Origin of the sequence: Mycobacterium asiaticum, assembly GCF_001673365.1 — a bacterium.
Taxonomy (GTDB): domain Bacteria; phylum Actinomycetota; class Actinomycetes; order Mycobacteriales; family Mycobacteriaceae; genus Mycobacterium; species Mycobacterium asiaticum_A.
In genome coordinates, this window is record NZ_LZLS01000003.1 from 1 (window position 1) to 57,671 (window position 57,671).

50 protein-coding genes and 1 pseudogene (1 of these 51 running past the window's edge) are annotated in these 57,671 nt (G+C 64.7%); 24 read left to right on the plus strand and 27 right to left on the minus strand.

The genetic code is table 11. The features are described 5' to 3' along the window. The 8 genes and pseudogenes from A5634_RS00210 to eccB all read right to left on the minus strand — a co-directional run. Nucleotides 1–113, minus strand: a pseudogene (locus A5634_RS00210) (type VII secretion protein EsxI); the annotation flags it as partial. Between the two features lie 50 nt (nucleotides 114–163). Next, entirely contained in the window at nucleotides 164–460 is a 297-nt protein-coding gene (locus A5634_RS00215; protein ID WP_155769267.1) for a WXG100 family type VII secretion target, read from the minus strand. A gap of 316 nt (nucleotides 461–776) precedes the next feature. Further along, nucleotides 777–1,076 (minus strand): type VII secretion system ESX-5 target PE19, encoded by a 300-nt coding sequence (locus tag A5634_RS00225; RefSeq protein ID WP_055579137.1) that lies wholly within the window; start codon nucleotides 1,074–1,076, stop codon nucleotides 777–779. A gap of 360 nt (nucleotides 1,077–1,436) precedes the next feature. After that, on the minus strand, nucleotides 1,437–2,669 hold the full coding sequence (locus A5634_RS00230; protein ID WP_065142083.1) for a PPE family protein: 1,233 nt from the start codon (nucleotides 2,667–2,669) through the stop codon (nucleotides 1,437–1,439). A 10-nt stretch (nucleotides 2,670–2,679) separates the two neighbouring features. After that, nucleotides 2,680–2,979: a PE family protein gene (locus A5634_RS00235; RefSeq protein WP_065142084.1), complete on the minus strand. Its 300-nt coding sequence runs from the start codon at nucleotides 2,977–2,979 to the stop codon at nucleotides 2,680–2,682. A 43-nt stretch (nucleotides 2,980–3,022) separates the two neighbouring features. Continuing rightward, complete coding sequence (locus tag A5634_RS00240; protein ID WP_065142221.1) at nucleotides 3,023–4,201, minus strand: PPE family protein; 1,179 nt, start codon at nucleotides 4,199–4,201, stop codon at nucleotides 3,023–3,025. A 523-nt stretch (nucleotides 4,202–4,724) separates the two neighbouring features. Beyond that, nucleotides 4,725–8,885 carry a type VII secretion protein EccCa gene (eccCa, locus tag A5634_RS00245; protein ID WP_065142085.1) on the minus strand — a complete coding sequence of 1,387 codons (4,161 nt, stop codon included), beginning with the start codon at nucleotides 8,883–8,885 and terminating at the stop codon, nucleotides 4,725–4,727. Next, nucleotides 8,882–10,405 (minus strand): type VII secretion protein EccB, encoded by a 1,524-nt coding sequence (eccB, locus tag A5634_RS00250; protein ID WP_065142086.1) that lies wholly within the window; start codon nucleotides 10,403–10,405, stop codon nucleotides 8,882–8,884. Before eccB ends, eccCa begins: the two co-directional genes overlap by 4 nt. A gap of 248 nt (nucleotides 10,406–10,653) precedes the next feature. Between eccB and malQ the strand changes: the two genes are divergently transcribed. The 3 genes from malQ (at nucleotide 10,654) to A5634_RS00265 (ending at nucleotide 13,630) form a co-directional block, all read left to right on the plus strand. After that, nucleotides 10,654–12,813, plus strand: coding sequence for a 4-alpha-glucanotransferase (malQ, locus tag A5634_RS00255; protein ID WP_065142087.1), 2,160 nt, complete (start codon nucleotides 10,654–10,656; stop codon nucleotides 12,811–12,813). Nucleotides 12,814–12,817: 4 nt separating this feature from the next. Beyond that, on the plus strand, nucleotides 12,818–13,291 hold the full coding sequence (locus A5634_RS00260; protein ID WP_065142088.1) for a nuclear transport factor 2 family protein: 474 nt from the start codon (nucleotides 12,818–12,820) through the stop codon (nucleotides 13,289–13,291). Between the two features lie 66 nt (nucleotides 13,292–13,357). After that, entirely contained in the window at nucleotides 13,358–13,630 is a 273-nt protein-coding gene (locus A5634_RS00265; RefSeq protein ID WP_065142089.1) for a hypothetical protein, read from the plus strand. Nucleotides 13,631–13,642: 12 nt separating this feature from the next. Here the strand turns inward: A5634_RS00265 and A5634_RS00270 are convergent, their stop codons facing one another. After that, a complete protein-coding gene (locus A5634_RS00270; RefSeq protein ID WP_216638698.1) occupies nucleotides 13,643–14,071 on the minus strand; it encodes a type II toxin-antitoxin system Rv0910 family toxin in 429 nt (142 codons plus the stop codon). Nucleotides 14,072–14,264: 193 nt separating this feature from the next. On the opposite strand from A5634_RS00270, the gene A5634_RS00275 reads away from it, so the two are divergent. Next, nucleotides 14,265–16,001: a molybdopterin-dependent oxidoreductase gene (locus A5634_RS00275; RefSeq protein ID WP_065142223.1), complete on the plus strand. Its 1,737-nt coding sequence runs from the start codon at nucleotides 14,265–14,267 to the stop codon at nucleotides 15,999–16,001. Nucleotides 16,002–16,011: 10 nt separating this feature from the next. On the opposite strand, the gene A5634_RS00280 is transcribed toward A5634_RS00275, so the two are convergent. Continuing rightward, nucleotides 16,012–16,575 (minus strand): hypothetical protein, encoded by a 564-nt coding sequence (locus A5634_RS00280; protein WP_065142090.1) that lies wholly within the window; start codon nucleotides 16,573–16,575, stop codon nucleotides 16,012–16,014. 233 nt (nucleotides 16,576–16,808) lie between these two features. On the opposite strand from A5634_RS00280, the gene A5634_RS00285 reads away from it, so the two are divergent. Together A5634_RS00285 and A5634_RS00290 are read left to right on the plus strand one after the other, a co-directional pair. Continuing rightward, nucleotides 16,809–18,692 (plus strand): DUF4407 domain-containing protein, encoded by a 1,884-nt coding sequence (locus A5634_RS00285; RefSeq protein ID WP_065142091.1) that lies wholly within the window; start codon nucleotides 16,809–16,811, stop codon nucleotides 18,690–18,692. Between the two features lie 100 nt (nucleotides 18,693–18,792). Continuing rightward, nucleotides 18,793–19,239 (plus strand): DUF6941 family protein, encoded by a 447-nt coding sequence (locus A5634_RS00290; protein ID WP_065142092.1) that lies wholly within the window; start codon nucleotides 18,793–18,795, stop codon nucleotides 19,237–19,239. A gap of 31 nt (nucleotides 19,240–19,270) precedes the next feature. On the opposite strand, the gene A5634_RS00295 is transcribed toward A5634_RS00290, so the two are convergent. The 3 genes from A5634_RS00295 to A5634_RS00305 all read right to left on the minus strand — a co-directional run bounded on the left by A5634_RS00295 (nucleotide 19,271) and on the right by A5634_RS00305 (nucleotide 22,840). Continuing rightward, entirely contained in the window at nucleotides 19,271–20,485 is a 1,215-nt protein-coding gene (locus A5634_RS00295) for a cytochrome P450 (RefSeq protein ID WP_065142093.1), read from the minus strand. A gap of 211 nt (nucleotides 20,486–20,696) precedes the next feature. Continuing rightward, nucleotides 20,697–21,500 carry a DAPG hydrolase family protein gene (locus tag A5634_RS00300; RefSeq protein ID WP_065142094.1) on the minus strand — a complete coding sequence of 268 codons (804 nt, stop codon included), beginning with the start codon at nucleotides 21,498–21,500 and terminating at the stop codon, nucleotides 20,697–20,699. Continuing rightward, nucleotides 21,500–22,840: an FAD-binding oxidoreductase gene (locus A5634_RS00305; protein ID WP_065142095.1), complete on the minus strand. Its 1,341-nt coding sequence runs from the start codon at nucleotides 22,838–22,840 to the stop codon at nucleotides 21,500–21,502. Before A5634_RS00305 ends, A5634_RS00300 begins: the two co-directional genes overlap by 1 nt. Nucleotides 22,841–22,915: 75 nt before the next feature. On the opposite strand from A5634_RS00305, the gene A5634_RS00310 reads away from it, so the two are divergent. Continuing rightward, nucleotides 22,916–23,653, plus strand: coding sequence for an IclR family transcriptional regulator (locus A5634_RS00310; RefSeq protein ID WP_065142096.1), 738 nt, complete (start codon nucleotides 22,916–22,918; stop codon nucleotides 23,651–23,653). 51 nt (nucleotides 23,654–23,704) lie between these two features. Here the strand turns inward: A5634_RS00310 and A5634_RS00315 are convergent, their stop codons facing one another. The 5 genes from A5634_RS00315 to A5634_RS00335 all read right to left on the minus strand — a co-directional run bounded on the left by A5634_RS00315 (nucleotide 23,705) and on the right by A5634_RS00335 (nucleotide 30,194). Continuing rightward, a complete protein-coding gene (locus A5634_RS00315) occupies nucleotides 23,705–23,986 on the minus strand; it encodes an ANTAR domain-containing protein (protein WP_065142224.1) in 282 nt (93 codons plus the stop codon). Nucleotides 23,987–24,164: 178 nt separating this feature from the next. Further along, nucleotides 24,165–25,451, minus strand: a complete 1,287-nt coding sequence (locus tag A5634_RS00320) for a D-arabinono-1,4-lactone oxidase (protein WP_065142097.1) — start codon at nucleotides 25,449–25,451, stop codon at nucleotides 24,165–24,167. Between the two features lie 139 nt (nucleotides 25,452–25,590). Further along, nucleotides 25,591–26,823 (minus strand): amino acid deaminase/aldolase, encoded by a 1,233-nt coding sequence (locus A5634_RS00325; RefSeq protein ID WP_065142098.1) that lies wholly within the window; start codon nucleotides 26,821–26,823, stop codon nucleotides 25,591–25,593. A gap of 112 nt (nucleotides 26,824–26,935) precedes the next feature. Then, nucleotides 26,936–28,846, minus strand: coding sequence for a PE family protein (locus A5634_RS00330; protein WP_065142099.1), 1,911 nt, complete (start codon nucleotides 28,844–28,846; stop codon nucleotides 26,936–26,938). 127 nt (nucleotides 28,847–28,973) lie between these two features. After that, complete coding sequence (locus A5634_RS00335) at nucleotides 28,974–30,194, minus strand: CaiB/BaiF CoA transferase family protein (RefSeq protein WP_065142100.1); 1,221 nt, start codon at nucleotides 30,192–30,194, stop codon at nucleotides 28,974–28,976. A 171-nt stretch (nucleotides 30,195–30,365) separates the two neighbouring features. Between A5634_RS00335 and A5634_RS00340 the strand changes: the two genes are divergently transcribed. Genes A5634_RS00340 through A5634_RS00375 form a run of 8 tightly spaced genes read left to right on the plus strand, consistent with a single transcriptional unit; the run spans nucleotide 30,366 to nucleotide 38,953 of the window. Further along, complete coding sequence (locus A5634_RS00340; protein ID WP_065142101.1) at nucleotides 30,366–31,229, plus strand: mycofactocin-coupled SDR family oxidoreductase; 864 nt, start codon at nucleotides 30,366–30,368, stop codon at nucleotides 31,227–31,229. After that, nucleotides 31,226–32,200, plus strand: coding sequence for a thiamine pyrophosphate-dependent dehydrogenase E1 component subunit alpha (locus A5634_RS00345; RefSeq protein WP_081290117.1), 975 nt, complete (start codon nucleotides 31,226–31,228; stop codon nucleotides 32,198–32,200). Before A5634_RS00340 ends, A5634_RS00345 begins: the two co-directional genes overlap by 4 nt. A 13-nt stretch (nucleotides 32,201–32,213) precedes the next feature. Then, entirely contained in the window at nucleotides 32,214–33,212 is a 999-nt protein-coding gene (locus A5634_RS00350) for an alpha-ketoacid dehydrogenase subunit beta (RefSeq protein ID WP_065142103.1), read from the plus strand. Then, a complete protein-coding gene (locus A5634_RS00355) occupies nucleotides 33,205–33,444 on the plus strand; it encodes a lipoyl domain-containing protein (protein WP_065142104.1) in 240 nt (79 codons plus the stop codon). Before A5634_RS00350 ends, A5634_RS00355 begins: the two co-directional genes overlap by 8 nt. Before the next feature lie 16 nt (nucleotides 33,445–33,460). After that, on the plus strand, nucleotides 33,461–34,333 hold the full coding sequence (locus A5634_RS00360) for an enoyl-CoA hydratase-related protein (protein WP_065142105.1): 873 nt from the start codon (nucleotides 33,461–33,463) through the stop codon (nucleotides 34,331–34,333). Nucleotides 34,334–34,349: 16 nt separating this feature from the next. Continuing rightward, entirely contained in the window at nucleotides 34,350–35,882 is a 1,533-nt protein-coding gene (locus A5634_RS00365; protein WP_065142106.1) for an acyl-CoA synthetase, read from the plus strand. A gap of 24 nt (nucleotides 35,883–35,906) precedes the next feature. Further along, nucleotides 35,907–37,262 carry an aromatic ring-hydroxylating oxygenase subunit alpha gene (locus A5634_RS00370; protein WP_065142107.1) on the plus strand — a complete coding sequence of 452 codons (1,356 nt, stop codon included), beginning with the start codon at nucleotides 35,907–35,909 and terminating at the stop codon, nucleotides 37,260–37,262. Then, nucleotides 37,259–38,953, plus strand: a complete 1,695-nt coding sequence (locus A5634_RS00375; protein WP_065142108.1) for an FAD-binding protein — start codon at nucleotides 37,259–37,261, stop codon at nucleotides 38,951–38,953. Before A5634_RS00370 ends, A5634_RS00375 begins: the two co-directional genes overlap by 4 nt. 32 nt (nucleotides 38,954–38,985) lie before the next feature. On the opposite strand, the gene A5634_RS00380 is transcribed toward A5634_RS00375, so the two are convergent. Next, nucleotides 38,986–39,846: an enoyl-CoA hydratase-related protein gene (locus A5634_RS00380; RefSeq protein ID WP_065142109.1), complete on the minus strand. Its 861-nt coding sequence runs from the start codon at nucleotides 39,844–39,846 to the stop codon at nucleotides 38,986–38,988. A gap of 111 nt (nucleotides 39,847–39,957) precedes the next feature. Further along, the gene (locus tag A5634_RS00385; RefSeq protein WP_065142225.1) at nucleotides 39,958–40,503 is read right to left on the minus strand and encodes a class I SAM-dependent methyltransferase; all 546 of its coding nucleotides are present in this window, start codon (nucleotides 40,501–40,503) and stop codon (nucleotides 39,958–39,960) included. A 76-nt stretch (nucleotides 40,504–40,579) separates the two neighbouring features. Here A5634_RS00385 and A5634_RS00390 point away from each other — a divergent pair, with 76 nt between their 5' ends. Beyond that, nucleotides 40,580–41,155, plus strand: a complete 576-nt coding sequence (locus A5634_RS00390; RefSeq protein WP_065142110.1) for a TetR/AcrR family transcriptional regulator — start codon at nucleotides 40,580–40,582, stop codon at nucleotides 41,153–41,155. 5 nt (nucleotides 41,156–41,160) lie between these two features. On the opposite strand, the gene A5634_RS00395 is transcribed toward A5634_RS00390, so the two are convergent. Next, complete coding sequence (locus A5634_RS00395) at nucleotides 41,161–42,387, minus strand: hypothetical protein (protein WP_065142111.1); 1,227 nt, start codon at nucleotides 42,385–42,387, stop codon at nucleotides 41,161–41,163. Nucleotides 42,388–42,666: 279 nt separating this feature from the next. Further along, nucleotides 42,667–45,951: a helix-turn-helix transcriptional regulator gene (locus A5634_RS00400; protein ID WP_155769268.1), complete on the minus strand. Its 3,285-nt coding sequence runs from the start codon at nucleotides 45,949–45,951 to the stop codon at nucleotides 42,667–42,669. Between the two features lie 175 nt (nucleotides 45,952–46,126). Here A5634_RS00400 and A5634_RS00405 point away from each other — a divergent pair, with 175 nt between their 5' ends. Continuing rightward, nucleotides 46,127–47,356 carry a cytochrome P450 gene (locus tag A5634_RS00405; protein WP_065142112.1) on the plus strand — a complete coding sequence of 410 codons (1,230 nt, stop codon included), beginning with the start codon at nucleotides 46,127–46,129 and terminating at the stop codon, nucleotides 47,354–47,356. Here A5634_RS00405 and A5634_RS00410 read toward each other — a convergent pair. Next, nucleotides 47,348–47,971, minus strand: a complete 624-nt coding sequence (locus A5634_RS00410) for a TetR/AcrR family transcriptional regulator (RefSeq protein WP_155769269.1) — start codon at nucleotides 47,969–47,971, stop codon at nucleotides 47,348–47,350. The genes A5634_RS00405 and A5634_RS00410 overlap by 9 nt on opposite strands. Nucleotides 47,972–48,312: 341 nt before the next feature. Here A5634_RS00410 and A5634_RS00415 point away from each other — a divergent pair, with 341 nt between their 5' ends. Continuing rightward, nucleotides 48,313–48,714, plus strand: a complete 402-nt coding sequence (locus A5634_RS00415) for a hypothetical protein (protein WP_081290118.1) — start codon at nucleotides 48,313–48,315, stop codon at nucleotides 48,712–48,714. 12 nt (nucleotides 48,715–48,726) lie between these two features. Here A5634_RS00415 and A5634_RS00420 read toward each other — a convergent pair whose 3' ends face one another. Further along, on the minus strand, nucleotides 48,727–49,551 hold the full coding sequence (locus A5634_RS00420) for an LLM class F420-dependent oxidoreductase (RefSeq protein WP_065142114.1): 825 nt from the start codon (nucleotides 49,549–49,551) through the stop codon (nucleotides 48,727–48,729). Nucleotides 49,552–49,767: 216 nt separating this feature from the next. Here A5634_RS00420 and A5634_RS00425 point away from each other — a divergent pair, with 216 nt between their 5' ends. From A5634_RS00425 to A5634_RS00440, 4 genes are read left to right on the plus strand one after another with little or no spacing between them, the layout of a single operon-like run. Continuing rightward, nucleotides 49,768–50,949 (plus strand): cytochrome P450, encoded by a 1,182-nt coding sequence (locus A5634_RS00425; protein WP_065142228.1) that lies wholly within the window; start codon nucleotides 49,768–49,770, stop codon nucleotides 50,947–50,949. After that, entirely contained in the window at nucleotides 50,946–51,140 is a 195-nt protein-coding gene (locus A5634_RS00430) for a ferredoxin (protein ID WP_065142115.1), read from the plus strand. The genes A5634_RS00425 and A5634_RS00430 overlap by 4 nt, the downstream gene beginning before the upstream one ends. Before the next feature lie 59 nt (nucleotides 51,141–51,199). Continuing rightward, on the plus strand, nucleotides 51,200–51,988 hold the full coding sequence (locus tag A5634_RS00435) for a heavy metal-binding domain-containing protein (protein ID WP_065142116.1): 789 nt from the start codon (nucleotides 51,200–51,202) through the stop codon (nucleotides 51,986–51,988). Continuing rightward, nucleotides 51,988–52,365: a DUF5073 family protein gene (locus A5634_RS00440; protein WP_065142117.1), complete on the plus strand. Its 378-nt coding sequence runs from the start codon at nucleotides 51,988–51,990 to the stop codon at nucleotides 52,363–52,365. The genes A5634_RS00435 and A5634_RS00440 overlap by 1 nt, the downstream gene beginning before the upstream one ends. A 16-nt stretch (nucleotides 52,366–52,381) precedes the next feature. Here A5634_RS00440 and A5634_RS00445 read toward each other — a convergent pair whose 3' ends face one another. The 3 genes from A5634_RS00445 to A5634_RS00455 all read right to left on the minus strand — a co-directional run bounded on the left by A5634_RS00445 (nucleotide 52,382) and on the right by A5634_RS00455 (nucleotide 56,341). After that, nucleotides 52,382–53,596, minus strand: a complete 1,215-nt coding sequence (locus A5634_RS00445) for a cytochrome P450 (protein ID WP_065142118.1) — start codon at nucleotides 53,594–53,596, stop codon at nucleotides 52,382–52,384. A 62-nt stretch (nucleotides 53,597–53,658) separates the two neighbouring features. Then, on the minus strand, nucleotides 53,659–54,855 hold the full coding sequence (locus A5634_RS00450) for a cytochrome P450 (protein ID WP_065142119.1): 1,197 nt from the start codon (nucleotides 54,853–54,855) through the stop codon (nucleotides 53,659–53,661). A gap of 76 nt (nucleotides 54,856–54,931) precedes the next feature. After that, nucleotides 54,932–56,341, minus strand: coding sequence for a WS/DGAT/MGAT family O-acyltransferase (locus A5634_RS00455; RefSeq protein WP_065142120.1), 1,410 nt, complete (start codon nucleotides 56,339–56,341; stop codon nucleotides 54,932–54,934). 218 nt (nucleotides 56,342–56,559) lie between these two features. Between A5634_RS00455 and A5634_RS00460 the strand changes: the two genes are divergently transcribed. Beyond that, nucleotides 56,560–57,171 carry a TetR/AcrR family transcriptional regulator gene (locus tag A5634_RS00460; RefSeq protein ID WP_065142121.1) on the plus strand — a complete coding sequence of 204 codons (612 nt, stop codon included), beginning with the start codon at nucleotides 56,560–56,562 and terminating at the stop codon, nucleotides 57,169–57,171. Nucleotides 57,172–57,310: 139 nt separating this feature from the next. After that, nucleotides 57,311–57,671: the 5' portion of a hypothetical protein gene (locus A5634_RS00465; RefSeq protein ID WP_081290107.1), read on the plus strand. Its footprint extends 566 nt past the window's final position; 361 of the gene's 927 nt are visible here — the first part of the coding sequence; its start codon is at nucleotides 57,311–57,313; its stop codon lies beyond the right edge, outside the window.

Here is a 57,671-nt window from a genome sequence, read left to right on the forward strand (position 1 = left end):
GCAGCCAGCACATCGCGAACGATGGCCTGGTGCTCGGCCTCCAAGTTGGCGGCCTGGGCGCGGATCAGCGCACCGTGCGCGTCAACGTCCCCGAACTGGTAGTTAATGGTCATGACGTTGTTCTCCTAACGTAAGAAAGCGTAACCAGCCAGTGCTTTGGCGGCTAGCTGCTGAGGATCTGCTGGGAGGCCTGCTCTTGCTGCTCGTAGTTGTTCGCGTCGCGAACCAGCCCGTCGCGCACCCCGTGCAGCATGTTGACGATGTTGCGGAATGCGGTGTTCATCTGGCCCATGGTGTCCAGCGAGGTGGCCGAGGCCAGACCGCTCCAGCCGGCGCCCGAGATGTTCTGCGAGGACGCCCACATGCGACGGGCCTCGTCCTCGACGGTCTGAGCGTGGGTCTCGAAGCGCCCAGCCATTGCCCGCATTGCGTGCGGGTCAGTCATGAAACGTGAAGTCACCTGATTTCTCCTTGTCAGTACTTGAATCAGCTGTTGGAAAAGAAACACGATGGCCGATCGGCTGCACGCGGACGTATCCGCCGACCGGTAGAGCTAGCGATTTTCCCCTTTCGGTCGGCCGGCGGCCACCGGGTGCTTCACGGTCGGAAAGGTGTCGAACCCGAACGCCGTTGTACGGGTTGACGGCGGATGCAGGTGATCCGGAAGCGACGGCCCCGACCGGCCGTCCAACCCCGAAATCACCGCCTGATGGGAGATTGCCTTGGAACGCATGTCCATAGCTAATCCGACCCCAAACCTGAAATGGCCAGGCCCGCTAGCCGGCGGCCGCCGCGTTGGCGGCTTCGGTCGCGGCGTACGAGCCGGAACTGGTCGACAACGTGTTCACGAACATCTCGTGAATCGCAGCGGCTTGCGCGCTGACGGCCTGATACATCTGGGCGTGCGCGGCGAATTGGGCTGCAGTCAGCGCCGACACCTCGTCGGCGGCCGCGGGCACTACACCAGTAGTCGGCGCGGCTGCGGCGGCGTTTTGAGCGCTCATAGTGGTGCCGATGCCCTGCAGGTTCCCGGCGGCAGCGGCCAAAGCTTCCGGCTGTGTTGTCACGAACGACATGGGTGTTCCTCCCTAAATTCATCCCCAGCAACCACTCTCTGGACGAGAGTAGATGACTGCTCGGCGCCAGGTCGCCTTCGACGCCGCCCCGTAGGGATTTGTTCACTAGACGGCAATACGAATAGACCTGCTGTAACGACACAGTAACAGCGCCTGACCAGGTTCGGAGCGTGCTGGAGACAGTCCACGGAAACCTTTAAGGTTTCTCGCTTGCAAACCAAGCTGACCTGGGCTTTTGCCGATGCGCGGAACTGGGCCGAAATTGGGCGGCCAAAAAGGGGCCGGTTCTGCCTGCTGCCGGTGGCGCCGGGCCGGACTGGCAAAACCGTTCGCGTTGGGTCCATCGCCGCTGCGGTCCGGTTAACCGGCGAATGGCGGTCGGGACATCACGGTAGGGCGGAATCCGTACTTTTGGCCCACCGCGGCGGCGCTACCCTGGCCGAGGCCACCCAGGGGCATACCGCCCAGCAGGTTTCCGCTAGCTTCCGGTACCGCGCTGACGGTGCTGATCGGGATGGGGGCGGCGTGGCTAACAGCGCCGGGTCCGATGGCTCCGATATTGGCGGCGGCTGGCACCGATAGCTTGCCCAGCGATGCCGCCTGGCCCATTCCCGCGGTCACGCCGGGGCCGCCGCCGAGCAAACCGCCCAGTCCAGCCAGGCCGTGTGCTGCGTTGGCCGCAGCCGACGAAGCTGCCGGTGCCAGGCCCTTGCTGAGCGAGAGCATTGTGTTGGCCATACCGGTAGAGAAGTACGGCAGGCCTTCGATGTTGTATGCGGGACCGGCGAAGTTCCTGAATGCCGTAATCAGCCACTGCGGGTTAATCGTGCTGCTGCCACCGATGCCGTTAAGCGCCGATCCAATGACGCTGTTCGGGTTGAAGGCGATACCGGTCAATGACTCGCTGGTCGGATTCAACCCCAGGAGCGCCACGTTTCCCGGCGATGCCAGACCGGATAGCTGAGCCTGGATACCGCTGAGCATCTGGGTCAGGGTTTGTTGCGCAGAACCCGCCGACGTTGCGGCGGCTTGACCGACCGCGGTGCCTTGGATGGCAGCGGCGGCCGGACTGACCGTCTGGGGTGGCGTGGCGAACGGGGTGACCTTCGCCGCGGATGCCGACGACGCCGCGTACTGATACATGGCCGCCGCATCTTGGGCCCACATTTCACCGTACTGCGCCTCTAGTACGGCGATGACGTTGTTGTTCTGACCGAAGATGTTGGTCGCCATGGCTTGGGCCAACTCGGCGCGGTTGAGTGCCACCAATTGCGGGGGAACCGTTGCGGCGAAAGCATTTTCGTATGCCGCCGCGGCGGCGGTGGCTTGGCCTGCCGCCTGTTCGGCCTGCGTGGCGGTGGTGTTCATCCAGGCCACGTAGGGCGTGAAAGCCTCGGCCATCGAGGCCGACGCCGGACCCATCCATTCCTCGCTGGCCAGACCGGTGACCACCTTCTCGTAGCCCACAGCCGATGCATTCAGTTCCGCGGCCAACGCGTTCCATGCCGAAGCCGCGGCCACCATCGGTGCTGACCCGGGACCGGAATACATCAGCATTGAATTGATCTCCGGCGGTAATGAGCCGAAATCCATGACGTGATCCCTATCTGCTCGCGGCCGCATTGGCGGCCTCGGTGGCTGCATACGATCCAGCGCTGGTGGCCAATGTGTTGACGAACATGTCGTGGATCGCCGCGGCTTGCGCGCTCACTGCCTGATACATCTGGGCGTGCGCGGCGAACTGGGCCGCGGTCAGGGCGGACACCTCGTCGGCCGCCGCCGGAACCACCCCGGTGGTAGGCGCTGCGGACGCAGCGTTCTGAGCGGCTACCGCAGCGCCGATACCTTGCAAGCTGGCCGCCGCCGACGACAGCGCCTCGGGTTGCGTGGTCACGTACGACATCTGGGTCCTCCTCGATAGCTTTGCGGGTCAATGGTTTTCATGACTAACCCGCAGACGGTGAGCGGGTCAGCACGTTGTACTTGAAGCCGTACTTGTTGGCGTATCCGGTGGCGGCGCGGCGACCGACGCCACTGGCGGGCAGTCCGCTCAGCACGCCATTGGTGGTTGCTTTGGCCCCTGGTGACGTCGCGGCGCCCACGCCGTCGAACCCGGCGGGTGTCGACGGCAACGGGCTCACCGCAGAGACGGTGTTCGCGGCCCAGACGGGCGGCACCGACAATTTGCCGATCGTGCCGGCCTGGCCCCATCCGGCGGAAACCGGTGTCCCCCAGGCGCCGATCGCACCTGGCGGCGTCAGAGCGCCGCCCAGTGCCGGGTTGGGCGCGGGGGCGCCGGGCAATAAGCCGCCGCCCCACGAGATGAGCGAGTTCACCGAACCCAATGCGAAGTACGGATAGTTCGTCACCGAGTTCCAGATATTGGTGGAATCGCCGAATATCGTCGCGATCAGGCCGGTCGGACCCAGGAACCACGACGGAAGGGTCACCGACGACGGTGTGATCGAGAATCCCAACCCCGGTGCGCTGAGCAACGAGGCCACCGCCAGCGTCGGCGCGACGGACGCGGCGGCATTTCCTACCGGGGCAGCGAGGGCCTGGCCGACCGCCTCCGCCTGCGTGGTGATCGCCTCGGTGTTGGCGGTGAGCGGTGGTGAATTGAATGGATCCAGCGCTGCCGCGGTAGCGGAAGAAGCGGCATAGCCGTACATCGCGACCGCATCCTGCGCCCACATCTCGCCGTAGTGTGCCTCGGTGGCCGCAATCGCCGGTGTGTTCTGACCGAAGAAGTTCGTCGCAATCAGTGTCGCCAGCAGTGCCCGGTTGGCCGCGATCACCGGTGGCGGCACGGTCATGGCGAATGCGACATCGTAGGCGGCGGCGGCTGCCCGAGCCTGCGTCGCGGCCTGCTCGGCCTGCTCGGCGGTGGCGCTCATCCACGCCACGTACGGCGCAGCCGCGGCGACCATCGACGCCGACGCCGGTCCCACCCACGGGGAGCCGGTCAGTTCGCTGATCACCGAGCCGTATCCTGTTGCCGCCGTGCCTAATTCGGCAGCCAATCCATCCCAGCCCGCCGCGGCCGCCAGCATGGGACCCGGTCCAGGGCCGGCATACATCCGCCCCGAATTGATTTCGGGTGGTAACGCCCCGAAGTCGAACACCACCCCTCCTCAGCCGGCCGCGATCGCGTTGCCGATGTGGTTTGCGGCACGCCCGCCGTTGGGCCTGGCATAAGGCCCCCCATGAGGCCCCGAATGAGGCCCCGTGTGGGTCGCCTTGGTAGTTCTTCGCCGGGGCCTCCCGCCCTCGGCCTCGACAAAAGGTCGGAATAATAGCACTGTCAGCTGCTCGTTGGTTCGATCTGGAACCGCCGCATATGAAACACATTAGATTGTCGATCGTGGCAGAGCCGCCGATGACGCCAACAATTCATTACCCGCAAACCATTGTTCAGCTGGAGTTAAACGACTCGTTGAGCCTCATACGTGCTACCTGCGGAAACGCACCATATTGGGTTGCCGGATAGCGCGCCACGGCGCCTATCACAGTTCTATGAAGTCGCTATGTCCAGGCCAGCTACGCCGCATTTATATGCGGCTTCATAGAAATGCTGGCAAGCGCGAAAAGACACTGCCGCCACGTCAATCGACGCGGCGGCAGTGTGCTTCCCTGAGAGAACGTCGGTTACCGGCGCACCTCGGTGGCCGCAACCTGCACGAAGATGCCGGTGTCCTCGGCCATCAGCAGGCCTCGACCACGGGGCAGCGGGCCGCCCTTCATCTTGCCGCGAATGAACCCCTCGTCCGGGTCGGCGTCCATCACCAACAACGGCGCATTGGCCTGATGCAACGCCCGCAGCATCGGGTCGCTGCCCGCCGACGACCAACCACCGAAGGTACGGGTGACGATCACGTGCAAACCGACGTCGGCGGCCCGGTTCACGAACGGAACAGCCTTGTGCAAAGGCGAATCGAAGCCCGGCGGCAGCTGCTGGATATCGTCGACGATCAAGAAGATCTCCGGACCGCTCCACCAGGACCGCGACAGCAGTTCCTCGGCGGACAGACCAGGCGGCGGTTCCCGGCCCGCCAACGCCGCGGCCAGCTCACCCATCATCGCGACCACGCCGTCGAGGTTGTAGGCGAACTTCTCCACATACTCCGAACCCAGCATGGTCAGCAGCTGACGCCGCGGGTCGATGAGCCACACCTGCGCAGACTTCCGTCCGGCTGGCGGCGGCGGCGCGCTACTCGAGCCCGGCGCGTAAAGCCGTCCGATCTCGGACATGATCGTGGCCAACGTGGTGGTACGACCACATTCGCGTCGCCCGGTGACCATCAGGTGTGAGTTCTCGGCGAAGTTGAGGTAGACCGGCTGCAGGTCCAATTCCGAAATCGCCCAAGCGATTCCACCCGCACCGACGCCCTGACGGGCGTCCCGGGCGGCCAACTCGCGGACCTGGTCCACACCGAAGCGGGCCGGCAGCCGACGCACCGGCGGGGCCACCGCCGTGGTCATCCGGCTGACCGCCGCGACGATGCTGTCGCTCTCGAACACCGTCTCGGCGGTGTTGGCCAGAGCGGGCCGGGCAATCAGCGTGTGCAGACCGGCCTGCGGGTCGCTGTCCAGTCGCACGTAGTTGACCGCCACCATGCCGCGACCCGGCTTGACCGGGACGTCCTTGGCGAATCGAGAGCGCACCAGCTTGGCGTCTTCCACCGCGGCCAGGCGCAGCTCGACGCGGGAACCGAAGCCGCTTCGCACCGGCGGGCGCAGCTCCGATTCGCGGTCGGCGGTGACGATCACGTGCACACCGAACGACGGGCCCTGGTTGATGATCAGGTTGACCTGCTCGATCAACACTTCGTTTTCCTCGGCCAACGCCCGGTAGTTGTCGATGACGAGATAGACGTCGCCGAACCCGTCATTGGGCACCGGGCCCGCTTCACCGGCGAACTTGCGCCGTCGGAACATCTCCATCGAAGCGATGCCGTATTCGAGGAAGCTGCGCTTGCGCTCACGAACCAGCGCGAGCAACTCGGCCACCGTCCGGCGCACACCGTATGGATCGGTGGGTCCGGCCACCTCACCCACGTGCGGCAACGGACCGATCGTCGTCAACGCGGTGCTGCTGTAGGCCAGGCAGTAGAACTGCACCTGTTCGGGTGTGTGGGTCAACGCCGCCGCACAAATCAGGGTTTGCAGGGCGGTGGTCTTTCCCGAACCACCGGCGCCCAGAATCAGCACGTTGGAGCCCGGCCCGGACGTGTCGACCGTCCATGGCGGCTGGTCGTGCTTGAACGGGCGGTCGATGATTCCGATCGGGAACACCAGATCCCGCGCCGAACCGTAGTCCTTGTGCCACGGGCGACCGAGGAAGCGGTTGACCAGCTCGTCGATGGGGACGGGCTGGGTCAGCGGCGGTTGCCACAACCGGTACGGCTCGAAGTTGATCCGGCGCAGCTGCTCGATGATCACGGTGCCGACCTTCGGCGTCCTGATCGCTTCTTCTTCCTCTTCGCTTTCCGCCTCGACGACTTCACCGTTGGAGTAGCTCGCCGCCGGTTCCACACTCGGGCCGCCGACGCTCACTTCAAGCGGCGTGAACGCGTTGGTAAACAGTTGCGGGCGAACGTAATCGATGCTGTGCACCAGCACCGGGGCTTCGTCGCCGTCGACGCTCGAGATGCGCAGGTAGTCCCGCCACAAGAACTCGGCCTGGAACCGGATGATGTCTTCGAGGCTCTTGCGGAAGTAACCCAGACCGGCCTGAGCGGGCAGGTTGACCGCGTTGGGAACACCGGCGGCCTGCGCGGCGCCCGCGGTTCGTGCCTTCAGCACGAGCCGGTAACCCATGTTTTCCATGAGCTTTTCGGCTCGGCTCTCGATGGTCTGCGAGGCCATCATCAGGTGAATCCAATAGGCACGTCCCTGCCGACCGATCGAGTCGAGCACGTCGACGGCGGTCGGCATGATCCGGAACCACTCGTAGAACTCGTCGATGACCACCACGAGCATCGGTAACGGCGCCATGTCCTGGCCACGTGCTCGCATCCGGCTTCGAACCGAGTTGTACTCCTTGGCGTCGTCGACACCGGCCGAGTCACAGATCGTCTTCCGTCGGGCGATCTCGCCCCACAGTGCGTCCAGGAAGCGCTCCATCAGCGCCTGGTCTTCTTCGAGGTCGGTGATGATGCGTGAGACGTGCGGAACGCCGGCGAACGGCTTGACGGCCGATCCACCCTTGAGGTCGGCCAGCACGAATTGCAGTTCCTCCGGCGGGTGAGCGAGCATCAACGACTCGATCACCGTTCGCACCAACGTGGACTTGCCGGAACCCGTGGTACCCGACATAACGCCGTGCGGGCCGTCGCCGCCCTCGTCCAGCGACTTCATATCCAGGAACAACAGCTCGCCATTGTCGGAACGGTTCCCGAATGGCACCCGCAACCGGGATCGGCCCATGCTGTCGGTACGGCTGTCCCATAGTTCTTCGAAGTTGATCGAAGCCGGGTCGGTTACGCCGTAGTAAGCCAAGATGTCGCGGGCACCGATGTGGGCAACCCGTTGCCCGATCTCTTCGTAAGCCTCCGCCAGGCGCCACTGCGCCAGCTTCTGGGCGAACTCTTCGGCTTCGGCGATGCTCATCTGGTCGGTCAGCGCGAAGAACCACGCCTTGTCGTCAATCACCATCCAGGTGTCGCGGTCGCGGGGCAGCGCCTCGATAACGCCGATCTTGTCGAACTCGAGCTTGCGCTCGGGGACCTCGGTCCACATCGGCGAGCCGGTCAGGTCGAAGAATGTCACTCCGTCGACGCCCTCGGCGCTGATCACGTACTCCCACTGCGGGTCGTCGACGTCGGCGATGATGACGTGATGCGGCGTCGGGGTCTGCGCCGACGAACTGGCGTGCCTGGGCGTGAACGACCCGCGGCCGGCGAACAGTTCGGCCTGTTCGGCGGCGAATTCGCGCACCGAGCTGTACACCATCCGGGCGCTGCCCGCGGCGTCGGTCCGCCGCGAGTCACCGAAGTGCGGAAGCCACTTGACCCAGTCCCACTCCTCGAGGTCCGAACTGACGACGATGAGCCGGACGTGGTCGGGCCCGTGGGAGAACGCCAGTTGGCAGATGATCGCGCGCATCAGACCCAGCGTCTGCTCGCGGTCCCCGACCAGCGCGTACCAGGGTTCAACCAGCACCGAGATCATCTTCGGCAGGTTGTAGACCACGCTCTGGTAGCGACCGAACTCCTGCAGCGCCTTACCGGTGACCGGCTCCAGCTCGATGTCGGTGGGCATATTCTGCGGCTCACCCCAGGTCACCTCGGGGCGAGTCATGCCGACGCCAACCCGCACGACCCCGAAGTTGAGGTCTTTGCCGTCGGGCTTGCGCTCCCACATTCGCTGGGTTCCGACGGCCGCCGCCAGTGTGTTGGGTGCCGGGTGGAACCAGCGGTAGTTGGCGTCCATGCTGTCGGCCGACTCTTGAGCGGTCTCGCGCAGCATGTCCAGCATCAGCATGAACTGGGCGCGCATCGCGTCCAATTTCGGTCGACTCATCTGCTGTGCGCCGCCGCCGCCGACACCGCGGAACATCATCAGCATCATGCCGCCGACCATGAAGATCGGGAAGATCGAGCCGACGCCACCGAACACGTGTGAACCGCTGGCAAACGTCATGGCGACCATGCCGCCCAGCAGACCGATCACCACGACGCCGACCACGATCAGCCACCAGGGCTTGCCTTCCGGCGGCGGGATGCTCAGCGGAGTCGGCAGGACGATGTTCTCCGGCTTGATTACCGGAGGCTTCTCCGGTGTGGGTCGTGCAAAACCACGTTTCACTTCGGTACCACCAACTCTGCAGGGGTCATATCCATCGGTAGCGTGTTGTGCTCCACCAGGGCGTCCGCACGCGACAACGTCGGACCCTGCGGCAGCAACCGCAGTGCCACCCAGGGCGCGAGGCTCGGCTGCAACGTCAGTCCCAGCGCTTCGCGTGCTTCCTTGGTGTCGTCCACGCCGAATCGCGCGCCGGCGCTGGTCAGCCACCACAACGATTCGGTGGTCTGGGCGCCCGGATTGTTGCCGGTGACGGCCACGAAGTTGGAGTAGTTGGGGCCGTAGTAGATCTGGTCGGCCACCCGACCGCTCATGTCGGCCTTCACCAGGTTGACGACCCTGTTCATCTCGGACGCCTTGATCGGGATGGTCGGTCCGGACACCACCTGCACGCGGGCCCGGTGCTCGCCGTCGGTCCGTTCCCACCACCAGCAGGTCGACGGGTTTTCCCGGATGTCGATCACATTCAACGGGTCGTTCGGGTACGCGGACAGGTCCAACCGGTTGACCACCGGCATCTTGGCCAGAGCGGACGGCTCGACGGTGACCGGCTTGGTGTTGCCCGGCCGGCCGGCGTTCTGCAGAATCTGGGCGACCAGCGGCGGCAGGGTCTGCACACCGTCCTCCAGCACCAACGAATACTGTTGCGGCCCACTAATTTGCGGCGTGACGAGGATCGTCCCGACCGGACCCGGCGCACCGGGGAATGTTGCCGGGGCACCCGCCTTGGGGACCTCGGGAACCAACAGTTCCGGCCCGACCGGCAGGGCGTCGTACAGCGCGTGGCTCATCGGCCGCGCCTGGCTGATTTGCTCGGGCGTCAAGCCCAGCGGCAACAACACCGAGCGGTCGGTGGCGTCGATCTTCGAGCGGCGACCTTCCCGGATCACCCAGGTGTTACCGCCGTAACTGAGTACCACGGCGTCCGATCCGCTCAGTACCTTGCGGTGGCCGGTCATATCTGGGGTGCCGTCGATGACGGTCACGGTGACGCCGCTCATCGAAGCCACACCGCCGGAGGCGCCGCCCACGGTGTCACATACCAGCCAGGACGACGCCGGAGGATTCTTGGGTGCGAACTCCGTTGGCGCGCCGGGAATACCGACCAGCGGCCCGTGCGGCATGCTGGCGATCTGACTACTCCGAACCTGATGCGGGTTATCGGGTCGTCCGGTGATCAGCCGCGCCGAGGCCAGGTTCAGCGCCGGATACAGCCGGTCCCCGACCTTGACATAGAGGGCGCCCGAGTCGCGGTCGGCGATGATCGGTGCGTCATTGATCTGACCGGCTGGGCTCAGGAACGAGTACAGCAACGCGCCCAGGCAGATGACCAGGGCGGCCGACACCGAGGCAACCACCGCCAACGTCTGACGACGGCCCGGCTCGATCTCCATGCGCACCCGCCAACGGGTCAACGCCATTGCGGTGCGGCGGGCCAGGAATTGGTAGCCGGTTACCTGGGTCCGCGTCGACAATCCGAGGCCGTAACCCGACCCCCGCTGTCCGCGGCTATGTTCAGCCAACCCTCGATCACCTTTCGATCTGTCAAAACGCCTGGATTTGTAGCACTCAACCGTAGGACACCGGCACTGACCTCGCCAGGCGGGCGACGGCCGCGCTGAATCCCCCGTCGATTCGCCGTATCTTCACTGGGAATGGTAGCTGCGAATGGCCTTCTCGGCGCGGCAAGTAACAGACTGTTCAATCAACCTCGCACCGAACGCGCACACCCCACGTGTCTGCAGGCGGGTACGGCACGCAAGATGGGCGCATGACTGAGCTTGCGCCTTCGCTTGTCGAACTTGCCCGACGGCTCGGTATTGCCACCAGTTACGAGGACTGGAGTGGTCGCGAGGTGCAGGTCAACGAGAACACATTGGTGGCCGTTCTCGCTGCCCTTGGTGTGTCCGCAGCCACCGAGCACGACCGCAACCACGCGCTCAAGGCGCACCTTGGTGCGTTTTGGGCGCGGCCGTTGCCGCCCACCATCGTCGGGCGAGCGGGTGACCAGACGCGATTCTGGGTGCACGTGACGCACGGCGCTCCGGCCGAGGTGTGGGTGGAGCTCGAGGATGGAACGCAACGCTTCGGTCCTGACAGCGGCCCGGTGCAGGTCGACAACTTCACCCCGCCCTTTGATCTGGATGGACGCTGGGTCGGTGAGGCCAGCTTCGTACTGCCGACCGACCTGCCGCTGGGCTATCACCGATTGGTCCTGCGATCGGGCGACTACCAAACCAGTACCGCCCTGATCGTGACGCCGGATTGGCTCGGTCTGCCGGACCGGCTGGGGAACCGCCGCGCCTGGGGGCTGGCCACCCAGCTCTACAGCGTGCGGTCCCGCCAGTCCTGGGGCGTGGGCGACCTGACCGACCTGGCCGATCTGGCCCTGTGGTCCGCCTCGGCGCACGGCGCAGACTACGTGCTGGTCAACCCGCTCCACGCCGCGGCACCACCGAGTCACAAGGTGCCGATGGAACCATCGCCGTACCTGCCGACATCGCGGCGTTTCGTCAATCCGTTGTATCTGCGGGTCGAAGCGATTCCGGAGTTTGCCGAGTTGCCCAAGCGCGGTCGGGTGCGGGCACTGCGCGAGGAGGTGCAGCGCGCGGCCGGTCGCCTCGACAGCATCGATCGCGACAGCGCCTGGACCGCCAAACGCGCCGCTCTGCGACTTATCCACCGGGTGCCGCGGTCGGCCGGCCGCGAATTGGCCTATGCCGCGTTCCGCAACCGGGAAGGGCGCGCCCTGGACGACTTCGCGACATGGTGCGCGCTGGCCGAGAAGCATGGCGTCGACTGGCGTCGGTGGCCGAAATCACTGCGGCATCCCTACTCCCCCGGCGTCGCCGAGTTCGCAGCCAAGAACCCGGCCGCTGTCGATTTCCACCGCTGGCTGCAATGGCAGTTGGACGAACAGCTCGCAGCGGCGCAGTCGCAGGCCGTCCGAGCCGGCATGGCGCTGGGGATCATGCATGACCTCGCTGTCGGCGTCCATCCGACCGGAGCGGACGCATGGGCCCTGCAGGACGCGCTGGCCCTGGGCGTGACGGCGGGTGCGCCCCCGGACGAGTTCAATCAGCTCGGCCAGGACTGGTCCCAGCCGCCGTGGCGGCCGGACCGGCTCGACGAGCTGGAGTACCGGCCGTTCCGCGCTTTGATCCGGACGGTGTTGCGGCACGCCGGTGGGGTCCGCATCGACCACATCATCGGGTTGTTCCGGCTGTGGTGGATCCCAGATGGCGCGCCACCGACCGACGGCACCTATGTGCGCTACGACCACGAGGCGATGATCGGGATCGTCGCCCTGGAAGCACACCGGGCCGGCGCCGTCGTCGTCGGCGAGGACCTCGGCACCGTCGAACCATGGGTACGGGACTACTTATTACTGCGCGGACTGCTCGGCACCTCGATTCTGTGGTTCGAGCAGGATGACGCGGGTGGCGGTCCGCTGCCCGCCGAACGCTGGCGGGAGTACTGCCTGTCTTCGGTCACCACCCACGACCTGCCGCCGACGGCCGGCTACCTGGCCGGCGACCATGTGCGGCTGCGGGAATCGCTGGGTCTGCTGGGGCGGTCCGTCGAGGCGGAGTTGGACTCCGCTGCGACGGAACGGGCGGCGTGGCTTGCCGAGTTGCGTCGGGTGGGCTTGCTTGACGACGGCGAGGACAGCCCCGAGCGGCTGATTCTGGCCCTCTATCGATACCTGGGCCGGACGCCGTCGCGCCTGTTGGGCGTGGCGCTTACCGACGCGGTCGGTGACCGGCGCACCCAGAATCAGCCCGGTACCACCGACGAATACCCGAACTGGCGGGTTCCGTTGTCCGGGCCGGACGGCAACCCCGTCGTGTTGGAGGACGTCTTCACCGATCCTCGCGCCGCTGAGTTGCTCGATGCCGTGCGTGCAATTACTGCCCCGAAAACGACCTGAAATCATGGTGGATCGAGTCGCACTCAGCGACCTGGTGCATCGCTACGCGGCCTGGGTTGACGACCGCGAATTTGATTTGGTAGCAACGCTTTTCACTGAGTCTGCGGAATTGGTGGTGCCGCATCCGCCGACCAGCCTGGAGCCTGTCGACACCCATCGCGGCCATCAGGCCATCGCCGCGGCGGTAGCTGCCGTTGCCCAGGTCGTCCGTACCCAACACGCGATCGTTGGCGAGGTCTATGACGCGGTCGATAGCGGGCAGCCCGGGGCGGCTCGCGGGCGCATCGCCTGTATTGCGCACCACTTCAGCGAACATCCGGACACCGGATTCACCGATCACGTCTGGCATCTGCGCTACGACGACGAATATGAATTGACCGACGCGGGTTGGCGCATCGGCCGCCGAACCCTGACCATCGACGCAATCGAAACCCGGCCGGTGCGCCTATTGCGTCTTCGGAACCCGCCGTCCGCCTAGCCCGGCAACCGGTCCACTATTCACCGAACCCGTTTGTCCAGAAGGCATTTCGGGTAGGCGAAACACATGGCGGACAGCGCGCGCGATCCCCTCGGTCCCGACGATCTGCTCGAGTTGGAAAAGCGGGCGGAGCGCACACCGGAGGTGGTGGTGATAGTTGGCGCCGTTCTTGCGTTCGTCATCTCGGTGGCGGCCTTCGCCTTGGGGCAAGCGGGCGCGGGCATCGTGGCCGGCAGTGTCGGAATGCTGGTCTTCGGCGCGGGGCTTTCGTGGCTTGGGATGGAACGCCGGCGCGTTAGAGACGCGGAACGGGATGTCCGGTTCGGCGATCCGAGCTAGAGCCCAGCTAGATCAGCGCAGTGCAGCAAGATTGTTTACCGACTTCTCCACGTCGGAACGCAACACCCTGGCCACCAGCCGTCCCACCGGTCCGCTGAGGACGCCACCGGACAGGTCGGCAGTCAGATGGAAATCAGAGCCGGGATCCTTATCTTGAACCGACATTGCCACCGTGATGCGAATGCCGCCGCGGCCGCGACCTTTGAGTTCGATGGCGTTGGGCTCGTCGTACTGGGTGACTTCCCAGTGCACCACGTTGCGAAATCCCTTGACCCGGATGCACGACGAGACGCAGGTGCCTTTTTCGATCGTCGACGGGACCTCGCCACGCCAACCGGCGAAGATCGTCATCCACTCGTCGAAGCGCTGCAAATCGGACGCCAACTTCCAGGCTGCTTCCGGTTCCACGTCCGACGTGGTCGACACCTCTACTTTGGCCAACGGAATCCGCTCCTCACGACGTCGAGTTGCGGTCTTGCATACCCCGCTGTCTTGGCGGGTTAAACCCGGTCGTCCCTGGTGACCGAAGCAGATCGGGACAGTTTCCTATTTATACAGTCGACATGGTGTAAATTTGCTCATCGTGAGTAAAACCACCAGCAAGGATTCCGCCACCCCCCTCGACGCCGATGCGATGGAACGACAGTTGGGCGTCGATTACGCGAGCGAGGTGCACGAGGCGGAGGACGTCGTCGACGTCGAGTCGTACGGCGGCGGATTCGATCTGACCAGGCGGGCAACCGCCCCGCGCCTGCGCGTGGGTCGGGACAAGTGGTTCAACCTGCTGTGGCTGATTCCGATCGGCTTCGTCGTGATGGTCGCCGGTATCGCGGTCGGCAAAGGGCTGCACAACATTCCGGAGGTGCAGTCGTTCATCAGTCGCTACCCAGGGACTGACGTGAGTTCCAGCATCGCCGGACGCCCCGCCTGGATCGGCTGGACGCACTTTTTCAACCTCTTCATGATGATGTTCATCATCCGGTCCGGGATTCAGATCCTCTGCGACCACCCACGGCTCTACTTCAGCCGCAACGCCACGCCTGGCAAGGATGAGTGGCTGCGTGTCGGCCCGCCCGTCCCCGACGACCCGCTGTGGACGGCCAACGCCGATACCGTTGCTCTCCCACCACAATTCGGGTTGCCCGGGTTCCGGCACTCCATCGGACTGGCCCGGTGGTGGCACCTCGGCATCGACGTGTTGTGGTTGGTCAACGGTGCGGTCTTCTACGTGCTGCTGTTCACCACCGGCCAGTGGCGGCACCTGGTGCCGACGAGCTGGGACGTATTTCCCAACGCCGCATCGGTGGCGATTCAGTACCTGTCGCTTAATTGGCCGGCCGACAACGGTTGGGTTGCCTACAACGGCCTGCAGTTGATCACCTACTTCACCACGGTGTTTATTGCCGCCCCGGCCGCCCTGATCACCGGGCTCGGCATGTCACCGGCGTTGTCGCAGCGGGTGCACTGGCTCAGCAAACGGCTGAGCATCCAGCACGCCCGGTCGCTGCACTTCCTGGTGTTGGTGTACTTCCTGTTCTTCATCCTCACCCACGTCACGATGGTTTTCGCGACTGAGGCACTGCGCAACCTCAACCACATGTTCGCCGCCCGCGACGACAACAGCTGGGTGGGCTTCGGGGTGTTCTGCGTGGCCATGGTGGTCGTGGCGGTCGCATGGGTCGCCGCGACGCCGTTCACCATTCGCCATCCGCGCGTGGTGCAGCGAGTCGGCAACGCGCTGGTGGGCCCGTTCCAGCGGGCGCTGGAGCGGCTTAACCCCAAGCCCGGTGCCTTCACCGAGAAAGACATTTCGCCCTATCACTGGCGGAACGGCCGGCTGCCGGAGACCGTCGAATACAAGGAGCTGGAGAAGGACGACTTCAAGGATTGGCGGCTACGGGTCTACGGCCTCGTTGAGAATCCGACGGCTTTCTCGCTCGACGATCTGCATGCGTTGCCCTACCACGACCAGATCACCCAGCACTTCTGCATCCAGGCCTGGTCGGGTGTTGCCAAGTGGGGCGGGGTGTCGATGCAGACGATCATCGACATCGTCAAACCGCTGCCCGAGGCGAAATGGGTGGTCTTCTACTCGATGGGACTCGGCGCCACCGGCGGCATCTACTACAACGCGCACCCGCTCGAGCAGATGACACATCACATGAGCATGCTGGCCTACAACATGAACGGCGAGCCGCTCCCTTACCTGCATGGCAGACCGTTGCGTCTACGCAACGAGTTGCAGCACGGCTTTAAGCAGGTGAAGTGGATCAAAGGTATTGAGTTCGTCGCCGACTACTCCGAGATCGGAAGTGGCTACGGCGGCTACAGCGAAGACCACAAGTTCTTCGGCCGTCACCAGACGCTCTAGCGCTTGCGCGCTAGGCGCCTGGCCAGGCGGATTCCACCTGGGTAGCTATGTCGATGACCTGCGCGGCCTGCGACTGCGGTGAGTCGATCTCTTCCCTGACGTACTGAGCGATAAACCGTCGGATCTCCCCGTCCACCCCGGCCAGGATGCGCAGCACTTCGCCGCGGATCGACGTGGACGACACGTTGACGGTGATGTCGGACGGCCTCGGCTTGGAGACGTCGACGATGATCAGCAGTGGGTCGGCTGCCCGCGCTGTGGCACGCAGCGCAATGTCGCCGGCTACCACGAAGCGCTGCTTGTCCAGCCGTAGGTCGAGAAGCAGGTCGATGGACAGCGGAATGTGGATGACGAAAGTGATCAGATCGCCGAGCTTGCGGGTGACTCGGGGCTCTTGAATCTTGACTTTGGCGCTCACCTTGGCGATCCCGCCCGGCCCTTGCGCGATGGGTTCCATGGCGAACTCACTGCCCGCGATATCGGCCAATGCGGCAGCGACCCGGTCGGGCGTTACGGCAACCTCGAAAAACTTGCGACCGAACTCTTCGTAGCTGTAGAAGGCATGGTTTTCCATAAGATTTATACCGTCTCATGTCGCGCGCTCTCTGGGTCGCTGATCCGCACGAGTCGCAGCAATTCGCCCCGCGTGACCGGGTGTGACCGGGACCGTCACACGTTTGGGACCTGCACGGAGAGCTGCGTTGTGATCTGCGCCACCGCTGTGAACAAGGCCACAAGCGGCCCGTTTGATTCGGTGTGTCGCGCGAGGGCCTGCCACCCTGGAACGTTGGAGGTGTTTGAAGTCTGATGGGCGTGCACGAATCAACTCAGCAGCGCTCGGGGGTCTCGCGAAGCGACGAGCCGCCCGTTACGCGGGCCATCACGAAGAGGGCCATCACGCGGGCCCCGGTGTTGCTCGGTGCCGCGTTGGCCTGGCTGGTGGCTGCGTTGGCCGTCGGGTCGTCGGTAGGCGCGGCGATGCCCACGATGCCTATGTGGGCGATTGTCGCGCTGACGCTTGTCTTCGGTCTATTGGTGGGTGCCGTCACGCGAGGCATCGCCGGTGGGCCGGACCTGGATTGGCGGGGCCTTGCCGGTCGCGCCGCCGTCGCGGTAGCCGTGGGCGTGGTCGTCGGTGAGCTCGCCGCGCTCGTGATGTTTTCCGGCGCGGTCGACCACCGGCTCGAGGAAAAAGCCTTGCGCACCGCGGACACGGCTCCGGCGGTGGCGCAGGCGACGGCCTCGTTACAACAGGCGCGAGCGTCACGCTCGGCGTTGGATACCGCCGTCGAACAAGCGCGCGGGCAGCTGGACAACGCCCTGGTGGTGGCCCGCTGCGAGTACAACCCCTCCCCGGCCTGCCCACAGACCCGCATTACCGGCATTCCCGGTCGCGGACCCGAAGCCCGAACGGCCAACGAGTTGCTCGCCGACGCGCAACGTGAGTTGGGTAACGCGCTGGCCACCCGCGACCGGCAGGCGCCCGAGCGGGACGCCGCGATCTCGCATGAGGAGAACTCCCTGGCCGACGCACGCAGCGCGGTGGTTGCCAACGCCGGCAACGGCCTGGGTGCGCGCTGGGTGGCCATGAATGACTTGACGCTTGCCAGCCCGGGCGCGTTGGCCCTGCGCATCCTGACAATCGCGTTTTTTGCGCTGCTGTATCTGCTGCCCCTGATTCTGCGGATGTGGCGTGGCGAAACAACCCACGATCGGCATGCGGCGGCGCACGCCGAGCGCGAGCGCGCCGAGCTGGACGCCGATACCGCGATCGCGGTCAAGCGGGCCGAAGTCCGCCGCGCCGCCGAAATCATGTGGGCTGAGCATCAACTCGTCCAGACGCGCCTCGCCATCGAGGCGCAGGCCGAGATCGACCGCGAGCACCATCGCCGCCGAGTCGTCGAGGCACTTGACGCGCCGGTGCACGCCACGTCGGAACGTACCTTCGAGCCAGTGACCGAGCTAGTGTCCGAGCCAGTGTCCGAGCTAGTAGAGGAAGACATGTACTTGCCGATTGCCGCGGAGGCCGAGGCCGCCAGCCGCGCCCGCCGCACTGATCAAGCCGAACTGCCTGCCGCTCCGGCCCATGTTCCCGAGAACCTGCCGGCACCCGTCCAGCCTGACGCGCCGACGCTGGAGCACTACCAGGAACCCGCCACCAATCGGGGCACGCCGCTGATTCCGTCGATTCCGGATGCCACCAAGGCGGCCGCCCGGTGGATTCGCCCGCTGGTGCCGCCGTTCGTGGCGCGCGTGATCGACAACACCACCGCGCCACTGCGTTCCGCGCGGCAGGTGTTCGAAGAGGTCGAGGAAATTGCGTTCTCGCTCAAGCGCACTCGCAAGGTGACGGTCGATTCCGAGAGTTCTGAACCAGCCCGCACGCAGCAGCAGCCGCTGCCGGCCGTGGAGGCTCCGGGTGGGCCAGTCCCGGGCGGCCCCAACCGGATCGATTCGACGCGCGGTCACGCCGCGCACCCGCACTCTGCCGCCAACTATGGTGCCGCCAACTATGGTTCCCTCGGCGGCGAGGGAAGCCAGGCGTCGTTGGGTCAGACACCGCCGCCGGATCTGGCAGGTCTGTCCGTCGGGTCCTCGGCGCACGAGGGTCGTCGGGAGTTGGCCGAGCGGCAGGGGCCTCGTGAACTGCGCGCCCCAGAGGGTCCGCGCCAGCTGCCGCCCGGCAAATAGGGTGCAGTAGCCTAACGCAGGTGGACCTCGTGACGGCAACAATCGTAGGGCAGCAACTGACGGTCATCCGGGCGACTTCGTCCACGACTCCGGCCGCCGCATGAAGGTCAGTCTGTTTCTCGCGGACGCGGCCCAGGCTGACGTTCAGTCCGGCAAGGTCCACACGCTCGGGCTGGGCTGGCGACAGTGTCAAACACCAACGCCCCCTTTTGCTCTGGTGATTTTCCTGGATATCGATTGGGACGAAACCAACAAGCAGCACAAGCTCACCTGCCAGCTGCTGACTACCGACGGCGAGTTGGTGATGGTGCCCGGGCCGCAAGGCCCGCAACGAATTCTGTTCGAGGCGGCCGCCGAGGCGGGACGGCTGCCGGGTGCCATCCACGGCACCGCTGTCCGGATGCCACTCACCCTCAACATCCCGGGCGGTATTCCGCTGGAACCGGGCATCTACGAGTGGCGAGTGGAGGTAGACGGCTTCGAGCAGGCTACGGCTGTCGAGGCCTTCATCGTGTCCGCCGGTGGGACCCCACCGACGCCGGCGTAGCGCGCCGATATGAAAGTTGTTGCGCGGCCGGTTAGTTGACGCTTAGTTCGAGGCGCTCTAGACGGCGCACCAGCAGGCTGGGCAGCCATCGTCCGACGTCGACCGCGTCGAATTGCGTGGTTCGGTCGAGCAACAGTCCCAGTACGATCTGGGCCTCCATGCGGGCCAGGGCGGCGCCGACGCAGAAGTGCGCGCCGCGCCCAAAACTCAGATGGCTTTTGCCTTGGCCACGGTCGAGCCGGAACTCGTTGGGCGCTTCGACGTGCTCGGGATCCCGGTTCGCGGCTCCCCACAACAGCAGGAGGCGAGAGTGCGCGGGTAGGTCGACCCCGCCCAACGTGGTGTCGCGCACAACGTGTCGGTAGTGGCCTCGGAACGGCGCCTCGTAGCGCAGCGTCTCCTCGATGAACGCGCCAAGCAAGTCGGGATGGTCACGAACCTGACGTTGAATATCGGGCCGCAGCGCCAGGATGTAGGCGGCGCTGCCCAACAATGACGCGGTCGACTCGCCGCCGGCCGCGAACAACGTAATCATCATGACCTGGGCGGTGAGGTTGTCGAGTTCGCCGGCGGCACAAGCACTTGCCAGCTCGCCGAGCAGATTGTCCCGCGGTTCGGCGGCCGCGCGGGTGAACTGCTCGGTGACGTAGCCGCTGAGTTCCATCACCGCGACCCCCGCGGCGGCGAGCTGCGCCTGATCGGCCAGGCCTTCCAGCATTTGGGTTGCCGCGCAACCCCATTGCACCAGTTGATCGATGTCCGGATCGGGCAGTCCGAGCAGTTCGGCAACCACCATCATCGGGAGTCGATTGGCCAGGGCGCCCATCCATTCGATCCGGCCGGCGTCGATGCCGGTGGTCCATACCCGTTCTGCGGTCCGGGTGGCGAAGTGTTCGATGGCGCGAATTCGCTTGGCCGCCAGGTAGCGCACCAGTAGCTTGCGGTGTAGCGCGTGACTGGGGTCGTCCGCCGTGGCCAGTACATGGGTGGGTCCGCCGAGTCGATCCATCTCGAACGGCACAACGGTGCCCTCGGCGGTGTACATCATGGTTGCGGTCAGGTTCGACGAGAAGTCTTCGGTACGGGTGATCGCTTCGTTGACGGCATCCCACCCGCACACCGCGTAGAACGCGGATTCTCCTACTCGGTGGACGGGGCCGGCGGCGCGCATCCGCTCATACAGCGGGTAGGGGTCCTGCATGGACTCGACACCGAACAACTCGATGGGATCGTGCACCAGGGTCATCGCTTCAGGCTCATCGCTTGACGGCTACCAGGTCAATGGGACGACGCGAAGTTGAAATCCGGATGCGTGAGAGAACCGCTAGACACGTCTCAAGAGCGTGCCGGGACCTGGCACTATGCTGAGACGCAATCCGTCTTTCGTCTCAGCACTAAGAATTACGCGAAGCGTGATCTCGCCCCGCTAGATGTCCTGCTCCCGGATGCGCACTGCGCTACTCATTGCCGAACCTCTCGTAGAGTTCGGGCAGAAAGCCGGCCAAGTGGTTCATTTCCTGCGCACAGTGCACCAGTAGATTCCGTCCACTGGACTCGGCGTTACCGAGTATTCGGGAAGCTATGGGGCGCACCGCCTTTGAGGCGACGCCGGGAGCTTTGCGCACCGCGATGTGCGAGCCGCCCATCCAGAATCGCGACCGCATCTCCGACCCAGCCCGGGTGGAGCGGATGTGATGGATGAACCATCCGACATCCACGGGTGCGTCGCCGGATCCCAGTCGCGCGCAGACTGCCACGGCGTCATCGGAATCGGGCGGCAACCCCATGACGGCAGGTTCGACGAATTGTATTGCGGCACTGAGCATTGAAGAGCCGATGTACTCGTTGATCATCGACCACCGGCCGATGTAGCGTGACGCGCCGCTGGCGTCGTTACCGTCCTTCCATGCGGCGGACAGATGCGCACGGGGATGCCACAGCTTGTAGCGACGGCTGTCACTGCCGTGCCAACCGAACCACCAGGCCCACATGCCGGGCGTGACACCGGGCATATCGGTACGCACCGAGACTTGGTAGCTGCCGTCTTCGAGCACGCCGAAGCCGTTCTCGGTCTGTTGATAACCCTCATCGGCGACGCTGGCCGCGTCGGCGAACCCCAGCAGCGTTGGCTCGGCCTGGGTGCCATGCTCCAGCGCTTCGACGACATGCCTTGGCAGCGCCGCCATTTCGGGTTTGAAGTACTTGCCCCACGGTGTGTCGGCGTCGCCGCCGCGGTAGCCGAGGTAGAGGTCAGTGGCCATCAGAGTCTTCCCATCCAGCTGTTGAAGAGGCCGTCGGGATCGTATTGGGCGCGCACCTGATCCAGCTTGGCCATGGCCGCGTCGCTGGCGAACCGTGCCGGACGTTGGCCGAGGTTTTCGTCGGCGAGTTGGATACCGGTGGCCAGGTGCGACATGGCGGCCATGTTCGAACGCGCCCAGTCGCCGTACTTGGCGTCCTCCGCTGAGTCTTTCCACGCCCCGTACAGCGCCAGGTAGATCTCGTCTTCGATGCTGTACGCCATGTCGGGGCGCTGCGGTGACGGTCCCCAGTTCAGCCACAGGAAGTGCGACGGATGATCCGGGATGGTGTCGATGATGTTGCGGATTCCGGGCAACAGTTCCTCGGCCGACGCGCCGGTCCACATGTTGTCCGCGCTGTAGCGGTAGTCCTCCAGGTAGTTGCTCATCACGGCGGTGTACCAGGTGGGCATGTCCGTGGGCATGTAGGGAACCGAGACGAGCGCCTTATCCAGCACCGGAACGGTGCCGAATATCGCGAGGGCCTCCTGCGCTTCCTTCTCGGTGTCGGCGAATGCAGGTGAGGCGAACGTGATCGAGGGGGTTTCGATACCCATGCTCGGCACGCTGCGACCCGCCACGATCTGCATCTCGACGCGGCGGTCCACCTCGGAGCTGACATTGCGAGCCCAGGTGTAGATCTCGTCGGCGTACTCGATCGGGTAGACGTAAACGCTGGTGCCGCATGCGCCCGGGCGTGGAAAGAGCTTGAGGTAGAAGGACGTAACCACCGCGAAGAAGCCGGGGCCGGCGCCACGGGCAGCCCAGTACAGGTCGGGGTGATTGTCTGCGTCGCAGTGGATCTGTTCACCGTCGGCGGTTACCACGTCCAGGCCGATGACGTTCTCGCACGCCAGGCCGTAGACACGGCTGTTCCAGCCGTAGCCGCCCTGCAGTAGATAGCCGCCGACACAGACGCCTTTGCAGTGGCCGGCCGGAAAGAACAGGTTCTGCGCCTCGAGTTCACCCATCAGGATGCTGCCGCCCTTACCGGGACCGACCACCGCGGTCCCTTTTTCGGCGTCGATCCTGGCGTGGTCGATGCGGTGGACGTCTAGCAGGAGTGCACCTTCGCGCAGATGGTTGGCCGCCCAGCTGTGCCCGCCGGCTCGGATGTTGACGTTGAGCTTGTTGGCTTTCGCATACCGGACGGCGGCGACGATGTCGTCGGTGTCAACGGCCACAACGATCACTTCCGGGTAGCGCTCGGGAACGCGTTGGTTCCAAACAGTGCTCCGGCGCGCTTCTTCATAGCCGTCGTCCCCGCGGAAGTAATGCCGCCCCGTCGGCAGTGCACTCATCTGCGTCTCCTTTGATTCGTATTACGGTTCTTCTCAGACCGCGATGCGGAACACTATATTGGAATCGTGGGCTCGATGGAACGGAAAACACCGACAAATCGCGACGAGGGAATCCAGGTGCTGCGTCGCGCCGCGGCGGCCCTGGACGAGATCGCCGCTGAGCCCGGACAGTTGCGTCTCGTCGACCTCGGCGAGCGGTTAGGCCTGGCCAAGTCGACGGTGCGACGCCTGCTGGTCGGCCTGGTCGAGGTCGGATTGGTCAGCGTCGATGCGAACGGCCGGTTTTCCCTCGGCGAGCGGTTGCTTGGGTTCGGCAGTGGAACCGGGGCGCACATCGCTGCCGTGTTCCGAGCGACCATTGAGCGAGTCTGGGAGGCGACCGAGGAAACGGTCGACCTTTCGGTGCTACGTGGCCAGCGGATGTGGTTCATCGACCAGATCGAGTCCTCATACCGCCTACGGGCGGTATCGGCCGTGGGGGTTCGCTTCCCCTTGCTGGGAACCGCAAACGGGAAGGCGGCCCTGGCAACACTGCACGACGAACACGTCGACGCCGCCCTGTCCCGGGTGGGCGCCGCGGAGGCCGACACCCTGCGCCGGGAAATCAACGAGATCCGTTCCACGGGAATCGCTTTCGACCGGGACGAACATACGCCGGGAATCTCCGCAGCCGCGATCGCGCGACGATCCGCCGGGGGCAACGTCATCGCGATCTCGGTGCCTACGCCTACCGATCGATTTCTGGAAAAGGAGCAGCAGATCGTCGCGGCCCTGCGCGTCGCCGCCGAATCACCGGCGTGGACATCACGCTGAGCCGTCGGCCACGGCACTTCCCTTTGCCGCGGCCGACGACTCTTGCTGCGGCTAAACGGCTGAGCCGGCGAACAATTCGCCCCACTCGTGGCGAGCGGCTGACTGCGCTTCGATGAAGCTGGGCGTCTCTTCGCCCTCGCCGGCCAGGTGGACCAGTGCCCATGCCATGGCATACACCGGAACCCGATGCCGTTGTGCGGCACCGTGCAATTCGTCGAATGCGGTGGCCGAACGGCATCGACGCAGCCCGATGAGGATGCCACGGGCGGTGTCGAGAATGCGACCGGAGTTCGGGTCGCAGGAAATCTGGGTAGGACCCCAGCTTGCGGTCATACCTTTCTTACCCCCTACTGATACGCCCACCAGCGGGACGAACATCTTGCGGGTGAAGACATCTCGCTGGGGGTGCGCCGCGTTGTGCGCACCGTGCCATGATTTGTGGCTGCGCTGCATTGCGCCAGAGGGCCGTTCGGATCGATATGCAGCTGTGAGTGTGTTGATATCGAACGAATCAGTTTCCGAGGACGCGCCGGGTGTAGTCGTTGAGGAAAACGCGGTTGGGATCGAGGCGGTCGCGGACAGCGAGGAAACGGTCCCAGTCCGGGTAGCGCTCGGAAAGGGTTGCGGCGCTCTGATAGTGCCGCTTGCCCCAGTGCGGCCGACCGGCGTACTCGTTCATGATCTCCTCGACGCCGCGGAAGTAGTTCTCGTACTCCATGCCGATGAACTGGTGCACCGCGATGTAACAGGTCTCGCGTCCGTTCGCGGTGGACAAAAACGCATCGTCGGCAGCGCTGAATCGAACTTCGAGGGGGTACATGATCGGCAGCTTGCGCCGCCGCACGAGATCGATGACGCGCTGAACGGCCTCGCGCGCATGCTCCCTCGGTATCGCGTACTCCATCTCAGTGAACTTGACGTCGCGTGAGCTGGCGTACACCTTCCAACCGTGGTCCTGGACCGTCGACGGCGACATCAGGCTCGTCAGTAGTTGGTTCAGTCGCGGTGCCGCGCTGGGGAATCGCCGACCGGCGCGGCAGATCACGGTCAGCCCGGCGTTCTCGAATTCCTCGCCCAGTTTCTTCTTCCACGCCGGCCCCGGCCTCGGTTCCTCGTTGCTGCGCCGGGTGGTGCGGGTCAGTGCCGTTTCGCCGTAGGGAAACACGAAAAACTCGAAGTGGTCGTTGCCGTCCACGTCCGCGTCGAGTCGCTCGAGTGTCTTGCTCAGCGGACGCAGCTCGTCCTCGCGGTGCAGCGTGAACAGCGGCACCACTTTGAGGGTCAGCTGCGAGACGACCCCCAGGGCACCGAGCGACACCCGCGTTGCCAGATAGGTATCGCCGTCGGACACGTCCAGAACCTCGCCGTCTGCGGTGACCAATCGTGCCGAGACAACTTGTGCCGAAACATTTTTGAAGCGCACCCCGGTACCGTGCGTTGCGGTGGCCGTCGCTCCGGTGATCGACTGCTTGTCGATGTCGCCCTGGTTCTCGATTCCGAACCCGTGCCCGGCAAGCTCCGCGAAGAGCGGATTCAGCTTGGCGCCACCTTCGACGGTTGCCAGCCCGTTCGCCGGGTCGACATCGATGACGCGCTGCAGACCGGTCATATCGATCATGACGCCGTCCGTGCAGGCGCAGTCGGTGAACGAGTGCCCGGTGCCGACGGCGCGGACCCGCTGTCCCCGTTGCGCTGCGCGGGAGACGATCTCGACCAACTCCGCTTCGGAGGTCGGTCGTTCGATCGCAACCGGCGCACAGATTTGGTCACCGGCCCAGTTCTTCCAAGTGTTGTTCATCGCACCAGCTCCCGTGCTACCGATTCGGTGACAGTGACCGTGTGAATCACGGTCTCGCACAACAGAATTTCTGCTGTATCAGATATTTGGTGGTGGTTGGACAGCGCCTTGTGGCGGTCGCTGGGCGCAAGCGTCGATGTCACAGGAAGGTGCGCCCTTCCCCCCGATACGTCGGGACGGTGTCCACGATCTGGGTACCGCGAAGCAGGTGCAGGCGGTCGAAGCGTTCACATAGTTCACCGGCCTTGGTGTGCCGGAAGTAGACCTTGTCGCCGACCTTGAGTCCCCGGGCGGGCTCGCCGGTGAGCGGTGTTTGCACTTCACCGGTGCCTTCCATCGGGTTGAGCTTCAACCCGACGGGCAGGTACGGCGTTGGCATCCGGTCCTTGGCGCCTACGCCACTGGCCAGGTACCCGCCGCCGAGCGCGGTAACGGTTTTTTCGTCCGGGCGCCGTGAGACCGGCAGCGCAAAGATGGCCGCCGGCGCCAACGTGAACGTCGAGTAGGAATCGAACAGCGTCGGGGCATAGAACCCCGATCCGGCGGTTGCCTCGGTCATCGCCGGTTCCCGTGCGACCCACTGCAAGTCGCCGGTGCCGCCGGCGTTGACGATCTGCAGATCGGCGACGGTGCGCACCAAATCCACGGCGCGGGCTCGACGTTCGGCCAACTCCGCGATCGACTGGCGCTGCATCCACCCGACGATGGCGTTCTGTGCGCGCTTGCCGGCAACCTGGTCGCCCAACCCGGCGATGTGGCCTTCGTAGGACATCAGTGCGACCAGCTTCAGGGACGGTCGCCGGGCGATTTCGACCGCCAACGCGTGTGCCTGCTCCGGTGTGTGCACCGGCGAGCGCTTGGGCCCGATCTTCAGCCGACCGCCCGCGGTCCAGTACCCGGCATCGAGGTCAAGGCACAACCGAACGGGATTGTCCGTGCGGGCTCCGATGGCAGCTTCGATCACGTCGAGGTGTTCGACGCTGTCGACCATGACGATCGGTGCGGTGTCGGGGCGATCGGCGGTGAGCTCGCCGAGCTCGCGCAATGCAGCGCGGTCGGTCGTCGGGTAGGCGAGCAACAGATTCTCGAACCCGTGGCCGGCCAACCACAATGTCTCAGGCAGGGTGAAGGTCATCAGCCCGTCGAAGCGCTTGTTCGAGTCCAGGATTTCCTGCTGTAACGACCTGCAGCGCAACGACTTTGATGCCACCCGGATCGGCTTGTCGCCCGCTCGCTCTAGCAACTGTGCGGCGTTAACCCAAAATGCGTCGAGATCGACGAACGCGAAGGGTGCATCGAGGTCCGCGAACGCCTCCTCGTAGCGCTGCAGCCGGCTACGCGGATCCAAATGTTGCTCGAGGCCGGCATTCACGCCGTCACCTTACTGAACATTTGCCGGATTGCAGACCGAATTGGAATCGAGTTCGCGCTATTGGCACGGTTGCCGGCAAAGCGACCGCAGGTTGTGCAAGTTGCCCAGTACCTCAGCTCGGACCGTTCGCCCCGTTCACGCCGAGCAGCAATCCGCGTCGACCTCCCAGACCGCCGGGAGCGCCGCCGGTGCCTGGGCCACCGGTGCCGCCGTTGCCGATCAGAATCGCGTTGCCACCGGCGCCGCCCGCGCCCGCTCCGCCGGGTGCGCCGCTGCCTCCGGCTCCGCCGTTGCCGAACAAGAAGCCACCCTGGCCGCCGGTGCCGCCGGTACCGAGCCCGCTGGCGCCGGCGGTACCGCCCGCGCCGCCGGAGCCGAACAGCAATGCCGCGCTGCCACCGCTGCCGCCGTTGGCGACACTGGCATTACCGCCCGCGCCGCCGTTGCCGCCGATGCCGCCGTTGCCGAACACCCAGCCGCCGTCGCCGCCGGTGCCGCCGCTGGCGTACAGCACCCCGCCCTGGCTGGTGGCCCCGCCGTTGCCTCCGTTACCGCCGAGCCCGACTAGCAGTCCGCCTCGACCGCCGGAGCCGCCGATGCCGCCGACCGGTTGCTGCGTAGCGATCGCGGCGCCGACGAGTCCCGTGGTACCGATGCCTCCGCCGTTGCCGCCGAGGCCACCGACACCTAACAGGCCGGCCGCGCCGCCGTTGCCTCCGAAGCCGCCCGAGCCGACGTAGCCCGCAAAGCCGGGTCCCGGACCACTGCCCCCGTTGCCGCCGATCGCACCGCTGCCGCCGGTACCACCGACCCCGTAAATCAAACCGCCGGGACTGCCGTCACCGCCGAGTCCACCAACACCACCGTTACCGCCGTTGAGAACTCCGGAACCCCCGGCACCGCCGGCCCCGCCGCTGCCGCCGGTGGCGCCGTTACCGAACAACCCAATGGGGCCACCGTTACCGCCAGCCCCGCCATGCCCGCCCTGATTGCCGTCCGCGTATAGCCCGTCACCGGCACCCCCGGTGCCGCCCACTCCTCCGGAACCCGGCGCGCCGTACAACAGTCCGCTCTGCCCGCCGTCGCCACCCTGACCGCCGTACCCACCCAAGCTGTTGACTGGCAACGTTGCATCGCTTAACCCGCCGGCACCACCCGCTCCCCCAGCACCGCCGAACCCGAATAGTGCGGCCCCGCCTCCGCCGGCGCCGCCGGATCCGCCGACGCCACCGGCGGAGGGGACGGTTTGCGTCAGACTCGGCAACGGCGCGGCGCCGCCGGCGCCGCCCGCACCGCCGACTCCTCCAAACCCGTAGAGCAGGCCGGCGCCACCACCGTTGCCGCCGATCCCGCCGCTGGTGCCCACGATGGTCCCCAGGATGGGCGCCCCGCCGTTGCCCCCGGCGCCACCGAAACCTCCGTTGCCCCAGAGCAATCCACCGTTGCCGCCGGCGCCGCCGTTAGGTCCGTTGTTGCCGGCGACGGTCGCGTTCCCCGCCGCGCCCCCGTTACCGCCGTTGCCGATCAGGCCGGCGTTGCCGCCGTTGCCGCCGCCCTGGGCGGGACCGCCGGGGCCGCCGTTACCGCCACTGCCGAACAGAATGCCGCCGTTGCCGCCGTTCTGTCCGACGCCGCCGTTGGCGCCGTCACCGATCAGTGGGCGCCCAAAGAGGAACTGAGTGGGCGCATTGATCAGGGCGAGCAGGTCCTCACCCACCGACTGTGCCGCCAGCGGTGCGACATTGGCGGCCTCCGCCAGCGCATAGGTTCCCGCTCCGGACGAAAGGGCCGTCACGAACTGCTGATGAAAGGCGGTGGCTTGGACGCTCAGCGACTGGTATGCCCGCGCATGTGCACCGAACAAGGCTGCGATCGCGGCCGATATCTCATCGGCACCGGCGGCCACAAGTGCGGTCGTCGGGGTCACCGCCGCCGCGTTGGCTGCACTCAGCGTGGAACCAAGGTTTGCCAGGTCAGAAGCCGCCGCCGTCAGAAACTCCGGCGCGGCGATGAGATAGGACAAAGTGACCTCCGCTGCCCGATGACTCAGCTAGCACCGAGCCGCCATCAAATCCTCGGCAAAGGGTATCGTGATCGCACCGCCAGACCGCGCATTTGCGTCGGCCGTCGTGCCTTCGGAGAAGCACGTGTCACAGGATGGCGCGGGCGTCTTTGGCCTGGGTGATCTGGTCCCAATCCACCGCGAGTTCGAGCAGTATCTCTTCGGTGTGCTGGCCGTGTTCGGGTGCGCGCGTCGGACCCGGCGGTGTTTCGTCGAATTGCACGGGGGCGGCGACGATTCGATACTTTTCGCCGCGATCGTCGACGTTGACGATTACGTACCCGTTCGGCTCGACCTGCGGGTCGTTGAGGGTTTCGCGCGGTGTCGCCAGGGCTCCCCAGACGCCGGGTTCGTCTGCCAGCACCCGCCGCCAGTGCGCGAGGTCTTGACTGGCAAACGCATTGGCGAATATGGCCGTTGCCTCGGCCGCGTTCGCGATCAAGTTGCTCGAAGGCACGAACCGTGCATCGTCGATGAGTTCAGCCAGGCCCATCCGCCGGCAGAACCCGGCCCAGAATTTGTCCGGCTGCAAAAAGACCAACTGCAGCCACCTGTCGTCCTTGGTCCGGTAACGGGCCACCAGCGGATTGATCGCCAATCCTGGTGGCGCGCCGGGGATCCCGTCGATATCGAATAGGTCTGCCACCGAGATCGACGGCGCGATCGCCCACATCGCCTGGGCCAGCAGCGACGAGTCGACGATGCTGGACTCCCCCGTTCGCTCGCGGTGGAACAGCGCGGCGCACACCCCACCGGCCAGCGTCGCCCCACCCTGTAGGTCGCCGAACGCGGTCCCTTGCACCGCCGGGTTTTCGGTACCGAACGGGGTGAGCGTGTATGCCACCCCGCCGCGTGCCAGATAGGTGGCAGCGTCGAAACCGCCGTTGTCGCGGTCCGGGCCGCGGACCCCCAGGCCGGTGCCCCTGGCGATGATGATGTCGGGGTTGAACGAACGGATGTCCTCGACCGTCAGCTGTGCGCGCTCCAACGCACCCGGCAGCCAGTTGGTCAAAAAGACGTCTGCCGAAGCAAGTAGCCGGCCGAACAACTCCCGGCCGATGCCGGTCTTGATGTCGATGGCGATGCTGCGCTTGCCGCGGTTGCTCAGCTCCAAAATGAAGTCCACGTCGGCGCGCGCCGCCTGGCGGGTGAAGCCACCGACCACCAGCGCCCGGCCCGGATCACCGGACGCGACGCCTTCCACCTTGATGACGTCGGCCCCCCAGTCCGACAAGGCCACTCCGGCCGATGGAACGTATGTCCAGGAAGCCAGTTCGACCACTCGAACACCGCTGAGCATGCCCGCCATCGCCCGTCCCCTCAGTGATCCACGTCATTTTTTGCTATTTTAGATATTCTAGCTACTGTAAGGCATGTCTGCTGGGGGCAGCGGGTGCGACGGACGGGACCGCCTTGGCGATGAAAAACGTTGGGCCGCAAGGCGGATCGTCCAGACCGGGGCCAGGGTGAAGGACAGGCTATGGGCCGAGTAACCGGAAAAGTTGCGGCGATCAGCGGAGCGGCGCGGGGGCAGGGCAGGTCTCACGCGCGACTGCTGGCCGCCGAGGGCGCCGACATCATCGCGGTCGACCTGTGCGAGGACATCGAGACCAACGAGTATCCACTGGCCCGGCCCGAGGACCTCCAAGAGACGGCCCGCCTGGTGGAGAAGGAAGGCCAGCGGGTCTTTTCGGCCGTCGTCGACGTCCGCGACCGTGCTGCCCTGGGGGCCGCCATCGACGACGGGGTTGCCGAATTGGGCCGGTTGGACATCGTCGTCGCCAACGCAGGTATCTGTCCGCTAACCGCCGGCCTGCCGCCGCAGGCTTTCGCCGACGCCGTCGACGTCGATCTGGTCGGTGTGCTCAACCTGGTGCACGTCAGTCTCAAACATCTACAGGCGGGTGCGTCGGTCATCGTAATCGGATCAAACGCCGCGTTCATGTCCTCAATGAACACCTCTGGCATTGACGGCGGCCCCGGTGGTGCCGGCTACGCATTCGCCAAAATCGCTGCTGCACATTATGTCAACGACTTCGCGCGGGCACTGGCACCGTTCTCAATCCGGATGAATGCGGTGCACCCGACCAACGTCAACACCGACATGCTGCACAGCGCCCCGATGTACCGGGCGTTTCGCCCTGACCTGCCCAACCCGACCCGCGCAGACGCTGAACCGATCTTCCCGTTGGTCCAAGCGATGCCGGTGCCCTACGTGGAGCCCGAAGACATCAGCGAGGCCGTGCTGTTCCTGGCCTCCGATGCCGCGCGTTACATCACCGGGCAGCAGTTGCGGGTGGATGCCGGAGGCTTCCTCAAAGTCAAACCATGGTCGGGTTCATGACGACCGGCGTGCAGCGCCGTCTCTACGAGCTGATGGTGTTGATGAAGACCGCCGACGACCGACTGTCCAAGGGCATCGCCACTGGCGAGTTCCTCTGTGTGTACTGGCCGTCGCGCGGTCAGGAGGCCATTGCCGCGGCGATGGGCGTGACACTGCGGCCCGACGATCAGCTGGTGACGACCTACCGGGGACTGCACGATCTGATCGGCAAAGGTGTGCCGCTCGAGGAGATCTACGGCGAGATGATGGGCCGCGTCGTCGGAGCGGGGCGCGGCAAGGGCGGCACCATGCACATCGCCAACCCCGACAAAGGCGTCATGCTCTCGACCGGCATCGTCGGCGCTGGTCCCCCGGTCGCCGTTGGACTGGCTATGTCCGCCAAACGTCAAGGGCTGGACCGTGTTACGACGGTGAGTTTTGGAGATGGCGCCACCAACACCGGTTCGTTCCACGAGGCGGCGAACATGGCCGCGCTGTGGGATCTGCCGCTGATCTTCGTGTGTCAGAACAATCTCTACGCGGAAATGACGCCGACTGCGGACACGATGAAGATCGCACACGTCGCCGAGCGGGCGGCCGGTTACGGCATGCCTGGCGTGCGCGTCGACGGTAACGACCCGTTGGCGGTGCAGTCCGCACTCGAGGAGGCGCTGTCCCGGGCACGCAACGGCGGTGGTCCCACTTTCCTGGAATGCGTGACGTTTCGCTTCCGCGGCCACTACTTCGGCGACCGAATGCCCTATATCCCCAAGGATCAGCTGGCCGAAGCGCTCGCGGCCGACCCGGTGCCACGGTTCCGCGGCCATCTCGAGGCCGCAGGCATCTGCACCGCGGAGGAACTCGACCGTATCGACGCGGACGCGCTGGCGGCAGTCGAAGCGGCGCTAGCTGCGGTGCTCAACGCCGATGCGTCGCCGATCGACGATCTGGAACAAGACGTATACGCAACCCCAATCACGTTCCCCGGGTGAGGAAGCCGGCTTGATGGACGAGAAAGAGATGACGATGCGCGAGGCACTGAACCTCGCGCTCGATCAGGCGTTGCAAGCCGACGACCGCGTGTTCCTTCTCGGTGAGGACATCGCCGACCCCGGTGCATCCGGACCGACCGCTGGCCTGTCGACGAAGTATGGGCACGAGCGGGTGCTGGACACACCGATCTCCGAAGCCGCGATTGTCGGTGCCGCGATCGGCGCCGCCATCGACGGGCTGCTACCGGTGGCCGAGATCATGATCATGGACTTCATCGGTCTTGCCGCTGACCAGTTGATCAACAACGCCGCCAAGCTGCGATTCATGACCGCCGGGCGCACGACGGCGCCGATCACCGTGCGCACCCAGGTGTACGCGGGTCTGGCCACCGGAGCGACGCACTCACAGTCCCTCGAAGCGTGGTTCATGCACATCCCAGGGATGAAGGTGATCGTGCCGTCCACCCCGCGGGACGGCAAAGGTTTGCTCACTTCGGCGATATTCGACCCGGACCCGTGCCTGTTCGTCGAGACGATCCGGCTGCAGAGCAAGAAGGGGCCCGTCCCGGTCGATGCCGGCTTCGCAATTCCCTTGGGCCAGGCCGATATCAAGCGGCCCGGCACCGATGTCACCTTGATCGCCTACGGCCGTGCGGTGCACGACGCCCTGGCGGCGGCGGCCACCCTGGACGAACAAGGCGTTAGCGCCGAGGTGGTCGACTTGCGCACACTGCTACCGCTCGACGTCGAAACCATCGTCGAATCCGCGCGCCGCACCAGGCGGGTCGTGATCGTGCACGACGCGGTGCAATTTGCCGGGCCGGGCGCGGAGGTCGCCGCGATCCTGGGCGCCGAACTGTTCGGCGAGCTGGCCGCCCCCATCCAGCGCGTCGGGGCCAGGTTTGTGCCCAGCCCCGCCACCGCAGCTCTCGAGGCGCACGTGTACCCGTCACCCGCGCGCATCGTGGCGGCCGCACAACTCACCCTGGAGGGCGCTAAAGCCCATGGCTGACTTCGCTATTCGAATCCCTCGTGTTTCCGTGGCGGTCTCGGAAGCCGAACTCACCGAACTGCTCGTCGACGGCGGCGCGTTCGTCGAAGTGGGCACCCCGATCTATGTGATCGCCACCGAGAAGGTGGAGCAGGAGATCGAAGCAGGCGCATCGGGCACCGTCCAGTGGACGGCCCAGATCGGCACGACCTACGAGATCGGCACTCAAATCGGCGTTATCGCCTCGTCATGAAAGGTAATGAAAAGCCATGGACCTCAACGAGACCCGGGAACGAATCATCTACCAGAAGGAAGGTCCGATCGCCCGCATCACCCTGAACTGGCCGGAGAAGGCCAACGCTCAGGACCAGAAACTGTCCGAGGAAGTCGATGCCGCCCTGCTCGATGCTGACCGGGACTACGACATCAAGGTATTGGTACTCAAGGCCAACGGCAAAGGCTTCTGCTCGGGACACGCCATCGGCAACAACGCGGTCGACTACCCGGCTTTCGTCGAGGGCGCCAAGGTGATGGGCACCCCGTGGAAGCCGCAGACCGATCTGTTCGTCAAACCGGTGCTGAATCTGTGGGAGTTCTCCAAGCCGACGATCGCGCAAGTACACGGCTACTGCGTGGGCGGAGGCACCCACTATGGGCTGACCACTGACATCGTCATCGCCTCCGAGGACGCTTACTTCTCCTACCCGCCGTTGCAGGGGTTTGGCATGCCTTCGGGCGAATGCTCGATCGAGCCATGGGTTTTCATGAATTGGCGCCGGGCGGCGTATTACCTGTATCTGGCCGAGGTGATTGACGCCAAGAAGGCATTGGAAGTCGGTCTGGTCAACGAGGTGGTCCCCCGTGATCAACTCGACGACCGTGTCGAGGCGATCGCCCGGCACATCGCCCAGGCGCCGATGACAACCCTGCTGGCGACCAAGGCCAATCTCAAGCGCGCGTGGGAGCTGATGGGCATGCGGGTGCACTGGCAGAGCTCCAACGACCTTGTCGCACTTGCCTCAATCAGCAAGGACGTGCAGGAGTTGATCCAGACGGTCTTCCGGGACAAGGTGCTGCCCTCCGAACAGGCACGACGACAAGCTGCGGCGGCGGCGTCGACCGACGGCGCTGCGGCGACCTAACCAGAGGGTCGGCCCGTTGAACATCGCCGATCACGCGAGGACGAGACCGGAAGCGCCGGCCCTGATAGTCGAGGACGGCGCGGTCTCGTTCGGCGAGTTGTACGCCAGCAGCCAGCAAGTCGCCGCGGCGCTGCACGACGCCGGGTTGCGTGCCGGCGACGGGGTGGCGCTGGTGTTGCCGAACCGGCCGCAGTTCTTCGAAATTACCTGGGGTTGCCAGCTTTCCGGGATCTACTACACCGCCGTCAACACCCATTTCACGCCCGAGGAGGTCGCGTACGTCATCGACGATTCCGACGCGAAGGCGGTTTTTGTCGATGCATCCGTGCCCGCACTCGCCCGGCACATCCGCGACGCCAATCCAAAAGTGCATACCCACATAGCAATTGGGGCCAGCCTGGCGGGCTGGCAGTCATACGACGATGCACTGTGTGCGGCGGGCCAACCGCCACCGCACTCGGACGGTTCGGAGATGCTGTACTCCTCCGGAACCACCGGCAAACCGAAAGCGGTGCGCCGGCCACTTCCAACGGATGGCAACGGCTCCTGGGCACAATCGGTGCTGGAACTGGCGCTGACTCACAAGTACGGGATGAGTCCGTCCAGCGTTTACCTGTCCCCCGCGCCGCTGTACCACGCGGCCGGAGTCAACTACACCATGGCGGTCAATCGTGTCGGCGCGGCATCGGTCATCATGGCGAAGTTCGATGCCGAATCCGTGCTGCGGCTGATCGAGACCCATCGCGTCACCCACGCCCAGTTCGTACCGACGATGTTCGTGCGGATGCTGAAACTACCCGAGTCGATTCGAAATAAGTATGACGTCTCGAGCCTGCAGTGCGTCATTCACGCGGCTGCACCCTGCCCGGTGGATGTCAAGCAACAGATGATGGCCTGGTTCGGGCCGATCATTCACGAATATTACGGCGGGACAGAAGGATTCGCGGGTACCACGATTGGACCGCAGGAGTGGTTGGCACACCCGGGATCGGTGGGTATCCCCATGACCACCGTGCACGTGGTCGGGGAGGACGGCAGTGAGCTGCCCATCGGGGAATCCGGAGAGCTCTACTTCGAAGGCGGTCCCGACTTCGAGTACTTCAAAGACCCCGACAAAACCGCCTCGGTCTACAACGAACGCGGCTGGCGCACGCTGGGCGACATGGGCCACGTCGATCAAGACGGCTACCTATATCTCACGGACCGCTCGACCTTCATGATCGTCTCCGGCGGAGTCAACATCTACCCGCAGGAAGTCGAGAACCTACTTGTCATGCACCCCAAACTCGTTGACGCGGCGGTATTCGGCGTACCGAACGAGGAATTCGGCGAAGAGGTCAAAGCCGTAGTGCAACCGGCTGCCGGCGTCGTAACAGGCCCCGAACTGGAAGCCGAACTCATCGACTACTGCCGCGCGCACCTTGCGAGGTACAAATGCCCTCGCACCGTCGAATTCGACGCGGAGTTGCCGCGGGATCCGAACGGAAAGCTCTACAAGAGGCGCATACGCGAACGGTACTGGCGGGGACGAATGTCCCGGATTGTCTGAACTTGTGAGCAACGGAGAAGAACTATGGACGTGAACTGGTCGCCGCTGCCGGTGCCGTGGGCCGTGCGGTCCGCCGACCGAATTCCCAAGCAGCGCTACTACGATGCCGAGTTCTACGCGTTGGAGAACGAGAAGTTCTGGCCCCGGGTGTGGCAGATGGCCTGCCGCCTCGAGGAGATTCCCAAGCCCGGCGACTTCGTCGAATACGAGATCCTGGATCAGTCGATCATCGTCGTGCGCCTGGACTCCGAGAGTGTGCGCGCCTACCACAACGCCTGTCGCCACCGCGGGGTGAAGTTAGTGGAAGGCAACGGATCCCGGCGTAGTTTCGTGTGCCCGTTTCACGGCTGGTGCTGGGGTATCGACGGACGCAATACCTTCGTGCTGCGCGCGGATGCGTTCGACGAGCACAACCTGGACCCGAAAGACCTTGCGCTGGTGCCGGTGCGATGTGAGCTCTGGGGCGGCTGCGCCTGGATCAACTTAGACGACACCGCGCCCGGGCTGCGGGACTGCTTCGAGCCCTTCGCGACGATTTACGACGCGTGGCAGGTCGAATCGCTGCGCACCGAGTGGTGGCAGTCCTGTCGGCTCCCGGTGAATTGGAAGTTGGCGACGGCGGCATTCATGGAGGGCTATCACGTTCCACATACCCATCCGCAACTGTTGCCGTCCGCGCAGCCCAGCCGCGCGCAGCCGCCTGGCCTGGCCCAGACCAGCCTGTACTTCATGCGGACATTGGGCGAGGGCATGGCCGGTATGGTCCACGAAAACGACATCCGCATTGCCGAGGGTCTGCAGAACATCGATCTGCCAACCGATCCCGCCGAGGCGATGACGGTATGGAAGCGCACGCTGAACGACGCCGTTGTCGCCTGGCACCGGGCTCGGGGTTGCGAGATGCCCGACCTCAACGATTTGCAACGCCGCGGCATCGTCGACGCGATCGGCTTCTGCTTCCCGCATTACTTCCTGCTGCCGCAGTACAGCAGCGCCTCCTCGTACCGGATCCGTCCGCTGGGCCCGGAGGAAACGCTGTTCGAGATCTGGTCGCTCACCCGTATCCCGCCGGATCGCGTCACCGGCAAGCCCACGCCGCCCGAGCCGATGGCGCCCGACGACCCGCGCTGGCCACCGATCCCGGCCCAGGATTTTTCCAATCTGCCCAAGCAGCAGAAAGGGTTGCATTCCCGCGGATTCGAGTACATGAGGCTGTCCAGCCAGATCGAAGGGCTCATCTCGAACTTCGAACGCGTCATCGACGGCTTCCTCGCCGACCTTCCCTACGACGCATTGGTGCCGGCAATCCAGAAGACCAACACGACCATCGACGTCCCGATCGCGGATCTTGGCCTCAGCGCGCGGGGGGCGGCGCAATGAGCACCGACTGGGATCGCACGGTCGACCTGGTGATCGCGGGCAGTGGGGGTGGCGGCATGGTGGCGGGGCTGGCCGCTCTCGATGCGGGTTTGCAGCCGCTGATCGTGGAGAAGCAGGGCCTTGTCGGCGGTTCGACGGGGCTGTCCGGCGGAATAGTCTGGCTACCGAACAATCCGTTGATGCGGGCCGAGCGCATCGCCGACTCACACCAGGACGGCCTCGCCTACCTGGCAGACGTCGTCGGCGACATCGGCGCCCCCTCGTCGCCCGCGCGCCGCGAGATGTTCCTCACCGCCGGTTACGAGATGATCAATTTTATGCTGCGCAAAGGGCTTCGGCTGATCCGCTGCGCGGGCTACAGCGACTATTACCCAAATCACAAGGGCGGCAACGAGTCCGGTAGGGCTGTCGAAGGAATTCCGTTCGACGCGGCCGAATTGGGTGCGTGGCGCGACAAGGTGCAGCCGTCGCTGGCCAAGAACTACGGGTACGTCGTGCTCACCAACGAGTTGCGCTCGGTTCAGTACTACAATCGGTCGCCACGCGCGTTCGCCGTGGCCACCAAGGTTTTCGCCCGAACGAGGGCGGCCAAGTTGGCGCGTCGCGAACTTCTCACCAACGGCGCCTCGTTAATCGGTCAAATGCTGAAAGTCCTGATCGCGCTGAGCGACGGCCAACCTCCGTTGTGGATCAACGCCGCGATGGACGACCTCATCGTCGAGAATGGGCGGGTGGTGGGCGCGCGTGTCGTCCATGACGGAGTACCGGTGAATGTCGAGGCGCGCAAGGGAGTCTTGTTGGCCGCTGGCGGATTTGGCCACAACCCCGAGATGCGCCGTAAGTACAGCGGCGATCAACCCAACGAAGGCCAGTGGTCGATCGCCAATGCCGGCGATACGGGCGAGGTACTTCAGACGGCGATGCGGCTGGGTGCCCAAACGGACCTGCTCGACGAAGCCTGGTGGCTGCCTTCGGTTTTCATCGCTAATGGCGGGGCGGCCGCCGCCTCATTGGGGTCGGGACGACAACGCCCCGGAGCCATCTACGTCGATTCGACCGGCCGGCGGTTCTGCAACGAGTCGAACTCCTACGTCGAGGTCGGCAAAGCGATGTATGCCAACAAGGCGGTGCCGTGCTGGATGATCTTCGACGACGGCTACGTAGGCCGCTACGTCGCGGGCACCAACCCGTTGAAGCGTCAGCACTTACCGCCCGAATTGGTCGAGAGCGGCGCGGTGAAACGCGCCGACACCCTCATCGAACTCGCGCGCCAGATCGATCTTCCCGCGGCCGAGCTGATGCGAACAATAAAGCGGTTCAACGCATTCGCGGTCAAAGGCCTGGATCCGGATTTCGGCCGGGGTCAGTCGGCGTACAACGACTGTCTTGGCGACCCCGGATACCGGCCGAACGCCGCGCTCGGTCCCCTCGACCGGGCGCCCTACTACGCCACGCGGGTCCTGCCGGCAGACGTGGGTACGTGCGGTGGCGTCATCACCAACGAGTATGCCCAGGTGCTCGACGAGCAAGACCGGGTAATCGAGGGTCTCTATGCGACGGGAAACACCACCGCGACGGTGATGGGTCGGACCTATCCGGGTGCCGGGGCGAGCATTGCCAGTTCGATGGTGTTCGGCTATGTCGCCGCCCGCCATGCGGCGGGCCGCAAGCTCCCCGGCGAGCAGACGTAGAAGCACGCGACACGCCGTGCGTGCGCGTGCTTCTACGATCCCCCACCAGCGGGTGGCGCCCCCAGCTCGGCACCCTCGATGAAGTCGCGCGGGGTCCTGCCCGACTGCATGAGCTCGGCACGGCGCGCCTGAACATCGGATGCGGCGCCGACCATGTTGGTCAGGATGTGACTGACCTGCAGGTGCACCCGCATGCCCATCAGTTCCCACGCCCGCTTCACGTTGCTCTTCACCGCCATAAGTGTGGTGAGCGGAATCTGGGCGATTTTGCGTGCCATCTCCTCGACGGTGGCTTCGAGATCTTCGCGCGCCACCACCTTGTTGAGCAGTCCCCATTCCAGGGCTTGGTCGGCCGTCAGCGTGGGCGCCAATAGCAGCCAGTCCATAGTGCGGTGCCAGTTCATCAGCAACCACGGTTCGATCATGGTGTGACCGCCTGGCTCGCCGAGACTTTGGGCCAGCGGCATCTGGAAGTACGCGTCCTCGGAAGCCACACAGAAGTCGGTCAGCAACCCGAGATAAATACCGCCGCCCATGCAATATCCGTGGATTTGGGAGATCGTCGGCTTCGGGAACTCCCAGAGATACAAAGTCGGCCACAGGAACAGGTCAGCGGTCCCTTTGTAAAGATCTTCGAACGTGTCTCCGAAGTCGGGATAGGGATTTTCGTCCGGTCCCCAGCGGGCTACATGTCCGCCGCAGAAGCCTTTTCCGTTCGCCTTGAGGATGACGACCTTGATCTCCTTGTCGCGGTCCGCTTCTCGCAGGCAAGTGTCAACTTCGGTGACCAGAACCGCGTCTTTGGTGTTGGCCTTCTCGACGCGGTTGAGGATGATCCGCGCGATCGGTGGTTCCCGCTCGTAGATCACTGCCTCGAGGACGCGCCGCTCCATGTTGCTGACACTACCTGACACTGCTGCGATCGGCCGGTGAATCTTTGCGTCATTTCGCTTGTGCCGGCACAGATTTTGACTATGAAGCGGGCCGCGTAAAGGACTAGCCAATCACGCGCGACCCAATAACCAGGCGCGCCCGTCGCCCTCCCCCGCCGCCATCACCTCGAGATCGCCGAACACCGCCGATAGTTCACCGCGCATTGCCCGAAATGGCCCGGGGGTAGCATCTACCTCGCTGTGTGTGGCGATCGCGAGTAACCCACCAGGAGCCAACCGTTCGACCAATGCCTGATCCAGACGACGGTCACGAAACTTGTGACAGAGCAACATGTCGACGGCCGGCCCGGCCGGCAAGCCGTCGTCGAGATCCACCACGTCGAATTGGCAACGCTCGTCAACTCCGCTGCGGCGGGCCAGATCTCGCGCCTGTTCGACGGCCACCTCAGACACGTCTATTCCCCACACCTGCAGACCGCGCCGCGCCAGCCACACCGCGGCAAGTCCTTGGCCGCAGGCGACCTCCAAGGCGTGTCCCGCGGCAGGCACGATATCGGCATGTGCGCGAAGGAAACTCGGCGCCGCGATTGCGTCGAGCCGGGGCGGCCCCAAGCGGCTATAGCGTTCGTCCCAGCGGCGCCGGTCCTGCTCGGTCACACCGGCCAGGTTAGTGGGCATCGCTACCAATGCGGACAATTCTGGACAAGTGTCTGCATTTCCCTACACTTGACGGGTGTCTAGAGAAGTGACTTCTCCAGTGGTGCGCCGGTCCGATCGCCGGCCCGGCCAAACGATCCGCAAAGTACTCGACGCGGGTTTGGCGGAACTGCGCGAATCGTCCTACGCGAACCTGACGATGCGTGCCGTGGCCCAGCGTGCGGGAGTTTCGCCGGCCAGCGCTTACACCTACTTCTCCTCCAAGAGTGCCCTGGTAGCCGCGGTCTATCTCCGGCTTCTTCGGGAACTGCCACTTCACACCGACGTGAACGACACGACCAAGACGCGGGTCAGCGCGACCATGCGAGATATGGCGCTGGTGGTTGCCGACGAGCCCGAGTTAACCGCGGGATGCGGCGCGGCCCTGATGGCTGACGATCCTGCGGTTGCTCCGTTGCGGGAGGAGATCGCCGAGGAGGTGTCCCGACGGATCGGCGCCGCGCTGGGCCCCGGCTGGCCGCGCGCGGTGAAGTCCACCCTGCAGATGACGTTTGCCGGCGCGCTGATGACCGCACGCTTTCTCAGCTACCAGGACATCGCCGGGCAACTCGACGAAGCGGTCAACCTCATCCTCGGCGCATCCGTTGCTTGAGCCGGCTAAACCGGGGTCAGCGGTAGTGACTTTCGGGGCTGGAAGACGAACGTCGAACCGCCACTGAACTTAGTCACCGAAACCTCGGGGTATTCCTTTGCGGCAGTGTCTGTTTCGAATATGGTTGCGGTCCACTCCGTTGACGTGCCGCTGACCTCGACGCGCAGGTGCGGGTCTACCGCTGCGACGATCGCCTGCAGCGGTTCGACCGAGTCGGGTGACACCAGTGACGGCCACGCCTCGTCTTCATGCGCGGGCGACGGGTGCAGGTGTACGCAATCCGCCTCGAAGTCTGCCGATACGTAAGCGGCCGGGTTGAACAGCGGGTGCAGCTCCAGCACACGCCGGGCACCCTCGATGCCGCCTGGCAGGTCGAGCGCCCGGTGAATCCGCTCGGCGGCCAAGCCCGCCAGACCGATCAGCTGCTTGGTGGCAATCGAGCGGGTAACCGCGGCATCGCCCTCGGCGCGCTTGTCCACCGCAAGCGCAAACGACAGGTAGAGCAAGTGCATTTGCAGACATACCTCGTCGGCGATGCGCACCAGCGCCGAGTGGGAGAAGGCGGCGAAGTCGAAGTCGGACTGCAACGGACCGGAGTAGTCGGCCTGCCCAGGCTCGGTCTCGTCGATGGCGTCCAGTTCGGTGTTAGCGGCCCGGCTCGCGCCGATGATCTCTATCTGCGGAATGAAACCCACTTCGGGGTGCGCGTCGTCAATGATTACCGTCCACGCACAATGTGGGTTGCGGTCGGCCGGGACCCTTGGCGGGCGGTGGATCGGCCGAACCTGCGCCCGGCGGTTGGTAGCCAAGGCGGTGGCGTCAAAGGTCGGATCCTCGATGTCATGGCACATGCCTTGCACGTAGTCGTCACCCATCGGCTCGACGTCGAGCAGGGCGCCGCAATGGTCGAGCTGGAACTCGCCGTGCCAGCGGTCATGCACCGTGTAGCGAAAGTCCATGAACTGCGGCGGGGCGCCGATGTCCAGTTGCAAACCCTTGAAGATGGTGATGACGTCGACGCCCTCGTAGCGCAACGCCCGCTGCATCCGCTTGGTATAAAGCGGACTGGCTCCGGCCCACTCCTCGATCGCAATCTGCAGCATTTCTTCGCGGCCGAATTGCTGGATACACCAGGCCATTCCGGACCTGTCGATCATTTGGCCGATCAGCAGCAGCTCCGGCACCAGCGTGCTGAGCTGCGCACGGCTGAGGGCGGCATATCTGCTCGTCATTTACGAGTCCTTACTGACGAACGGGCTGCGATCGTCACGAATTATGGACAGGTGTCTGATTATGCTGGAGACTCTAGTCGACCTGTCCGCGGTTCGGCAACAATCCCGCCGGACGTGCAGGGGCTGCGCAATCGGGCCCAAGTCCCGAAGTTTAGCCAGCCGGGGCAGAAACGAGCCCCGCCGACGACTCGATCGGCGGCAACACCGTTCTGGACACCTGTCCGATTCGATACGTTTCATCTGGACCGCGACCGGAACTCGTGTCGAACGCCGGCGGCGTCAGCGTTGGCGGGCAGCTTCTTGCACAAGTTGTACGCGCGAGGCGATGCCGAGTTTGGTGAAAATGTGGCTGAGGTGGGCCTGTACGGTGCGGGGAGACACGAATAATCGCGCGGCAATCTCCTTGTTGGCCAGGCCATCACAGACCAGCCGCGCCACGTCACGCTCGGCCGGTGTCAACGACTGCCAGCCGCTGGCCGGTCGCTTGCGTTGACCGCGACCGCGTTGAGCGTACGCGACAACCTCGTCCATGGTGAGTGTTGCGCCTTCAGCCCAGGCAGCGTCAAAGGCGTTTTCGTCCATGCCATTTCGAAGTTCGGCGACCGATTCTTGGTAGCCGGTTTCGTGAACCTTGAAGCGCACCAAGCCCATCCGTTGTCGCAAATCCGTCGCCGCTCCGAACAGCCGTGCCGATTGGGGTAGGTTGCCTCCTCGCGTGGCCAATCCGGCGAGGGTTTCCAGGATGTCGGGGATATGCAGGTATACGCTCCGGTCGACTGCACAGGCCAGCGCGTCTTGAGCGTCGCGCTCGCTGACCTCTAAGTGTCCTTCCGCTTTTGCTATGCGCGCACGTACCGACAGGCCCGCCACCAGATGCCAGCCTTTGGCCACCGCGACGGCCGCATCGGCCTGCTGTCGCGCCATCTCGAGGTCGCCGCGTCCCAACGCCGCTTCGACCGAATTGAAAACGCGCTGTGCAATAGCGGGCTGGAGCTGGAACGCGCGTAGGGCGTGCCAGGCTCGTTCACCCGCATCGAACGCCCCTTCGATATCGCCGGCGGCCAAGCAAAATTGGGAGTACTGCGCATTAGCCATCCCGAGAAAATATTCGCTGAGGTCGGGAGCTCTCTTCAGCGCGGCACTGGCGACCTCGGCCGCCGCGTCCAGCTCACCGTGATAGGCAAGCGAGATGCCCAACCCCATCATGGCGACTCCGTTGGTGAGTTCGTCGTGCGCTTCCTCGCAGTCGGCGGTCAACGTCTTCAATTCCGAGATCGCGCCACCTACGTTGCCCTGCACCAGAAGTGCGTAGCCGATCATCAGCCGACATTGGCGTGAGCCGGCGCGGTCACCGATGGCATCTGCGATGCCACGTCCTTCATCGGCCGCCCGGTACGCCGCGGACAGATCACCAGTGCTCAGCCCGGTATTGGCTTGCCAGGCAAGGATTTGACACAACCGCCATCGGTCGTCGGCGGCTCGGGCCAACTCGACCGCCTCCGCGTAGTAAGCCGCCGCGGACTCCCCGTCATAGGTTGCGCCGGCGATCAAACCCAATGCGGATAACGCCCGGGCCAGCAGGGCCGGGTCATCGAGTTCGCGGGCTATCTGCACGGCACGTTGCGCGCGACTAGTGTGCTCGCCCATATACATATTCAGGACAGCTTCGTCGCAGAGTGCGCGCGCATGTGCCGTCGGTGCCACGTCGATCGGTTGATCGAAATCGTCCTGGATCGTATGGAACCAGGCCAGGCCCTCCAGAATGCGGCCCCGGGTCAGCCATACCGGTTGCAATGACGACGCCAGTCCCAAAGCTTGCTCGGTGTCCCGGTTTTCCAGGTGCCAGCCCAGTGCGTTGCGCAGGTTGTCCATCTCCAGTTCGACTTGCTCGAGTCGTTGCTCGTAGTCGGTGCGTGCCGGTGCGTCCAGTAACGCGGCGATCGACGTGTAGTGATCGCAATGACGTGACCGGACGGCATCGGCCTCACCGGACTCGCCGAGTTTCTCCAACGCGTACTGGCGCACCGTCTCCAGCAGTCGATAGCGGGTGCGACCGCTGCTGTCGTCGGCAACGACCAACGATTTGTCGACGAGCAGAGTCAGTTGGTCGAGTACCTGGTAGGGTTCGATGTCGTTGCCGCCACAAACGAATTGCGCTGCCGGTAAACCGAATCCACCGTAAAAGACAGCCAGCCGCCGGAACAGGATGCGCTCGGTATCGGTGAGTAGCGCATGTGACCAGTCCACCGATGCGCGCAACGTCTGGTGGCGGCGCACCGCGGTGCGCGATCCGCCGGTCAACAATCGGAAGCGGTCGTGCAGGCTGTCGACGATCTCGGTCAACGACAGTGCCCGTACCCGCGCCGCGGCAAGCTCGATCGCCAGCGGGATCCCATCCAACCGTTGGCAGATCTCAGCCAGTGCCGCGCTGTTCTCGTCGGTGACGACGAACTCGGGACGGGCCAGCCGGGCCCGTTCGGCGAACAGTTCGACGGCTTCGTCGGCCACCGACAGCGACGGCACCTGCCACGTCACTTCCCCGGCGATATTGACCGGTTCGCGACTGGTGGCCAGCACGGTTAATCCCATTGCGGCGCTGAATAACTCGGTGAGCAACGACGCACAGGCATCCAGCAGATGCTCGCAGTTGTCCAACACGATCAGCAGGTGCCGGTCCCGGACAAAACGTAGCAGAGTGTCGACGGTGGATCTGCCGAGTTGGTCGGACAGACCCAGCGCACGTACCACCGTCACCGGAACCACCTCGGCCGCTGTGATCGGCGCCAGGTCGACCCACCAGACCCCGTCGTCGAAATCGCCTGCGGCGGCGGTGGCGACCTGCACCGCGAGGCGGGTCTTGCCAACGCCGCCGGCTCCGGTCAGCGTGACCAGCCGGTTACTTGCCAGCGCATCCCGCAAATTGCTGATTTCATTCTGGCGCCCAACGAAACTGGTGAGTTGGACCGGGAAGTTATGCGTGGCGGTGTTAGCGGCGGAACGCAGCGGCGGGAACTCATTGCGCAAGTCCGGGTGGCACAGCTGCACCACCCGTTGCGGCCGTGCTAGATCGCGCAGCGGGTGAGCGCCTAGATCGGTCAGCCAGGCGTCAGCTGGCAGGGATTCGGCGACGAGGTCATCGGTCGTGCCCGACAGCACGGTCTGACCGCCGTGGGCCAGGTCGCGTAGCCGAGCCGTGCGGTTGATGGTTGGACCGATGTAGTTGCTTTCGTCGCGAAGTCGTACCTCACCGGTGTGAATCCCGATACGCAATCGGATCGGCGCAATCGGTGCTCGCTGCAGCGCGAGCGCGCAGGCGACCGCATCCGTCGCGCGCCCGAACGCGATAACAAAGCTGTCGCCCTCACCTTGCTCGACCGGACGCACGCCGTCATGGGCCGCAACCGCTGAAGCCAGCGCCTGATCCAGCCGGCCCACCGCGGCTGCCATCTCGTCGGGCTGCGTCTCCCACAACCGCGTCGAGCCTTCGACGTCGGCCAGCAGCAGCGTCACGGTTCCGGTCGGCAGCCCAGTCACACCAACATCGCTCCACTCAGTCGTGCTCATGTTAGCCAGCATGCGGTGACGCAGATCGCAGAACATCAGCGATATTGCCAATGATTCCTATACGCCATGCCTAGATACGCCACCTGCTCCGCGAAAGAAATCGGCAGGTTGGCCGATGGCCGGAGGTCTCGAGCGCGGCGATAGTCGACTCCGACCCGATCCGAGGAAGGCCGTCATGACCAGTAGCAGCACGAAATTGTTCGACCTGGATTTGCCCACGATCGCCTATCACGACGCCTGCGATCCCGACGAAATCCATGGCCTGATCCGGCAGGCCCGCCAGCGGGCCCCGATCGCCCTGGGGCGGTACGGACCCGAGGTTTTGACCTACGACCTGGTCCGAAGTGTGCTGCGCGATCCCCGGTTCGCGATGCCACGCGGCATCGGGCTGGTGGTCCAGGGCATCGACTCCGGCCCCATCTATGACCGCGTCTGCCGGCTGCTGATCAGTATCGACGGCGCCGAACACCACCGGCTGCGCCGCCTGGTGTCACGCGCATTCACCCCGAAGGCCGCGGCCCGGATGCGCACCGCCTGCAAGGCGGTCATCACCGACCTCCTCGATCGACAAGCCCACGCGGGACGGTGCGACCTGGTCGCCGACATCGCTCGCCCCTATCCGATTCCCATCATTTGCGAGCTGTTGGGTGCGCCCCGATCGGACTGGCAGCTCTTCTCGCTATGGGCCACCGACATCAGCAAGGCGTTCGGGGCCAACGTCGCCGCCGAGGAGGCGGCCATCCTGGGCGCGTGGGAGCAACTCGAGGCATATATCAAGGATTTGGTCGAACGGCGTCGCACGTCGTTGACCGACGATCTGATCTCTGAGCTGATCCGCGCCCAGGCGGACGGGCTCACCGACGACGAGGTGGTGAGCTTGGTCGCGATACTGCTCAACGCCGGCACCGACACCACCCGCAACCAACTTGCAGCCGCCGTGCAAGTGCTTTGCGACCATCCCGACCAGTGGACGTTGCTCGCCGAACATCCCGAACTGGCACCCCAAGCCGTCGAGGAGTTGATTCGTCACACCCCGATCGTCTTCGCGGCAATACGCATAGCCACCGAAGACATTCAACTCGGCGGTGTTGTGATCCCGGCCGGCACAGTGGTGATCGCCAACACCGCGTCGGCCAACCGTGACGAGACGGTCTACCAGCATCCGGAGAAGTTGGACATCACCCGCAACCAACTTGCGGCGACACCGCCGGCGATGCTGACCCTCGGCGGTGGCGTGCACTACTGCCTGGGTGCGCATCTGGCCAGAGTCGAACTGAGCGAAGCGCTGTGCGTCCTCACCCGGCGGATGAAGGTCAGGCGGACCGGTCCGGCCCCCTGGCGGGCGCCAACCGAATTGTCCGGGCCGACAACACTTCCCATCGAGTTCGAGCTGGCGTCAGTCTGAGCTTTCGAGATACGCCACGATCGCGCGGGTCAATCCGCGCCGCGCCTGGTCCAGGTCCGCATAGGTGCCAAGTTGCCGTTCGGAGTTGATTCCGCGCATCGCTCCCGGGATCAAGGCGGCGACCTCGCGCACCCGCTCCGGATTGACGTCTAGACCCGCGAACGCTTTCTGGCAGGCCGCTGCCCAACCGTGCTGCCAGGACGAGAGCTCGGCCGCGGTGCGCGGATAGAGCCGCTCGAGTTCCCCGCGGTCCGGGGGCAGCGCCCGGCGCAATGTCTCGATCGCCCGCGAATCGGTGGACGTCAGACCGTCGTAGATGGTGTCGATGATGACTGCCACCCGGTTGTGCAACGGGCCGTCGGACACGACGTTCGCCGGTAGCTCGCCGCGTCGTTCGGCGGTGCGGCGCAACACCGCGGCCCAGAAGCCGTCGATGTCGCCGAACTGATACTTCACCGCGCCCCAGGTGGCACCGGTCTCCTTGGCGATCCGGTTGGCCGATGCCGCACCCGGATCACCGGAGGACAGCGACCGCAGCGCACCTTCCAACATGTTCTCGCGCGTGGCGAGGCCCCGCCGGTTGGTCCGGCGGCCCTGCACGCCCGCTATGGCCATGCCGGGGATGTTAGTGGTTGCGGCGCATCCTTTTGCCTGCGCCCCGACTAACCTGCGGTTGCGCCAGTCCGACATCACGAGAACCGATCGCAGATGCTATGAAATCAATTACTTAGCAACGCCTTTCGTCAAACCATGAAAGCCGCTCGCGGACTCCGCCAGCCCGGCCAGGCTACCCGCGCCCAGACCGCTCCCGTGCCCCCAACCAGCCAGGTTGATCCGATCCCCCGCCATCGGCAATCCTCAACGGGAAGAGATCGTGTCGATGAGCCGAAGGTGAGGCGGACGTGGCCGGTATTGGACAGATCGCGCTGAACAGCGCCCCGGTTCTGGGCGGCATCATGCTGGCCCTGACTGCGGGACAGTTCAGGGGACCCGACTTCCGCGGCTTGATCAAGCAGGACATGGACCTGCTCGACCGGCTGCCGGCCGAAGCAACCGAGCGGCGCGCCGAACTTCAGCGCACGATCGACGCCCGCATCGACGATCTGGTGGAAGCCGCCGACCGGGGGCGGGCCGTCCGAAAGGCAGCGTCGTCGTATCACGGCAACTGGCGCGACATTGTCCTGTTCGTCTGTGTGGTGTTGTTCGCAGTGGTCTGGTGGAACGTGAGCCACAGCCGCGCCAACTGGTTGCCGACCTTCGTCGTGCTGATTCTGCTGTCGTTGGTGACCGCGGCCTACGCGGCGCGGGGAGTATTCCGGGCCGCGGTGTCGGTGGCGCGAGCGCGCCGTAAGTCCTAGCGCACCGCTCGATTACCGCATCGGCACGCCGTCACGCCAGGCAACCATCTCGCTGAGAGTGGTTAAGTCATAACCCTTTTCAGATGGCTTGATCTCCGCGGTGAACAGCGTTACGCCTTCCTTATGGTATAGATCGGCCTCGCTGGGACCAGTCCATGCCACCGCACGTTCGATCGCGGAGTCGTCACGTTGAGCAGCTTCGGCATACCACTTGAGTAGTTCGTCCTTGCGGCGGAATTCATCGATCGGCTCGAAGCTGTGCCAAATGTCGGCGAACCCGGCGACCAGAGGTAGCGTCTTCTTTTCCCCGGAACCGCCGATCAGGATCGGGATTTCGCGCAGGGGCGGCGGAATGAGCCGCGCGAGTCGGTTCTCGATCCGGGCCAGGCCGTCGACGAAGAGCCGGAATCGATCCCCCGCAGTCGGGTAGGCATATCCGTAGGCGGCGTAATCCTTCTCGTACCAACCGGATCCGAGTCCGAGAATGAGTCGGCCGCCACTGATGTGATCGACGGTACGTGCCATGTCGGCCAGCAGGTCCGGGTTGCGGTACCCGATCCCGGTGACCAGGAGCCCGATTTCGGCATGCGTGGTCAACTCACCCCAGGATGCCAGCGCGGTCCAACCTTCGAAGTTGTTGACATCATGCTGCTCGGGCAGCAGTTCTGGCACGCCGTTGCGGATTTCGACAAATGGTTTGTGAAAGTGGTCGTAGCCGAATATGACGTCGGCACCCATGGCCTCGGCGTCGAGCACGGCCTGGCGCCAACCGGCGTAGCTCTGGGTACCGCCGGGCCAAAGTTGAACTGCGACCCGAGTTCGGCGGGAGGAATTCATCCGAACCTCTTGTGCTAGTAGACAATCGAAAGCTCGATCAGCAGGTCCCCCGCGCCCGGCCTCGTTGCCGATGCGCCCTCCCTAGTGAATGTGCAACCAACCTAACGCGGAAGTGGGGCGAAATATTTCTAGAAGCTATAGAACCTGGTGATGGCACCCATCGAAATCTGTGATGGCATCATTGCCCGCCGTGCGGCATGGTGCCAGGCTGACTACATGACAGAAGCCGAAGGGTTTGTCGACCAGGCCGTAGTGGGGCTGGCCGAACCCCAACCCATGTACAAGGCGCTGCGCGAATCAGCGCCGGTGTTCCGATCGCCGCAAGCGGTGGTTCTCAGTCGGCTCGCCGATATCGAGATGGCCCTCAAGCGCACCGACCTGTTCTCCTCGAACATGGACGCCGTTGACCTCGGCAACCTGCGGCCGCTGATCCCGCTGCAGATCGACCCGCCCGATCATGCGAAATACCGCCGCATCCTGGATCCGCTGTTCACCCCCAGGGAGATGGCGCGGCGCGAACCGATGGTCACCGATCTGGTGAACGTGATGATCGATCGCTTTGCCGATCGAGGCGAATGCGATTTTCACGAAGAGTTCGCGGTGCCGCTGCCCTGCACCGTCTTCTTGCAGTTACTCGGTCTGCCGCTAAAAGACCTGGACAGGTTCTTGGAGTGGAAGGACGGCGTGATCCGCCCAGCGGGTGCGACAGACTGGGACGATCGCCACGCAGCCTCAGCCCCGGTAGCCGAGCAAATCTACGCATACTTCGAGCGGGCCATCGACGACCACATCGCCCATCCCCGCGACGACGTGCTGTCGGCGATGATCGCCGCGAGCTTCAAGGAAGACGGTGCGGCCTTGTCGCGCGAGGAACTGCTCGACATCTGCTTTCTGTTCCTGATCGCCGGACTCGACACGGTGACCGATTCACTGGACTGCTTCTTCGTATACCTGGCACGACACCCCGAGCGTCGGCGCGAGCTCGTCGAACGGCCCGAGATCTTGCCACACGCCGTGGAGGAACTACTGCGCTGGGAGACCCCGGTTCCCGGCGTCGTACGGGTCGCCATGCAAGACGTCGAGATCGGCGGGTGCCCGATCAGCAAGGGCGACCGAGTCAGCCCGTTGCTGGGCGCGGCCAATACCGACCCGGCCGAGTTTCCCGATCCCGAGGTCGTGGACTTCGAGCGGAACCCCAATCGGCACCGGGCCTTCGGCGGGGGTCCACACCGTTGTCTCGGATCTCACCTGGCACGCATGGAACTGCGGGTAGCTCTGCGTGAATTCCACCGCCGCATACCCGATTACGAGATCCCACCCGGTACCGAGCTGCGCTACACAGCCGCGCTTCGCTCGGTCGAAGCGCTGCCGCTGACGTTTCCGGTTCCGTCACGATGACGCACGTCTGGATCGACGCCGACCGCTGCGTGGGCCACGGACGCTGCTACTCCCTGGCGCCCGGCGTTTTCGACGCGGACGAAACCGGACATGCGATCCTGCGCGTCGAGCAGGTCTCCGGAGAACTCGCGAAGCAGGCGGTAACTGGTGCACAAAACTGCCCAGAAGAGGCGATCACGCTGTCGGACTGAGGTAGCACGGGCTGCTCGGTACGCTGACGCACGCAAACCACTGAAAGGGACGCCTACACATGGAACCGACCGCGCTAGATCCGGTGGCGAGCGAGCGGTTGTCGCACGCCGCCAAGTCGTTCACCTCCGACTTGTCGATCAACGAGTTCGCATTGCTACACGGTGCCGGATTCGAGCCGATCGAGCTCGTGATGGGTGTGTCTGTGTATCACGTCGGGTTCCAGTTCACCGGTATGCGCCAACAACAGGAGTTGGGTGTCCTCACCGAGGCGACTTACCGGGCGCGGTGGAATGCGATGGCTCGTATGCAGGCCGAGGCCGATTCGCTGCAGGCCGACGGAATCGTCGGGGTCCGTCTGAGCTGGCGCCACCACGGCGAGGGCGGCGAGCACCTGGAGTTCATGGCCGTCGGGACCGCGGTGCGATACACCGAGAAGCCCGGAGCATTTCGGCGGCCCAACGGGCAGGCGTTCTCCAGCCATCTGTCCGGCCAGGACATGGTGACCTTGCTGCGGTCCGGCTTCTCCCCGGTGGCGTTCGTGATGGGCAACTGTGTATTCCATATCGCCGTACAGGGTTTCATGCAAACCCTCAGGCAAATGGGTCGCAACATGGAGATGCCGCAATGGACCCAGGGCAACTACCAGGCCCGTGAGCTGGCGATGTCGCGCATGCAGACCGAAGCCGAGCGGGACGGCGCGACGGGTGTGGTGGGAGTGCACTTCTCCATTTCGAATTACGCCTGGGGACACCACACCGTGGAGTTCTACACGGCCGGAACTGCGGTGCGGCGCACCGGCAGTGGGGAGACCATCAAGCCGACGTTCGTTCTGCCGATGGACAACTGATGACGGGATTCGACGCCGAGCGCGTGAGCCGCACGATAGCGGGCGCGCTGTCGGGTCCCGGCGGGGTCGCGATGGTGGTGAAGGTGTTCGCCAACCTGCCCGGAGTAGTCCACACGCCGGCCCGGCGCGGGATTTTCTCTTCCGCACCAGAGCGCGTCCAGATCGGTGATTGGCGCTACGAAATCGCCCGTGACGGGCGGCTGCTCGCCGGGCATATCGTCAACGGCATTGTCATCGCCGAGGACGTTCTGCTGGCCGACGCGGTCGGCCCCCACATCACCCGATCACTCGGCCAGATCGTGGCCCGCTATGGCACCACAGTGGTCCCGAACATCAATGCCGCCGTCGAAGCCCTGGCCACCAGCTATCCATCCTGAGTTGCCCAGTTCGATATCAGCGGTAATTCAGCCTGACCGGAAGCCGGTCGTGGGTGTGCACCAAAGCGGACGCCCGCGCAATGCGCTCACCGGTGACATGAATCCCATTGGCGCGCATGATGACTTCCTCGAGAAGCAGGCGGGCTTCGCGACGGGCCAGTGCCGCACCCATGCAGAAGTGTTCGCCCACACCGAATCCCAGATGCGAGGCGGCCCCGGCCCTGGTCACGTCAAAGGTCTCGGCGGTGGCGCCCCAGTGTTCCTCGTCGCGATTCGCCGAGGCGTAGGCCAACAGCACACCGTCGCCGGCGCGCACCCGGGTACCGCGCAACTCGACGTCGCATGCCGCCTGGCGCGCCATGCTCATTACCGGTGTCCAGTACCGCAGCGTCTCCTCGACGGCGTTGGCACTCAAAAGTGGCTCAGCGAACAGCTTTTCGGCCTGCTCCGGGTAACGGTCCAGGCAATCCGCCAAACCCGCGAACAGGCTCTGAGTGGTCTCACTACCCGCTGCCAACAGCGTCAGCGCGTAGGTCATCACCTGTACCTCGTCGAACGGCTGGCCGTCGACGCTGGCGGTGGTCAGCATGGTCAGCAGGTCGTCGGCAGGCTCGCGAGTCCGCTCGGCAACCAAACCCATGAGGTAGGGAGCGATTTCACCGAAGATCACTTGGAAGTCGTCGTCGGTGGCCAATCCGCTGCCCGCGTTCGCGATCGTGGTGGCCCATCCCGAGACCTGCGGCCAGTCCGCTTCGGGCACGCCGAGTAGGTACGCGAACACGTACACCGGGATGGGCTCGGCAACACGGGCGATCCAGTCGAATTCACCCTCTGGAAGTCCGTCGAGGATGCCACGGATCACCCCGCGGATCCGGCTATCCAACTGTTGCACCACCGCAGGCGTGAAGCGGACACCGATGGCCTTGCGATACGCACGATGCTCGGGGGGATCGGTGAACATGATTCCCCGGCTGCCGTAGTTCTGCGGGTCACGGCCTTCGCGGTGGGCGATCAAGTCCATCATGATCGCGATGCGCTCGGACCTGAACCGCTCGGGCCTGGTTGACACCGACTTGATGTCGTCGTACTTGGTGATTACCCAGAACTTGCCCTCCTCGTACCAGTGCACCGGGTCGGTTTCCCGCAGGTGTCGAAATGTCGAGTTGGGATCGCCCAGGTAGAACGTCGGCTCGTCGAATCGGGCGGTTGTCGCAGTAGGAGGTGCTGGCATTAATGAACAATAGAACATCATTTGTTCAGCTGGGGCACCGGGCGTTGAGCCCGTTGACGGCACTACAGAATCATCGGAACACGCGCCGGACCGCGCACCGAGTTGGTGTGCACGAATTCCACGGCCCGCTCGTCCACGTCCCAAGTCGGAAACCGTGCCAGGGTCTCCTCGATTGCGATCCTGGCCTCCAGCCGTGCCAGCGCGGCGCCAAGGCAGAAGTGGCTACCGTGACCGAAGCTGAGGTGCCGAATTCCGGTGCGCTGCACATCGAAAACATCGGGGTTGCGGTACTGGCGCTCGTCGCGGCCGGCCGAGCCGGTCAGGAGCGCCACCCGGGAACCGGCCGGGATGACGGTGTCGTGACAGGTGACGTCTGCCGTGGTGTAGCGGCCCTGCACCGGCGAAGGCGCTTCATAGCGCAACAGCTCTTCGATCGCTCCCCCGATCAGCTGCGGGTTGTCGACGAGCGTGGCCCGCTGATCCGGGTTGCGCGCCAGCGTGAGAGCCGCCCACCCGAGTAGCCGCGCCACCGTTTCGTTGCCGGCGACGTTGATCAGCGCGACGAACATCAGCAGCTCGCCGTCGTCGAGGCGGCGATCCGGGTGACCGGGTTGGACGAGCTCCGCAGCCATCAGCTCGCTCACGATGTCGCCCTGGGGGGCTTCGCGCCGCCTGCGGATCTGTTCGTTGTAGTAGGCAATCAGCTTCTGGTAGTCCTGAAGTCCGGATTCGCCGCGCGTCGCGGTCCCATCCTCACGATGGATCTGCGAGTCGGTCCACTCCCGCAGGTCGTCGTGATCTTCCTCCGGGAAGCCCAGTAGCGAGCTGATTACCATCACCGGCAATTTCATGGCGAAGTCGCGCACGTAGTCGAAACCATCGGCGCCTAGGACCGCGTCCAGATAGCCGCGGCACAAGATTCTGACTCGCTCCTCGAGCTCGGCCACCCGGCTCCGAAAGAAACTGTGGTTGACCATTTTTCGCATCGCGGTGTGTTCCGGCGGATCCATCATGATCATCGGCTTGGGCGATGCCCACGGATCATCGGTGATCCCGTCGAGCGTGACGCCGTGTTCAGACGAGAACGTAGCCGGATCCAGCGACGCGCCCAACACGTCGTCGAACCGGCTCAGCGCGTAGAACGCGTACTCCGCGTTGTAATAGACGGGCTCCTCGTCGCGCAGTCGCTTCCATACCGCGTAGGGATCCCGGTGCAGACGGCGATCGAAGGGGTCCCAGGACAGCCGCGGTAACCCCATCTGCGCCCCTTCATACCCGGCAACGGTTCACACTGCTGTACAACATTACACTTTTCGTGCTTATGTTCTGTGCCGATCAGTCGGGATCAGATTGCCTATCGTGGCGTGGCGACTTGTCACCGCATTCCAGCAGGTCTTTGAGCGCGTCCGGAAAAGCGTCGGCCATCCCCCACAACTCCGGCATCAGGTCCGGACACGAGAGGATCCCGATGCCCAGCGTCCCGTTGAGCGACATGACGGTGATGTTGAGGCCGGCGCCACCCAGCAGTGGGCCGAGCGGATACATCGCGTCGATGCGAGAGCCCAGGAAGTACAGCTGATCCCCGGGGCCGGGCACGTTCGACAGGATCATGTTGTAGATAGGACTGGTACTCAACGGAATTCGGGGCAGGATGCGCATCGCCGCACCGAACATGGATTGGCCGCCGAATTCCGTGCAGTCGTGCAGCAACGTCGGTCCGATCGCCGCCGTGTGATCTTTGGCGGCGTTGTTCCCGGCGGCGACGGCGCGAAGGCGTTCGGCGGGATCGCTGATTTGGCTCTCCAACCGGCAGAACATCCAGGTGGTCTGGTTGCGCCCGGGTCGGTCGGACTTGTCACGCACCGAAACCGGGACGGTGGCCACCAACGGAGCGTCGGGCAGCTCGTCACGCTCGAGCAGGAAACGCCGCAACACCCCGCTGCACAACGCCACCACCACGTCGTTGACGGTCACACCGAACTGATTCTTGACCCTCTTGACGTCGCGCATGTCGAGTTGGGTGTAGGCGACATTGCGATGCCGAGTAAGCGGACCGTTGAAAGGAGTCGGCGGGGCACGGAACGGTGCGGCCATCGTCTGGCCCCCGCGGGCACGCAACAATGTCTGAGCAAGTGTCAGGATCGTCGCGGGCACCACCGTTGCAAGCCGTAGTGGCCGCTTTGCGACGTTCCACAATCCACTCGCCGCGATCTGCAGCGTGCTGGCACCGCCGGCACCCGCAACGGGCCGAGGCACCGGTGCGTCCGGCGCCGTGCTGCACAGCTGCGCAAGCAGATTCGCGCCGGCCACGCCATCCACCACCGCGTGATGCACCTTCAAGACCAACGTGACCCGGTCATCGCGAGCGCCGCCTTCGATCACCCACATCTCCCACAGCGGGCGGTCCCGGTCCAACGGCAACCCCGCAATGTGCCCGCCGATCTCGGATACTTCGCGCCGGCCCCCGGGTGCCGGGGCGGCGACGCGGTGCAGGTGGCGACGCAACTGGAAGTCGTCGTCGTCCACCCACACCGGATGATCCGGATTGAGCTGAGTATCGGCCAGTTTCATGCGAAATTCCGGTACCGCTTTGACGTGTTTGGCCAGCGAAGCCCGCAACCGGGGATACGAATAGCCGCCCGGCATCGTCGAGGTGTCAAGCTCCAAGACGCAGCACACGTTCAGTGGCTGGGTCGGAGTCTCCATGTAGAGAAAGAATGCATCAAGTCCACTTAAACGTTGCATAGCCGCCTGCTCGACTAGTGACGTACAAATTGCTTTTTAGGAAAACCCCCCGCTCCCCATTGAGCCCCATCCGCCGAGGTTCCGAACCGCGTACCCCGCACACCGGATCGACTAAACCCGTGGAGCTCTGTCAGCGCACTGCGCTAGAACTGGGGCAATAGCTGCGCCAGAGCCGCGATAGAACAGAGTGACAAGGAATGTCGCGTAGTATTGTCTCGATGTCGACCGAACAAGCCGTGGCCGAACCGGGTGAACTCGATGAGCTCGGCCGGCGGGATCAGATCCTCGATGCCGCCAACGAATGCTTTAAGCAGCTCGGCATCCAGCGCACCAGCGTGCAGGATGTGGCGCGATTGGCCAATCTGTCGCGGGGCACGGTTTACCGCTACTTCGAAGACCGCAAGGTCCTCGTCGAGGCCGCCATCGAGTTCGGCGCCCAGAAGTTCTATCGCGAAGTCGCTGAAGCGATGGCCGAGAAGCGCACCCTGGCCGAACAGATCGGTGCGATGGCGCAGGTGACTGCTGCCATCCTGATCGATCACCGCACCCGCAACCGGCTGATGACCGACGATGCGGAACTCATGCGACGCATAATCTCTGACGGCGACAGCTTCGTCCGCCGCACCACGGCATTCCTGGTTCCCTATGTCGACGACGCCCGGGATCGCGGCGAAGTCGGAGCAGGCGTCGACGTGCAAGCTGCCAGTGAATGGCTGGCCCGCATCATCTACTCGTTCTCGACGGTCAACCAATCCCAGACTTTCGAAATGTCCGAACCGGACACGGTGCGCCGCTACGTGGAGAAGTTCGCTGTCAATGGATTGCGTTGAGCGACAATCACCATCCGCTCGACCCGGCCGGATCATCCCCACTACCGCATCGACATCGCGTCGTCGAGTGCAAGCACGCAAAATGCTGCGAGACCAACCAGTTGATCGCGATCCTGCGCGTCGGTGGTAGACAACTGGCATGACTGTTGGCGCGACCGCGATCACGATTTTCCATCCGCCCGCAGATCTTGAACGATTCGACCGCTGGGTCGTCGAGTACATCACCGCAGCGCGCCAGGCGAACGGGTATGTCGGTGCCCGCCAATCGGTTCACACCGGTGAGCAACTGGATTGCGCCGTCGCGGTTACCTTCGGCAGCACAGAATCCCTCGACGCGTGGCTCGACAGCGCGCAGCGTCGCGCCGTCCTCGCCGAGGGCGCCACCCACGGAGTCTGGCGGTCGGATGCGGACCTGATTCTCGCCGACGGCGAGTTACCACCGGGCAACGCCGGCGTATTCCTACACAGCGTCGCCCACGGCAAAGACACCGAATTCGCTT

Coding starts and splice junctions, on each gene's coding strand:
- A5634_RS00225 (WP_055579137.1), bottom strand. CDS start 1,076: ATGTCGTTCGTGACAACACAGCCGGAAGCTTTGGCCGCTGCCGCCGGG.
- A5634_RS00230 (WP_065142083.1), bottom strand. CDS start 2,669: ATGGATTTCGGCTCATTACCGCCGGAGATCAATTCAATGCTGATGTAT.
- A5634_RS00235 (WP_065142084.1), bottom strand. CDS start 2,979: ATGTCGTACGTGACCACGCAACCCGAGGCGCTGTCGTCGGCGGCGGCC.
- malQ (WP_065142087.1), top strand. CDS start 10,654: ATGACTGAGCTTGCGCCTTCGCTTGTCGAACTTGCCCGACGGCTCGGT.
- A5634_RS00260 (WP_065142088.1), top strand. CDS start 12,818: ATGGTGGATCGAGTCGCACTCAGCGACCTGGTGCATCGCTACGCGGCC.
- A5634_RS00265 (WP_065142089.1), top strand. CDS start 13,358: ATGGCGGACAGCGCGCGCGATCCCCTCGGTCCCGACGATCTGCTCGAG.
- A5634_RS00275 (WP_065142223.1), top strand. CDS start 14,265: ATGGAACGACAGTTGGGCGTCGATTACGCGAGCGAGGTGCACGAGGCG.
- A5634_RS00280 (WP_065142090.1), bottom strand. CDS start 16,575: ATGGAAAACCATGCCTTCTACAGCTACGAAGAGTTCGGTCGCAAGTTT.
- A5634_RS00285 (WP_065142091.1), top strand. CDS start 16,809: ATGGGCGTGCACGAATCAACTCAGCAGCGCTCGGGGGTCTCGCGAAGC.
- A5634_RS00290 (WP_065142092.1), top strand. CDS start 18,793: ATGAAGGTCAGTCTGTTTCTCGCGGACGCGGCCCAGGCTGACGTTCAG.
- A5634_RS00295 (WP_065142093.1), bottom strand. CDS start 20,485: ATGACCCTGGTGCACGATCCCATCGAGTTGTTCGGTGTCGAGTCCATG.
- A5634_RS00300 (WP_065142094.1), bottom strand. CDS start 21,500: ATGGCCACTGACCTCTACCTCGGCTACCGCGGCGGCGACGCCGACACA.
- A5634_RS00305 (WP_065142095.1), bottom strand. CDS start 22,840: ATGAGTGCACTGCCGACGGGGCGGCATTACTTCCGCGGGGACGACGGC.
- A5634_RS00310 (WP_065142096.1), top strand. CDS start 22,916: ATGGAACGGAAAACACCGACAAATCGCGACGAGGGAATCCAGGTGCTG.
- A5634_RS00315 (WP_065142224.1), bottom strand. CDS start 23,986: ATGACCGCAAGCTGGGGTCCTACCCAGATTTCCTGCGACCCGAACTCC.
- A5634_RS00320 (WP_065142097.1), bottom strand. CDS start 25,451: ATGAACAACACTTGGAAGAACTGGGCCGGTGACCAAATCTGTGCGCCG.
- A5634_RS00335 (WP_065142100.1), bottom strand. CDS start 30,194: ATGGCGGGCATGCTCAGCGGTGTTCGAGTGGTCGAACTGGCTTCCTGG.
- A5634_RS00340 (WP_065142101.1), top strand. CDS start 30,366: ATGGGCCGAGTAACCGGAAAAGTTGCGGCGATCAGCGGAGCGGCGCGG.
- A5634_RS00345 (WP_081290117.1), top strand. CDS start 31,226: ATGACGACCGGCGTGCAGCGCCGTCTCTACGAGCTGATGGTGTTGATG.
- A5634_RS00350 (WP_065142103.1), top strand. CDS start 32,214: ATGGACGAGAAAGAGATGACGATGCGCGAGGCACTGAACCTCGCGCTC.
- A5634_RS00355 (WP_065142104.1), top strand. CDS start 33,205: ATGGCTGACTTCGCTATTCGAATCCCTCGTGTTTCCGTGGCGGTCTCG.
- A5634_RS00360 (WP_065142105.1), top strand. CDS start 33,461: ATGGACCTCAACGAGACCCGGGAACGAATCATCTACCAGAAGGAAGGT.
- A5634_RS00370 (WP_065142107.1), top strand. CDS start 35,907: ATGGACGTGAACTGGTCGCCGCTGCCGGTGCCGTGGGCCGTGCGGTCC.
- A5634_RS00375 (WP_065142108.1), top strand. CDS start 37,259: ATGAGCACCGACTGGGATCGCACGGTCGACCTGGTGATCGCGGGCAGT.
- A5634_RS00380 (WP_065142109.1), bottom strand. CDS start 39,846: ATGGAGCGGCGCGTCCTCGAGGCAGTGATCTACGAGCGGGAACCACCG.
- A5634_RS00395 (WP_065142111.1), bottom strand. CDS start 42,387: ATGACGAGCAGATATGCCGCCCTCAGCCGTGCGCAGCTCAGCACGCTG.
- A5634_RS00400 (WP_155769268.1), bottom strand. CDS start 45,951: ATGAGCACGACTGAGTGGAGCGATGTTGGTGTGACTGGGCTGCCGACC.
- A5634_RS00405 (WP_065142112.1), top strand. CDS start 46,127: ATGACCAGTAGCAGCACGAAATTGTTCGACCTGGATTTGCCCACGATC.
- A5634_RS00410 (WP_155769269.1), bottom strand. CDS start 47,971: ATGGCCATAGCGGGCGTGCAGGGCCGCCGGACCAACCGGCGGGGCCTC.
- A5634_RS00415 (WP_081290118.1), top strand. CDS start 48,313: ATGCTGGCCCTGACTGCGGGACAGTTCAGGGGACCCGACTTCCGCGGC.
- A5634_RS00420 (WP_065142114.1), bottom strand. CDS start 49,551: ATGAATTCCTCCCGCCGAACTCGGGTCGCAGTTCAACTTTGGCCCGGC.
- A5634_RS00425 (WP_065142228.1), top strand. CDS start 49,768: ATGACAGAAGCCGAAGGGTTTGTCGACCAGGCCGTAGTGGGGCTGGCC.
- A5634_RS00430 (WP_065142115.1), top strand. CDS start 50,946: ATGACGCACGTCTGGATCGACGCCGACCGCTGCGTGGGCCACGGACGC.
- A5634_RS00435 (WP_065142116.1), top strand. CDS start 51,200: ATGGAACCGACCGCGCTAGATCCGGTGGCGAGCGAGCGGTTGTCGCAC.
- A5634_RS00440 (WP_065142117.1), top strand. CDS start 51,988: ATGACGGGATTCGACGCCGAGCGCGTGAGCCGCACGATAGCGGGCGCG.
- A5634_RS00445 (WP_065142118.1), bottom strand. CDS start 53,596: ATGCCAGCACCTCCTACTGCGACAACCGCCCGATTCGACGAGCCGACG.
- A5634_RS00450 (WP_065142119.1), bottom strand. CDS start 54,855: ATGGGGTTACCGCGGCTGTCCTGGGACCCCTTCGATCGCCGTCTGCAC.
- A5634_RS00455 (WP_065142120.1), bottom strand. CDS start 56,341: ATGCAACGTTTAAGTGGACTTGATGCATTCTTTCTCTACATGGAGACT.
- A5634_RS00460 (WP_065142121.1), top strand. CDS start 56,560: ATGTCGACCGAACAAGCCGTGGCCGAACCGGGTGAACTCGATGAGCTC.